41 protein-coding genes and 1 riboswitch are annotated in these 41,886 nt (G+C 38.0%); of the genes, 26 read left to right on the plus strand and 15 right to left on the minus strand.

What is annotated here, in order from left to right; genetic code table 11:
• Positions 1-78: 78 nt before the first annotated feature.
• Entirely contained in the window at positions 79-2,169 is a 2,091-nt protein-coding gene (locus tag V7122_RS02805; protein ID WP_335525762.1) for a methyl-accepting chemotaxis protein, read from the minus strand.
• A 104-nt stretch (positions 2,170-2,273) separates the two neighbouring features.
• Entirely contained in the window at positions 2,274-3,428 is a 1,155-nt protein-coding gene (locus V7122_RS02810; RefSeq protein ID WP_335525763.1) for a CapA family protein, read from the minus strand.
• 285 nt (positions 3,429-3,713) lie between these two features.
• Here V7122_RS02810 and V7122_RS02815 point away from each other — a divergent pair, with 285 nt between their 5' ends.
• A complete protein-coding gene (locus V7122_RS02815; RefSeq protein WP_335347222.1) occupies positions 3,714-3,854 on the plus strand; it encodes a hypothetical protein in 141 nt (46 codons plus the stop codon).
• 13 nt (positions 3,855-3,867) lie between these two features.
• Here V7122_RS02815 and V7122_RS02820 read toward each other — a convergent pair whose 3' ends face one another.
• Together V7122_RS02820 and plsY are read right to left on the minus strand one after the other, a co-directional pair.
• The gene (locus V7122_RS02820) at positions 3,868-4,641 is read right to left on the minus strand and encodes a sensor histidine kinase (RefSeq protein ID WP_335347221.1); all 774 of its coding nucleotides are present in this window, start codon (positions 4,639-4,641) and stop codon (positions 3,868-3,870) included.
• A 156-nt stretch (positions 4,642-4,797) separates the two neighbouring features.
• Entirely contained in the window at positions 4,798-5,382 is a 585-nt protein-coding gene (plsY, locus tag V7122_RS02825; RefSeq protein ID WP_335347220.1) for a glycerol-3-phosphate 1-O-acyltransferase PlsY, read from the minus strand.
• Between the two features lie 191 nt (positions 5,383-5,573).
• Here plsY and V7122_RS02830 point away from each other — a divergent pair, with 191 nt between their 5' ends.
• Entirely contained in the window at positions 5,574-7,295 is a 1,722-nt protein-coding gene (locus V7122_RS02830; RefSeq protein ID WP_335347219.1) for a glycosyl hydrolase family 18 protein, read from the plus strand.
• A 46-nt stretch (positions 7,296-7,341) separates the two neighbouring features.
• Here V7122_RS02830 and ade (V7122_RS02835) read toward each other — a convergent pair whose 3' ends face one another.
• From ade (V7122_RS02835) to V7122_RS02870, 8 genes are all read right to left on the minus strand, one after another.
• Positions 7,342-9,093 carry an adenine deaminase gene (gene ade, locus V7122_RS02835; RefSeq protein WP_335525764.1) on the minus strand — a complete coding sequence of 584 codons (1,752 nt, stop codon included), beginning with the start codon at positions 9,091-9,093 and terminating at the stop codon, positions 7,342-7,344.
• A 30-nt stretch (positions 9,094-9,123) separates the two neighbouring features.
• On the minus strand, positions 9,124-10,488 hold the full coding sequence (locus tag V7122_RS02840) for an NCS2 family permease (protein WP_335525765.1): 1,365 nt from the start codon (positions 10,486-10,488) through the stop codon (positions 9,124-9,126).
• An 83-nt stretch (positions 10,489-10,571) separates the two neighbouring features.
• Complete coding sequence (locus V7122_RS02845; protein WP_335346946.1) at positions 10,572-10,886, minus strand: XdhC family protein; 315 nt, start codon at positions 10,884-10,886, stop codon at positions 10,572-10,574.
• Positions 10,883-11,695, minus strand: a complete 813-nt coding sequence (locus V7122_RS02850; protein WP_335525766.1) for an XdhC family protein — start codon at positions 11,693-11,695, stop codon at positions 10,883-10,885. The genes V7122_RS02845 and V7122_RS02850 overlap by 4 nt, the downstream gene beginning before the upstream one ends.
• Before the next feature lie 8 nt (positions 11,696-11,703).
• The gene (locus V7122_RS02855) at positions 11,704-14,025 is read right to left on the minus strand and encodes a xanthine dehydrogenase family protein molybdopterin-binding subunit (RefSeq protein ID WP_335525767.1); all 2,322 of its coding nucleotides are present in this window, start codon (positions 14,023-14,025) and stop codon (positions 11,704-11,706) included.
• Positions 14,022-14,897: an FAD binding domain-containing protein gene (locus V7122_RS02860; RefSeq protein ID WP_335525768.1), complete on the minus strand. Its 876-nt coding sequence runs from the start codon at positions 14,895-14,897 to the stop codon at positions 14,022-14,024. Before V7122_RS02860 ends, V7122_RS02855 begins: the two co-directional genes overlap by 4 nt.
• 42 nt (positions 14,898-14,939) lie before the next feature.
• The gene (locus V7122_RS02865; protein WP_335525790.1) at positions 14,940-15,539 is read right to left on the minus strand and encodes a nucleotidyltransferase family protein; all 600 of its coding nucleotides are present in this window, start codon (positions 15,537-15,539) and stop codon (positions 14,940-14,942) included.
• A complete protein-coding gene (locus V7122_RS02870) occupies positions 15,539-16,030 on the minus strand; it encodes a (2Fe-2S)-binding protein (RefSeq protein WP_335525769.1) in 492 nt (163 codons plus the stop codon). The genes V7122_RS02865 and V7122_RS02870 overlap by 1 nt, the downstream gene beginning before the upstream one ends.
• Positions 16,031-16,335: 305 nt before the next feature.
• Positions 16,336-16,436: riboswitch (purine riboswitch) on the minus strand.
• A 150-nt stretch (positions 16,437-16,586) separates the two neighbouring features.
• Here V7122_RS02870 and V7122_RS02875 point away from each other — a divergent pair.
• From V7122_RS02875 to parC, 20 genes are all read left to right on the plus strand, one after another.
• The gene (locus V7122_RS02875) at positions 16,587-16,937 is read left to right on the plus strand and encodes a Na-translocating system protein MpsC family protein (protein WP_335525770.1); all 351 of its coding nucleotides are present in this window, start codon (positions 16,587-16,589) and stop codon (positions 16,935-16,937) included.
• A gap of 258 nt (positions 16,938-17,195) precedes the next feature.
• Positions 17,196-18,524 (plus strand): nucleobase:cation symporter-2 family protein, encoded by a 1,329-nt coding sequence (locus tag V7122_RS02880; protein ID WP_335355090.1) that lies wholly within the window; start codon positions 17,196-17,198, stop codon positions 18,522-18,524.
• A 46-nt stretch (positions 18,525-18,570) separates the two neighbouring features.
• Complete coding sequence (locus tag V7122_RS02885) at positions 18,571-20,040, plus strand: dihydroorotase (RefSeq protein ID WP_335346954.1); 1,470 nt, start codon at positions 18,571-18,573, stop codon at positions 20,038-20,040.
• A 95-nt stretch (positions 20,041-20,135) separates the two neighbouring features.
• Positions 20,136-20,726, plus strand: a complete 591-nt coding sequence (locus V7122_RS02890; protein ID WP_335346955.1) for a cysteine hydrolase family protein — start codon at positions 20,136-20,138, stop codon at positions 20,724-20,726.
• 37 nt (positions 20,727-20,763) lie between these two features.
• The gene (locus tag V7122_RS02895) at positions 20,764-21,309 is read left to right on the plus strand and encodes a UbiX family flavin prenyltransferase (RefSeq protein ID WP_335346956.1); all 546 of its coding nucleotides are present in this window, start codon (positions 20,764-20,766) and stop codon (positions 21,307-21,309) included.
• Positions 21,306-22,643 carry a UbiD family decarboxylase gene (locus V7122_RS02900; RefSeq protein ID WP_335525771.1) on the plus strand — a complete coding sequence of 446 codons (1,338 nt, stop codon included), beginning with the start codon at positions 21,306-21,308 and terminating at the stop codon, positions 22,641-22,643. The genes V7122_RS02895 and V7122_RS02900 overlap by 4 nt, the downstream gene beginning before the upstream one ends.
• Positions 22,644-22,750: 107 nt before the next feature.
• Positions 22,751-23,014, plus strand: a complete 264-nt coding sequence (locus tag V7122_RS02905; RefSeq protein WP_335346958.1) for a BMC domain-containing protein — start codon at positions 22,751-22,753, stop codon at positions 23,012-23,014.
• A 13-nt stretch (positions 23,015-23,027) separates the two neighbouring features.
• The gene (locus V7122_RS02910; protein WP_335525772.1) at positions 23,028-24,014 is read left to right on the plus strand and encodes a hypothetical protein; all 987 of its coding nucleotides are present in this window, start codon (positions 23,028-23,030) and stop codon (positions 24,012-24,014) included.
• Between the two features lie 25 nt (positions 24,015-24,039).
• Positions 24,040-24,495, plus strand: a complete 456-nt coding sequence (locus V7122_RS02915) for a BMC domain-containing protein (protein ID WP_335346960.1) — start codon at positions 24,040-24,042, stop codon at positions 24,493-24,495.
• 23 nt (positions 24,496-24,518) lie between these two features.
• A complete protein-coding gene (locus tag V7122_RS02920) occupies positions 24,519-24,803 on the plus strand; it encodes a BMC domain-containing protein (protein WP_335525773.1) in 285 nt (94 codons plus the stop codon).
• Positions 24,804-24,805: 2 nt separating this feature from the next.
• Positions 24,806-25,540, plus strand: coding sequence for a hypothetical protein (locus tag V7122_RS02925; protein ID WP_335525774.1), 735 nt, complete (start codon positions 24,806-24,808; stop codon positions 25,538-25,540).
• A gap of 13 nt (positions 25,541-25,553) precedes the next feature.
• Positions 25,554-25,832: a EutN/CcmL family microcompartment protein gene (locus tag V7122_RS02930; RefSeq protein WP_335525775.1), complete on the plus strand. Its 279-nt coding sequence runs from the start codon at positions 25,554-25,556 to the stop codon at positions 25,830-25,832.
• Between the two features lie 3 nt (positions 25,833-25,835).
• A complete protein-coding gene (gene ade, locus V7122_RS02935) occupies positions 25,836-27,644 on the plus strand; it encodes an adenine deaminase (protein ID WP_335525776.1) in 1,809 nt (602 codons plus the stop codon).
• Between the two features lie 87 nt (positions 27,645-27,731).
• Positions 27,732-28,415: a cyclase family protein gene (locus V7122_RS02940; RefSeq protein ID WP_335525777.1), complete on the plus strand. Its 684-nt coding sequence runs from the start codon at positions 27,732-27,734 to the stop codon at positions 28,413-28,415.
• A gap of 15 nt (positions 28,416-28,430) precedes the next feature.
• On the plus strand, positions 28,431-29,054 hold the full coding sequence (locus V7122_RS02945; protein WP_335525778.1) for an urea carboxylase-associated family protein: 624 nt from the start codon (positions 28,431-28,433) through the stop codon (positions 29,052-29,054).
• The gene (locus tag V7122_RS02950; RefSeq protein WP_335525779.1) at positions 29,054-30,223 is read left to right on the plus strand and encodes a M20 family metallopeptidase; all 1,170 of its coding nucleotides are present in this window, start codon (positions 29,054-29,056) and stop codon (positions 30,221-30,223) included. The genes V7122_RS02945 and V7122_RS02950 overlap by 1 nt, the downstream gene beginning before the upstream one ends.
• Complete coding sequence (locus V7122_RS02955) at positions 30,220-31,557, plus strand: 5'-deoxyadenosine deaminase (RefSeq protein ID WP_335346967.1); 1,338 nt, start codon at positions 30,220-30,222, stop codon at positions 31,555-31,557. Before V7122_RS02950 ends, V7122_RS02955 begins: the two co-directional genes overlap by 4 nt.
• Before the next feature lie 127 nt (positions 31,558-31,684).
• Positions 31,685-32,098, plus strand: a complete 414-nt coding sequence (locus V7122_RS02960; RefSeq protein ID WP_335525780.1) for a CoA-binding protein — start codon at positions 31,685-31,687, stop codon at positions 32,096-32,098.
• A gap of 355 nt (positions 32,099-32,453) precedes the next feature.
• The gene (parE, locus tag V7122_RS02965; protein WP_335525781.1) at positions 32,454-34,430 is read left to right on the plus strand and encodes a DNA topoisomerase IV subunit B; all 1,977 of its coding nucleotides are present in this window, start codon (positions 32,454-32,456) and stop codon (positions 34,428-34,430) included.
• A complete protein-coding gene (gene parC / locus V7122_RS02970; RefSeq protein WP_335525782.1) occupies positions 34,430-36,877 on the plus strand; it encodes a DNA topoisomerase IV subunit A in 2,448 nt (815 codons plus the stop codon). The genes parE and parC overlap by 1 nt, the downstream gene beginning before the upstream one ends.
• A gap of 57 nt (positions 36,878-36,934) precedes the next feature.
• On the opposite strand, the gene V7122_RS02975 is transcribed toward parC, so the two are convergent.
• Together V7122_RS02975 and V7122_RS02980 are read right to left on the minus strand one after the other, a co-directional pair.
• The gene (locus V7122_RS02975; RefSeq protein ID WP_335525783.1) at positions 36,935-37,171 is read right to left on the minus strand and encodes a hypothetical protein; all 237 of its coding nucleotides are present in this window, start codon (positions 37,169-37,171) and stop codon (positions 36,935-36,937) included.
• A gap of 17 nt (positions 37,172-37,188) precedes the next feature.
• Positions 37,189-37,428 (minus strand): hypothetical protein, encoded by a 240-nt coding sequence (locus tag V7122_RS02980; protein ID WP_335346341.1) that lies wholly within the window; start codon positions 37,426-37,428, stop codon positions 37,189-37,191.
• Positions 37,429-37,500: 72 nt separating this feature from the next.
• On the opposite strand from V7122_RS02980, the gene V7122_RS02985 reads away from it, so the two are divergent.
• A complete protein-coding gene (locus V7122_RS02985) occupies positions 37,501-37,998 on the plus strand; it encodes an Hsp20/alpha crystallin family protein (RefSeq protein WP_335525784.1) in 498 nt (165 codons plus the stop codon).
• 1 nt (position 37,999) lies between these two features.
• Here the strand turns inward: V7122_RS02985 and V7122_RS02990 are convergent, their stop codons facing one another.
• A complete protein-coding gene (locus V7122_RS02990; RefSeq protein WP_335525785.1) occupies positions 38,000-38,221 on the minus strand; it encodes a hypothetical protein in 222 nt (73 codons plus the stop codon).
• 55 nt (positions 38,222-38,276) lie between these two features.
• Between V7122_RS02990 and V7122_RS02995 the strand changes: the two genes are divergently transcribed.
• The 3 genes from V7122_RS02995 (at position 38,277) to V7122_RS03005 (ending at position 40,828) form a co-directional block, all read left to right on the plus strand.
• Positions 38,277-39,128, plus strand: a complete 852-nt coding sequence (locus V7122_RS02995) for a hypothetical protein (RefSeq protein WP_335525786.1) — start codon at positions 38,277-38,279, stop codon at positions 39,126-39,128.
• A gap of 363 nt (positions 39,129-39,491) precedes the next feature.
• Complete coding sequence (locus tag V7122_RS03000; protein ID WP_335525787.1) at positions 39,492-40,262, plus strand: hypothetical protein; 771 nt, start codon at positions 39,492-39,494, stop codon at positions 40,260-40,262.
• Between the two features lie 434 nt (positions 40,263-40,696).
• The gene (locus V7122_RS03005) at positions 40,697-40,828 is read left to right on the plus strand and encodes a hypothetical protein (protein ID WP_335525788.1); all 132 of its coding nucleotides are present in this window, start codon (positions 40,697-40,699) and stop codon (positions 40,826-40,828) included.
• Positions 40,829-41,886 lie beyond the last annotated feature (1,058 nt).

Genomic DNA, 41,886 nt, shown 5'->3' on the forward strand with positions numbered 1-41,886 from the left:
TTGAAGTTTCACTTTATACAAAAGAATGAGCCATGGGTTTACCAGGCTCATTTATAAATCTAATATTGAATATTTCTACTAATCAATTTTAAAATGCTCAATAGACTTTCTTAATTCGTCTGTCAGCTCGCGTAAATTCTCAGAAATTTTCTTGACTTCATGAACAGATTGTTTCTGTTCTTCAGTTATACTTGCAACCTCCTCAACACCTGCAGATGTTTGCTGAGAAATGGATACAACGCTATCAACTGAAGAAGAAATCGATTGGCTGCTTTCAGAAAGTGTTTCACTTGCATTGGCGATTTCATCGATATCATGAGCGAGACTCTCAATAAAGCGAAACATCTTAGAATAGCTTTTCGCTGTATCGTTTGCCATTACTGCACCTTCAACAGCTGATTCTCTGCCAAGATCAATATTTTCCAAAGCTTTTGATGAATCCAGCTGTATTTCTGAAATAAGACTAGATATTTCATCAACAGATTGGCGGCTTTGCTCAGCCAGTTTCTTTACTTCCTGTGCTACTACCGCAAAACCTCTTCCTTGTTCCCCAGCTCGAGCCGCTTCGATTGAAGCATTTAAGGAGAGGAGGTTAGTTTGTTCAGATAAATCATGGATAAGTAAGGTAATATCATTTATCGTTTGCAGTTTACTATCAAGCTTTTTCATAATTGTCGCAGAATCACTAGACTGACTGACAATCATATTCATTTTATTATTCATATTTTCCATTGCTGCCTGTCCTTCTGATGTAACAGATTTCGTCTCTCTTGCATGATCTACAATTTTACTGATTCGATCAGACATCGAACGGACAGCTAGATCATTGTTTTCTACATGCGTAGAGATATTTACCATATCAGAAGCAAGCTGCTCAGATCCACTCGCTACTTCATCCATGACAGAACTAACTATATTGGTTACATGTGTTGAAATATTTGCCTGTTCATTTAGAATCTTAGAATCATTTTCGACTTTATGTATAAGCTGATTCATTTTATTGGCCATCGATCTTAAGCTATCAATCATATGATTGACAGAATGAAATAGATGACCGATCTCATCCTTTGACTTAATATCCATTTTCATAGACAAATCACCATTTGCTACAGATTTTAGAAAATCGGATAGCTTAATTATAGGCCCGATGAAATACTTAGCGAAAAAGAAACTGATTAAAATAGACAAAGCGAGAAGGATCAGGACAATAATAATTTGAATAAATAATAGTTTTGAAAAGATGCCTTGAAGCTCCTTATCGGCAGTTGCTATTCGTTTACTCATGTTTTGCGAAATCTGTTCGGAAAAGGATTTAATCTCATCTTGGGACAGAACTGAAAAAATTTGCCAGCCAGTTTCCTCATCTTTTTCACTAACATACGTCACTTCGTTAATATCTAAATAAATGTTGCCGTTGCTTTTTTCTTTAAATATCGGCAGAGAAGAGATATTTTGATTTTTTGCAACAAGATCATGTTCTTTATAGGCTAAGAGGGCACCTTCTTTATCGGTTAAAATCACATATCCAGTATTTCCAACCTTCGTATTTGCAATAGATGCAGTTAATTTTTCGAGTGATAAATCTGCACCAAGAACACCATACAATCGGTCATTTAAGTAAAGAGGCATACTGACAGTTACCATATATGTATCTGTGCCGGCATCAAGATAAGCATCGGTAATAAAGTAGTCATTTTTCCCACTTTCCTTTAAAGGTGCATACCACGGCCTAGCTGTTGGATTATAATCATCAGGGAGATTATAGTCGCTTGGATAAATGAAAAATTCCTTGTTTTCAGTACCTAAGTACATATTAGAAATAAGATCATTCTGCTTTGCTATTTTTTCAAATAAAATGACCAATTCCTCTGGACTATCTGAATAAACTTCATTAAAACTAGCGATCGTTGCTAAATCACTCTTTGCACGTGAAATGATTTGATTTATAGATGCTTTAACATTTTTCGTTTCGTGATAGGTCAAAGTACCTGCGTAATGCTCAGCAAAACCACTTACATCCCTTTGAGCGTCCGTTGAAAGGCCACTTGTTAACTTCCGGCCATTTTCGGAAAATAGATTCACAGAAATATAGGTAAAACCAGTACTAATGGCAATGATAAGTATCATTGTAGATAGTACACCAAAAATGAGTTTTGTTTTTAGTGACATGAAATCCCCCCTAAGCTCTACTAACTGTATTATATATGATAGGGAGGAAGACCTAATCCGAAAATTTGAAAGTTGTATTACATTTTCCAAATAACTCAAGTTTTCTAAAGACTGCCGCTCATATGTTGCTGAATTTCTAAATATTTCTCTTGCGCATTTTTTAAACCGAAATTTTCTGCTTCGATTAGTGGGACGATTCGATAATTTCTAAGATTTTCTTTTGAGACATAAGTTGGGAAAAAATTAGGGTTGTCGAGTGTAATGGAGACACCATTTTCATTCACCTTTTTTGTAATATTAATGGTCGCCATCCCGCCAATATCCTTGTAATCCCAATTTTGTCCGGAAAGAAAATTACCTAATGAGTATACAATTAGTGCTTTTCTTCCATCTTGTGCTGTTAGCCATTCCATCGGCTGTAATACGTGAGGGTGATGACCAAATAAAATATCTGTTCCTTCATTAATTAAATATTGTCCTAGTTCTTTTTGTTCAGCAGTGGGGAAACGCTGATACTCATTTCCCCAGTGCAGGCTCATGACAATGACATCAGCTTCTTGTTTAGCACGGTGTATTTCTTCTTTCATTGCTTCTTTATCTATTAAATTAACAAGGAAATCCTTACCCTTAGGAATGGGTATCCCATTTGTCCCATAAGTATAGGAAAGAAAGGCAACCTTAATTCCATTTTTATTGAGGATGATTAGTGATTTCTGTTCCTCTGGGCTTTTATATGTGCCAACATGGGGAAGTCCGATTTTATCCATATAGTCAATGGAAGCCACTAGCCCTTTTTCTCCTTTGTCAAGTGAATGATTATTTGCTGTTGAGACTATATCTACACCTGCTTGCAGTAATGCATCTCCGACTTCCTGGGGACTGTTAAAAAGAGGGTAGCTGGAAATGCCGAATTCTTCTCCTCCTAATATTGTTTCCTGATTGGCGAGAAGGATATCTGGTTCCTGAAGAATAGGTATAATAGGTTGAAACATTGGGGTGAAATCATAACCACTTTGCGTTTTGGCATCATTATAAACCCAATCATGAATTAGAATATCACCAATTGCTCCAAGAGTTACTGTTTCAATTATTTGCTTATGGCTAACAGATGCTTGTTTTGCTGCATGTACTTGAACTGTTAGTGGAACAGCTTTACTATTTTCGCTTTCATTATACATTTTAAGAATCAAAGCAGTTGATAAAAGTATTAGTGCTAAACAAAAAACAATAGAGGAAATAATCGATAATTTCTTTTTCATAAAAGTCTCCTTATTGCCATATTAAATCTACTATAATACAAAAATAGGAATTTTTCGACAATATTATAAACTTGAGTTAGAATACTCGAAAGAAAGAAAGGAAATACGATATACTAAGGAAGTAGAGGTGATAACATGATAAAATTGACAGCAAGTGCAGTAAATATTATGGAGAATGCCATTAAGCAGGAACAGAAGGATGAAACGGAGAAGTTGTATATCCGTTTATCAATGGGAATTGGCTGAGGCGGCCCCCAATTAAAGCTGTCTCTGGAAGAGCGGCCATTGAGTGAGGACAAAGAGTTTACAGTGGAAGGGATTCACCTATTAATTCATCAAAAGGATTTAGTCTATTTTGAACATACAAAGCTGGATTTTGTAAAAAATGTTTTTGGAACGGGCAGATTTCAATTATTAAAAGTGTGAAAAAGCGGCAGCATTAGGCTCCGCTTTTCTGATTATAAAGAGGCAATTTTATTTGTATATTAGTGCCTTTTCCAGCTAAGCTGCTAATATGAAAGCTTCCATTATGAGCTTCAATAATTTTTTTGCATATGGAGAGCCCGATTCCTGTGCCGGATTCCTTTGTCGTATAAAACGGTGTAAAAATATGTTCGAGTATTTCAGCTGTCATCCCACAGCCATTGTCTTCAATGATGATGTAGGCTTGGGATGTCTCTTTTTTTAAAGAGAGAGTGATTTTTTTACAATTTTCATTGCCTTTTATCATAATCGCTTCGATTGCATTTTTTATTATATTTGTTAACACTTGTTTCAATTGCTTATCATTCGCAAGGATAATGAGAGTTTCATAGGAAAGCTGAACTTCCATTTTTATATTGTTTATTATTTTTTCACCTTCGTATTGCCTAGTGACATCCTTTAATAACTGATTTAATGAAACCGCCTTCTTTTGGTTAACTTGAGGTTTCGATAAATTCAAAAGGTCAAAGATCAGTTCGTTCGCCCGGTTGATCTCATCTAACGCAATATCGGCATAATGCTCTATACCCATTTCGAATAAATAAGGTTTTATAAGTTGGATATATCCCTTTACTGTTGTTAAAGGATTTCTAATTTCATGAGCGATTACTGCCGCTAGATTGCTTACATTTGACAGATTATCGGTAATGTTCGGGATCTGATGAATTTCTGGATTTGAAAGCTCACTATTTTCTTGTAAGTTTTGAAAATTGGATTGGACAGAAACCAAGATTTATCACCTCTAAAATTGTTTTCTATCTAATCTATGACGAAAAAAAGCGGGATATGTATTATTTTGTATCATTTATTGAGAAATGAAAGTTGAGTCCTTATAAAGAAAAAAACAGCAGAATTAGATTTCTGCTGTTTAATAACTTTTCATTTGTTAAAGCCATTTTATTTTCGGTTCCGATTTGTTCATAATTCGTTTAATATTGGCACGATGTCGATAAATGACAAAGAAAGCCAGTAGTGATACGACAATTATGAGAGGCGGATCCCATATGACGTAGGCATAAATGACAGCTGCAATAGCCGCAAGCATGGAAGCAAGTGAGACATACTTTGTTATGTATAAGCAAATAAAGAAAACCAATAACATGATGATAAACATTGGAGGGGCATAGCCTAATAAAATACCTCCAGAAGTTGCAACAGCTTTTCCACCTTTAAATCCTGCAAATATTGGATACATATGACCGATAACCGCAAAAATACCAGCGATTAACGGATGTATGTCACCATCGATAAATAAGAGAAGTAAAACAGCAGCCGTACCTTTTAATATATCTGCAATTGTAACAGCCATGCCCGCTTTAACTCCCAAAGTTCTGAAAGTGTTTGTCCCACCTAAGTTTCCGCTGCCATGCTGGCGAATATCGACCCCGTAAAACACCTTCCCGATAATTAAGCCGGATGGAATGGACCCTAGTAAATAAGCTAAAACAATAATGATTCCGTTTATTACCATAAAAAATTCTCCTTCAATAATATCTACGAGTAATTGTACCATGTTTTTAATTCATCACGCCATGTCAATAAAGAAAAATTACTATTTTTAAAGCCATGGTTGGACTTGGTGAATAAAGGAAGCCTAATTCCACTAAAATGCCTTCCCATTAGTTGAATTTTTCGTTACGATAGACCTAAGGGGGAAAGGGAATGGCTCGTATAGAATTTCATAAAAAGAAGCCTCTATCTATGAAATGGATAGCAGGTGGGCTTTTGTTTGCATGTTTCTTAATCATTTCAAGTATTATCTTACTTTTATACCCATTTGCATCAAAAGAAACTGAATCTTATTTCCATGGGGAAAACCCAATATTATATGAAGGTATACAATCTGGAAATGCCATAATTGAAGGAAATAGCGTATATTTGCCAATCTCTTTCATACAAGAAAATTTTGATGATGCTATCACTTTTGATGAAAAATCAAACTCCGTCATTATCACTACAAAAAATAAAGTTATTCAAATGCCTTCCGAATCGCTTACCTATTATGTTAACGAAGAACCTGTTCAATTACACTTTTCTGTGTTTAAAACTAAGGATCATGATATGTATCTGGCAATTGAACCATTACTCACTTATTATCCACTCGATTACACGATTATGCCAGAAACAAATGCTATTTGGATAAAGAAAAATGATCAGGAAATCCTTCATGCTAAGGTGATCAATAAGGAAGTGAATGAAGAAAAGCTTCGTTTACGAACTGATGCCAGTCTAAAGGCACCTTATACAGGGCAAGTAGAGAATGGTGAGATGCTTTTTGTTGAAAGTGAGAAGGAAGATTACTATTTTGCTAGAAAAGAAAATGGTGTGGCAGGGTATATAAAAAAAGATTATATAACCACTGGGGAAACAGAAAAAGTTATCATTAATCGTACTCATGAAGAAGTGGTTGTACCTAAAATTGAGGGGCCCATCCAGCTTACTTGGGAGGCCGTTTATACGAAGAATCCAGACACAGCCCAAATGCCCATTATGTCAGGTGTCAATGTTATTTCACCTACATGGTTTGAATTAGGTGATCCAGAAGGGGGAATAAAAAACCTCGGTTCTCTTGAATTTGTCAATTGGGCACAAAATCAGGGCTATCAAGTTTGGGGGTTATTTTCCAATGCGTTTGATCCGGCCTTAACACATGAGGCGTTCAAGAATTTTGAAACTAGACAGAAAATGATTCGCCAGCTTCTCCATTTTAGCCAAATATATCAGTTAAACGGCATAAATTTGGATATTGAAAATGTGAATCCTGAAGATGGTCCGCTTATTACTCAGTTCGTACGTGAAGCTGTTCCATATTTTCATGAAGCAGGTCTTGTAGTTTCCATGGATATTACTTTTATTTCCACAAGCGGGAACTGGTCTGCTTTTTATGAGAGAGATAAGCTCGCCAATCTCGTTGATTATATGGTAGTCATGGCATATGACGAGCATTGGGGCACATCTCCAAAAGCGGGGAGTGTAGCGAGCTTGCCATGGGTGGAGGAAAATCTAAAAAGGCTGCTTGAAGTTGTACCAAATGACAGGCTAATTCTGGGTGTTCCGCTATATACGAGGTTGTGGGAGCAGAAAGACAATGGGGAAGTTTCTTCTAAAGCTCTATCAATGGCAAAAGTAAAGCAATGGCTGAAAGCAAATGAACTGACTCCTGTTTATGACGAAGCGAGCGGTCAAAACTATGCTGAAATATATTCTGAAAAGGAACAAACGACTTATAAAATCTGGCTAGAGGATGAGCTTTCCTTAAAGAAACGGGCTGATTTAGCAAGAAAATATAATTTAGCTGGGGTTGCCAGCTGGTCAAGATATTTTGCTGACGAATCAGCCTGGGCGGCTTTATCACTTGGTAATGAACAATTGACAAAAAAATAAAAAAAGGTGGTTTGCTATTTAATAGTGAACCACCTTTTTTTGTAAATTAATGTGATGAATCAATTCCAATCTCAATATGTTTATAGGTTTTAACATCAAACAATCCTATATCTGTAAGCTTTAATTCAGGAATGACAGGCAGAGCCAGGAAGGAAAGGGTTACAAACGGATTAAATTCCATGGAACAGCCAATGGTCATTAAGGCTTTATTTAACTCATTGATACTCTCATTAACTGTCTCGTAATTCAAATTTGACATAAGACCCGCTACAGGCAATGGAAGAGAAGCAAGAATGTCTCCATTTTGGACGACAACTAAACCTCCGTTCATCTCTCTAGTTAAGTTAATAGCTTTGACAAGATCATGATCGTTTGTGCCCGCTGCCACGATATTATGTGAATCATGCGCAACAGTAGAAGCAATTGCTCCATTAATAATTCCTAAGCCTTTGATGATTCCAAGACCGATGTTGCCTGTGTTTTTATGGCGCTCAAGGACAGCTAATTTTAATTGGTCCATTTCAATATTTGCTTGAAAAAGGCCATTTTCAATCACAACTTCCTCAATGATATGATTTGTTACAATCATATTTGGTAATATCCCAATAATATTGGCCCGTCTGCTATCTTTTAGGCTGATTGTTAGATCCTCACTGTTTATCTGATTCATATTTACACTTTTAATAATAGCAGGAGGGGGAGCAGCCTTTGATTTGATAGGGGAGATTACTTTCCCGTTTTTAGCAACAAGCTTTCCGCTTTTAAAAACCTGTTCAATCTCAATTGCTTCTAGATTATTTAAGACTAAGATATCAGCTTCATATCCTGGAGCAATTGCCCCTTTCGTCTTTAAGCCGAAGCATTCTGCTGCGTTTAAGGTTGCCATTTGAATAGCGAGTATTGGGTCAATTCCTTCCCTAATAGCTACCTTAATATTAAAATCGATACTTCCTTCATCAATTAATTCATCCAAATGCTTATCATCGGTAACGAATAAACAACGGCGTGAATTATTTTCATTAACTGCCTGTAATAGTTCAACTAAATCTTTTGCGGCTGAACCTTCACGCAGCATAACATACATTCCTTTTCGAAGTCTTTCAAGAGCTTCATCCGCTCTTACGCATTCGTGATCTGTTCGTATCCCAGCAGCCATGTAAACATTAATACCATTTGCATCAAGTCCCGATGCATGGCCGTCAATGCATTTTCCTTTTAAACTGGCACTTTCAAGTTTGTTAAGCATTTCATCGCTATTTTGGAAGACAGAAGGGTAATCCATCACCTCGCCAAGCCCAATAACTCTTGGGTGTTCGTAATATGGATTTAAATCTTTATCATTCAATGTTGCACCAGCATTTTCAAATGGAGTAGCCGGAACACAGGATGGCAGCATTAAAAAAACATCTAGCGGAATTTCTTCAGACGCCTGCAACATAAAATCAATACCAGCTGTCCCAGAAACATTGGCAATTTCATGTGGATCAGCCATAACGGTTGTTACCCCATGAGGCAGGACTACATTACAAAACTCTGGAGGGGTGACCATAGAAGATTCAATATGAACATGACCATCAATAAAGCCAGGAACGATGTATTTTCCTGAGGCATCAATGGACTCAAATCCTTCAAATTTGCCAACCCCCGCAATATAGCCGTCAACAATGGCAATATCGTCTTCAATAATCTCTCGTGTGAAAACGTTTACAATCTTCCCGTTCTTTATAACCAAATCTGCAGGTTTTCTTCTAGCTGCTACATCAATTCTTCGTTTCATGATTTCTTTTGTTAACTTCAATCAATACCCTTCTTTCACTTATTTATCGCATTAGTGTGCACTCATTATAAAGTTTATAATAAAAGCTGCACTTACGATATACATTATCCAATGAATTTGCTTTCTCTTTCCCGTTAGAAGTTTTAAGAGTGTATATGAAATGAAACCAAATGCTAAGCCCTCCGCGATACTAAATGTAAGTGGCATTAAAACAATGGTTAAAAACACTGGAATGACATCTGTAAAATCATCAAAGCTAATATGCCTAATTTCACTAATCATTAATGCTCCAACAAGTATTAAGATTGGAGCGGTAGCAACAGAAGGGATGAAAACAATTAATGGTGCAAATATTAAAGCCAAAAAGAAGAGGACACCGGCTGTTAAAGCGGTTAAGCCTGTTCTGCCGCCTTCTGAAATTCCGGTTGCATTCTCCACATAGGCATTTAATGCAGTGCTTCCAAAAGCAGCACTTGCCATAGTCCCAATCGCATCAGCCTGAAGGGCACGGTCTAAATTTTCAATCTTACCGTTTTCATCAGTAAGACCTGCTTTCTTCGTTAATCCAATTAAGGTTGCTAGGTTATCGAATAATTCAACAATTGTGAATGAGAAAATAACAGAGAGGACCCCGTATCCAATAGCACCCATAATGTCCATAGCCAGGAAGGTTTCAGACATACTTGGAAGGTTTAAAGAAACGATATCACTAATGGATTTCGGAAAACTAATGAAGCCTACGATCATAGCGATAACACTTGTTGCTAATATACTAATGAGGAGGGCGCCTTTTACACGTTTGGCCATTAATATGGCTGCAATAATGAATCCTAATAATGCTAATAGCGGGCCAAGACTTGTTACATCTCCTAAAGCGACGAACGTAGCCTCATTAGCAACAACGAGCTCTGCATTTTTTAAACCGATAAATGCAATAAATAAACCAATTCCAACGGCTATTGCTGATTTTAATACATCTGGGACACCATCAACGATTTTTTGCCGGACCCCTGTTACAGTCAAAATCAAAAACACAACCCCTGAAATAAATACGGCTCCAAGTGCTGTTTGCCATGTAAGTCCTTGACCGAGAACGACAGTATAGGCAAAAAAGGCATTTAAGCCCATGCCAGGAGCAACTGCAACTGGGTAATTTGCCCAGAGAGCCATCAGGATTGTACAGAAAACACTTGCATAAATGGTTGCGGCAAGTGCGGCTTCTTTCGGAATACCAGCATCAGCTAAAATGGCAGGGTTGACGAAAATAATATAACTCATCGTTAAAAATGAAGTAATACCGGCAAGAATTTCAGTTCTTACATTTGTTTTCCTTTCAGAGAGCTTGAACAGTTTTTCCAATAGGTTATTTCTAGTTGGTGGGAGGTTGGATCCTAAACCCTTTTCAATCATGGACATGAATGCTCACTCCTAACTTTTTAATAACCAAAAATGCTTTAAGAAAGTGCAACTCGGTTCATATTTTTCTCCATGATGATCAACTATATCGGTTCGATAAAAATATCCATAATGCCGCCGCAAATTCCGCCATCTTCATACAATAAACCTTTTGTAAGATCGACAACATATTTAGTTGGTCTGCTGCTATTAATTACTTCATAAGCTTTTTCAATGACTTCCGCCTCTCCACATCCACCTCCAATCGTACCTTCAATTTTTCCGCACGGGAAAATAATCATTTTACTACCCGCTTTTCTTGGTGTCGAACCCTTAGTTCTAATAACAGTTGCTAGAGCTGCTTTCTCACCCCCTTTCTGTAAATCAATTGTTCTTTGCAAAAGCTGTAATGGTTTCAATTTACTGCCCCCTCATGAAAACCCATTTTTGCATATTCCCGAATGCTGCTGCTTAAGGAGCTGCCTGATGTTCGATTTTTCACTTTTAATATTTCAGCCATAATACTAACTGCAATTTCAGAAGGGGTCTCCGCACCGATATCAAGCCCTACTGGGGTAAATAAATGTTCAAAGCTTTCACCTGGAAAGTCCTGCAATAATTCGTTGAAAACACCAGAAATTCGCCTTCTGCTTCCAATCATTCCAATATAGGCAGCTTTATCTTTCCGCTTTAATAGCTCTTGTAAACTCAATACATCATATTTATGACCTCTAGTTATTAGAAGGATATACGTATGATCCGTTAATTTCACATTACGAAAATAGTCAATATACGATTGACAGCAAACCTCATCGGCATTGGGAAAGCGCTCCCAATTGGCAAATTCAATTCGATCATCAATGACAGTGACATAAAAACCAAGCATTTTTCCCATTTCCACGACTGGCTCACATACATGACCTGCACCAGCTACAATAAGGTGAATTGGAATAGGATAGTATTCAGCAAAACATTCAACGTTATCCCCGAATAAAAGGAATGAAATCAAACCCGATCTTTTTCTTCGAATTAGCTTTTCACAGCTTTCCAACATTTTATTTTGCAGAGCAGGGGAGAGGGGAGTTTCAGAGTAGATATCCCCACTTGGCCATAGTAAAGCTTTTTGTCCTATCAAATGAGAATTTGAATGGTCAGTAATTGTAATGAAAAAGACATCCTGACGCTGTTTAAGTGATTCGGTTAATCGATTGTATAACTTTTGATTCATCATTATGATCACCTAGCAGAATGAGCCTTTTGTTTTTTTAGATCTTTTAAGGCATTAAAAATTCTTTCCGGTGTTGCAGGCAAATGATAAATCCTTGCCCCAGTAGCATCATAAATAGCTGACATGATAGCGGCAATAATTGGAATCATGACGACCTCTCCAATTCCTTTAGCGCCAAATGGTCCTGATTGTTCAGGGGCATCCTCTACAGGGATGGTTTCAATAATAGGTGTTTCTCTAATAGTTGGAATAATATAGTCAGTAAAGTTTTTTGTTTTATGATAGCCGTTTTCAATCACTATATCCTCATAAAGGGTGTAGCCAATACCCATTACAGCACCGCCTTCAGCTTGACCTTCAAGTCCTTGCGGGTTAATAACTTTCCCTGCATCAGGAATAGATACTACGTGAAGAACGTCTGTTTCCCCGGTCAATGTATCAACCTCAACCATAACAACATGGGTTAAATACCCGTACAGGTGATGGGGGGCTCCGCCAGATCCTTTAATTTCAGTCTTTTCTTTTGGGAGAATAAAATGTCCTTCAATTCTTGTATTCCGATGCTGTTCATGCAGGTAATTATATATTTGTTGATAGGTTAGGCTTTCTCCATTGGCTGTAAGGCAGTTTTGTTTAATTTCAATACTTGTTAGGGGTAGATTAAGTATCTGAGCTGCCGTTTCGGTTAACAGCTCTACCATTTTTGGCGCTGCTGTTGCAACTGCTCTCCCTCCTGTATACGTGGAGCGGGAAGCGGTTACCGTACCGCCATCAAGTGTTTGAAGGGTGTCACCCTGGACGACTTTAATTAAGTGAATATCACAATTTAATAATTCGGCTGCCACTTGTGCATAGGCGGTGCTATTTCCTCCGCCAATTTCTTCACAGCCAACTGCCACTAAAAACTTGCCATCCGGAAGGAGTTCGATGGAAGCTGCACCATAGTCAGGCAATCCAATTCCCATCCCAATTCCGTGAAAGGATGTGGCAAGCGAAACACCTCGCTTTTTCCATGGTTCACTTACTTCTTTTTTATATTTTTCACGGTTTTTCCAGAGGTCACAATTTTCTGCGGCTTCAAGCGTTTTATACGTGCCAACGCTTGATTGGACGATATGGCCTAAACTAGACATTTCGCCTTGGTGATAAACATTTTTCTTTCGAATTTCAATCGGATCTATCCCTAGTTTTTCAGCTATCATGTCCATATGAGTTTCAATTCCCATGCAAACCTGATTAACTCCAAAACCCCTAAAGGCACCTGCAATGCCATTATTTGTGTACACACAGAACCCTTCAAGGTTTACGTTCGGAATTTTGTAAGGTCCGCATGAATGTTCAATGGCTAGAGCTATAACAGCTCCACCTAATGATGCATAAGCCCCCGTGTCAGCTACTGCTCTTACTTCATTGGCAATTAAAGTACCGTCCTTTTTTGCTGCTGTTTTCATTTGTACCTTAAATGGATGCCTTTTAATCCCGGCGATCACAGATTCTTCTCGGCTTAAATGGATCTTTACAGGACGCCCATTTGTATACATGGCAAGAAGGGCTAGGTATATTTGCACAGTAATTTCATCCTTGCCTCCAAAGGCACCGCCTATAGGGCTGGAAATTACTCGAATCCTTTCTGGGTTATATGCAATGGCCCGTGCAATTTGCGCCCGGTCACGGTGGGCATATTGTCCAGGACAGCGAATGGTAATATAGCCTTCCTCATCCATTACACCCCATCCGCCTTCTGTTTCGATAAAAGCGTGCATTTGTCGAGGGGAGTAGAATGTATTCTCGACAATAATATCTGCTTCCTCAAATGCTTTTTCAGTATCGCCATTTTTGATGATGACATGGCTATGAATATTTCCATCCGGATGCAATTTAGGTGATGAAGGGGTCATCGCCTTTTCAGCATCTATCACAAACTCAATCGGTTCATAGTCAACTTCAATTAATTCCGACGCTTGTTCAGCAATCTCTTGAGTTTCTGCTGCGACTAATGCTACGGCATCACCCGTACAGCGAACGATATCAGAACATAGCACAGGCTGGTCCGGGATAACGATTCCAAACCCATTAAAGCCTGGGATATCCTTATGTGTTAAGACACAAACGACACCAGGAAGCTGTTCAGCTTTTTCAATTTGAATAGACTTTATTCTTGCATGAGGATATTTGGCGCGCAAAACCTTTCCCCAAACCATATTGTCAAAATGGTAATCTGTCATGTATTTTAATTCACCTGTTACTTTCTCAGGTCCATCGATTCTTCTTACTCTTTTTCCGATCCAATTTAATTCCCGGCTATTGCTTTGTTCATTTGTATGTTTCATTTATTCTCCCACCTCCTGATGAGTCGATAAAGTCCTCGCTCTAAAAGGGCACTTGCCATATCACGGCGGTACTCCGCTGTTGCTCTTACATCCGTAATTGGCATAACCTCTTTCCAGGCTATTTTTGCAATGTTTTGTATTAATTCATCTGTCAATGGAGTTAGCGTCATAATCGATTCACATTTTTTTGCACGAATAATCGTTGGGGCTACGGAACCGAAGGCAATTTTGCCTTTTAAAACTTGACGGCCTTCTCCCATTAATAATGAAATGGCAACATTTACAATTGATATTGACTGTGCTTTTCTCGGTCCAAGCTTTTGGAATATCCCTATTTCATTTTCATCCTGGGGCTGAATAATGATTTTTGTAATCATTTCATTATCTTTTAGGACGGTTCTGCCTGGTCCGATAAAAAACTCATTAATAGGAACGAGTCGTTTATTTGTTAACGAGCTTAGCTCCAATATTGTATTTAACACATACAGTGCTGGAATTGTATCTCCGGCAGGGGAGGCAGTGCCAATATTTCCACCGATTGTTCCAATGTTTTGCATCTGAATCGCTCCAACTTCTCTAGATGCTTCTACAAGCACATCAGCTTTTTCTTGAAGCAAAGGGGAGTGGACGATATCTGTATGGGTTGTTAACGGTCCAATGTGAATTTCTCCATTTTTTTCATGGATGAATCTCAGTTCCTTTAAACCATTAATATTAATCCATGTTTCTGGACGCCATTTTCCATCCTTCATACGGACAACAGCGTCCGTTCCTCCAGCTATGAGTCTTGAATTTTTGCCTTTATTAGAAATAATCGAAAGGCATTCCATTAATGTAGCTGGAGAAATTACGTCAATTTCTGAAACTAGCATTTAGAGACCTCCTTACATAATCTGAATGATTTCCTTTGCCTACTAAGAATTGCTTATTTTTAGAGAAATTCGGTAGTCCATCGGAGTGTTAATATTTTGGGAAATAAGGGTATTGTCGATGACAGACTCCACTATTTGGTCTTCATATTTGCGAATAATATTACGAAGTCCTTGCGTCTCTTCCCGTATCGATAGAAGAGCATGAATAATATTTTTCGAGAATAGTATAGGGTGTCCTCTTTTCCCATTATTTAACGGTATGGCAATTAAACAATTAGAATCTTGAAGTGATTGAATAAGCTGTTTAATTACGGTAATTTCAATTGGCTGATCAACAGCTGTAATTAATATCATGTCAGAGGAGCGATCTATCGATTGAAGACCTTTAATGATAGATGAACATTTTCCTTGACGATAGTTCTCGTTATATACCGTTTTAACAGGATAACGATTTGTTATAGGTAAAAATTTCTCAGCCTCATGGCCAACAACAACAATGGTTTCTGACAGATTCGAATTTAACAGCATTTGAATCTGGTGTTCGATTAACATTTTTCCTTTCCATTGAAGCAATCCTTTATGAGGGAGCGGCCACATACGACTTGATAATCCTGCAGAAAGCAAAATGGCTGAAACCTTCATCACGTAGTTGCTTTTCCTATTAATTTCATTTCCTTTTCGGCAGCAGTTTGGATGGCTTTAATGATTTTTGTATAGCCGGTACATCGGCAAAGATTTCCACCTAATGCTGTTTTAATTTGATCAGTCGTTGGCACATAATCGATTCTATCTAGAAAGGCTCTTGCAGAGACAATTATGCCTGGCGTGCAATACCCGCATTGAGTGGCACCCTCTACTACAAAGGATTCTTGGATAACATCCATATTTGAAGTTAATCCGACTCCTTCACAAGTTACTATTTCTTGATTTATAACTTGACCTGCGAGAATCAAACAGGAGCAGACCACTTCACCGTTTAATAAAACTGAACATGATCCGCATTCCCCTTTGCCACAGCATTCCTTGCTGGCTGTCAGCTTTAGATCCTCCCTTAAGACGTCCAGCAAAGTTTTGGCCGGTGGGCACGAAACAATACAAGGTGAGCCATTAACAGTAAAATTTATTTCTCTCATCAGTTTCCCTCCATATAATTGATTTCTTATTTATTTGTGAATAATCTTTATAGGGTGTACTGTTAAATAGTGTTTTCTATATTGATTTTTCAAATAGAATATTAGGTAAATGGACTACGTATTAGGAAATTTTGCAATTGGAAGAGTGTAGCTGTCACGGGGTGTCTGAAAGATAACATTATTGTGCAGGAAAATAAGCAGTTAGTTTTTGTTCATTGTTAATTGGATTTAAATAGTACTTTTTTTTAGCATTCAGGCTAAGGAACAAAAAAATTCCCATACAAAAAGGCTGCCGTGAAATTTTCACACGTAAGAAACCCTTTCGTAGTTAGGAATTTACGGTCCCTAGTAGAAAAACCCTCAAACCGATTTTTGAGGTTATACGAAAATAATAATATTAGATATTTTTTACTAATAATGTTAAAATTTCAAAAAAGTATAAGTTGATTTGTAGTGTAATAGCCGTTTCAATATTTTGTCAAGTATAAATTTTCAGATAATACTATTGACAATAAAACTCACTTTGTTTTAATATAGTGAGTAACGGGAGGCAAATATGTCTATTATTTCTATACATACCCATCAATCTTTAAAAAAGGATATTGCTCTTCTTTATAACCGAGTCAACCAAGAAATTCACGGTGTCGGTGTAAAGAAACAGCGAATAGAAATATTTGATGACAGGGTAATCATTTTTGCTCAGCATAAACGGGTCCAGTCGCTTCATATGCTTAGTAAAAATTTCCAACATTTGACTATTTCGGTTGATTCAGCATTAAGTGTTGAATTCAAATCGTTATTTAAAGATCAGATTGAAGAGATGCTGCCTTTTAAAGTGAAGACCATTTTAAAAGATTACGATCCTGTTACGGAAGAATCATGTACAATCATTTATTTTAAAGAATAATAAGCTATCAATTTTGTTTGGGAGAGCTGTGCAAGCCGCAACTACTCTTAACCATTTTGAAAGCGGTTCCTTTAGCTTTTGTTTAACGGAAGTTATATGAAACCGCAGTAGTAGATCATCATCTTATGGAAGATGTTTTCTATTACTGCGGTTTTTTATATACAAATTTCTATTTTTGGAGGTGATTTATTAGGAAAATAGCGAAATGCATCCCGAGTTTATACAGAAGATACATTTTGTAAATATGGGGGGCTGACCTTGGAAAAGCTAAATCCTGTTAAAATTGGAACTTTAGGATTTCAGCATGTATTGGCAATGTATGCAGGTGCTGTCATTGTACCTTTAATTGTAGGACCTGCAATTGGATTGAATGCTCAACAACTTGCATATTTAATCTCGATTGATCTATTTACATGTGGGATAGCAACATTATTACAGGTCATAGGCGGAAAGCATTTCGGTATAAAATTACCTGTCATTTTGGGCTGTACATTTACAGCGGTAGGGCCGATGATAGCCATTGGACAATTACAAGGAATAACCGCGATTTATGGCGCCATCATTGTCTCCGGAATTATCGTCATGATATTATCGCAGTTTATGAGTAAAATTATGCGTTTTTTCCCTCCTGTTGTCACTGGTTCAGTTGTTGCTATTATTGGGGTTTCCTTAATTCCAGTCGCAATGAATAATGCTGCTGGTGGGCTGGGCTCTCCCGATTTTGGCAGCTCCAAAAATTTATTCTTAGCCATACTTACACTGATTCTAATTATCTTAATGAATCGTTTCTTCAAAGGATATATGAAAGCAATTTCTGTCCTGCTATCGCTAATTGCAGGAACAATAGTCGCATATTTTATGGGAATGGTTAGCTTCGTGGAGGTTGCTAATGCTTCCTGGTTTCATATTGTTCAGCCTTTCTATTTCGGTCTGCCTACTTTTAATGCATCAGCTATTTTGACAATGACCTTAGTCGCCATTGTAAGTATGATAGAGTCCACTGGTGTATTTCTAGCATTAGGGGATGTTTGTGAACGAAAACTAGAATCCAAGGATATTAAAAAGGGATTAAGAGCAGAAGGGCTTGCAGTTGTAATTGGAGGAATATTTAATGCTTTTCCTTATACATCATTCTCTCAAAATGTTGGCCTTGTAGCTCTAACTAAAGTAAAAACTAGAAACGTTGTAATCTCTGCTGGGGTCATACTAATGATTTTAGGACTTTTGCCTAAGATCGCAGCTCTAACTACCGTCATCCCTATGGCTGTCCTGGGCGGTGCCATGATTCCAATGTTTGGTATGGTGATTTCATCAGGGATTAGAATGCTTTCAGCTGTAGATTTTACTAAAAACGAAAACCTCTTAATTATTGCTTGTTCCGTTGGAATTGGATTAGGATCTGCGGTAGTTCCTGCTATCTTTGGCAGTCTTCCAACAGGTGCCCGTTTACTCGTTGAAAATGGAATAGTAATAGGAAGCTTGACAGCCATTTTACTAAATGTGGTCTTTAATTATAAGGATTTAAATATATCTAAAGATGGGCAAATGAATCAGTTAAAAACTGAACACTCAATGGATGTCCTTTAATAATCTGCATAAAGCAGAAATAAAAATAGCAGAAGGGGTATAAACTATGGATTTAATTCTGAAAAATGCGAATATTCCACAAGGAGATCGCCAAGTCTTAACGAATATACTAGTAAATGATGGAAAAATTATTGGGTATTCCAATGACATTAGCTTCTTAAATGCTACACAGGTTATTGATGTTGAAGGCAAGCTAGTTGTTCCTGGTTGTATTGACCCGCATACACATTTTATGGATCCAGGCTTTACCCATAGAGAAACTTTTGCAACTGGAAGCCGTTCAGCAGCAGCTGGCGGATTGACAACGATCATTGATATGCCATGCTGCAGCAAGCCTTCTGTTCGGGATGGGGATAGTTTCCAAAAGAAAATAGGTCCGATTCGTGACCAAGCATATATAGATTATTGCTTTTGGGGAGGAATGACGGGAGAAGATGCCCGTGAAGGCTGGATCGATAATATTTATCCGCAAATTGATGAAGGGGTTGTCGCTTTTAAAGTGTATATGACACCTTCCGTACCAACTTTCCCAAAGGTTTCAGATGCTGAAATGCTTGAAATCTTTAAACATGTGGCAAAAACAGGTTTGCCAATAGGTGTGCATGCTGAAAACTATGATATTTGCACTTTTAACTCTAAGAAGCTAGAAAAAGAGGGGCGTTTAGATGGTCCAGCATGGGCAGAGGCCAGGTCCAGTCTAGCTGAAAAGGTCGCAATCGAATTAATTCTAAGCTTTGCCGAAGCAACAGATGCCCGTGTCCATGTTGTGCACATGAGTACAAAAGAGGGAGTGGAGCTAGTGAGGGCCGCTAAGAAACGGGGGATTAAAGTTACTTCTGAAACTTGCCCTCATTACCTCGTACTAAACGCACAGGATTCAATGTCAGAACGTGGTTCATATGCAAAAATTGCTCCTCCATTGCGCGGTAAGGAAGACAATGAATCTCACTGGCAGGCACTTGCCGATGGAACAATCGATTTCGTTGGAACTGACCACGCTCCATATGAAATAGCAACAGAAAAAGAATATCCAGGAGCGACGATTTGGAATACTTTCCCTGGTATTCCAGGAGTAGAAACAATGGTCCCTATCCTAGTAAGTGAAGGACTAAATAAAGGCCGTCTATCACTATCACGTTTTGTAGAGGTTACGAGCAGGAATGCTGCCATTCATTATGGCATTTATCCGAAGAAGGGATCAATGGAAATTGGCAGTGATGCTGACTTCACTATAATCGATCTTGAAAAGGAATATGTCATTGATGAACAAAAAACCGAATCAATGGCGAAGTATAATCCATTACATGGCTTGAAATTAAAAGGAAAGCCAGTACAGACAATAATCCGCGGAAACGTTGTTTTCGATGAAGATAACGGTGGAATTGTCGGAGAAGCAGGCTATGGAGAGTACGTGCCTCGTCAAAGTATTCAGAGACTGGAAAGAACATTAAAATATGAAAAATATGAAGCCGTAAAAGTAGAAACAAAGGAAGCTGAAGCTGTAACACAAAATTGATGTTTTAGTTTTCAATCATGTAGATTCGAATAGTTTCATATATTGATATAACAAAAAGAAAAATGAAATCAGTTTTCTGAAAGGATGAAAGATAAGTGGAACTTAAAGGAAAGAAACATTGTGTTGTGGTAATTGATATGCTCAATGATTTTATTGGTGAAAATGCAGCTCTTCGCTGTGAAAGTGGTGAAAAAATTGTCCCTAAAATTAGGGAGCTAATCGATTTTGCTCACGATTTAGATATTCAGGTAGTACACGTACAGGAGGCTCATCGAAAAAATGATAGGGATTTCCGTGTAAGACCTGTTCATGCTGTAAAAGGCACATGGGGATCAGAGTTCATACCTGAGCTGCAGCCGGAAGAGGATAAGGGTGACTATGTCGTTCAGAAGAGAAGACATAGTGCATTCAGCTATACCGATTTTGATCTGTTCCTTAGGGAAGAGGAAATAGATACAGTCGTTTTAACAGGCGTATGGACAAATGTTTGTGTTCGCAGCACCGCATCTGATGCTCTATATCATGGATATAATGTAATCTGTATTTCCGATGGAACAGCGTCTCAAGATGATGATATGCATGTTTCCGGATTAAGAGATATTGATATTTTCGGAGATATCATGACAACAGAAGAATATAAAGAAGCAGCGAAAAATAAATTCTCCCTAGACGAAAAGGTTGTTTAATATTAACACTCATACAGACCGAAAAAGAAGAATTTTAGTGGGTATTACTGGGGCTAGCGGATCATTGTATGGATATACTTTGATCCGCGCTCTTCATCAATTAGGAATAGAAACGCACTTAATTGTTACGGAAATGGGAGAGAAAGTAATGCAGTTTGAGTGCGGGGTTAAGATGGAGGAGCTTAAAGAATATGCCACTGTCCATAGTAATAAAAATTTGTTTGCATCGATAGCAAGCGGATCCTATTTGACAGACGGGATGGTTATAGTCCCTTGTTCCATGAATACACTTGGGGCCATTGCGAATGGTGTCGGCGATACATTGCTAAGCAGAGCGGCAGGTGTAGTTTTAAAAGAAAAACGAAATTTTATTATCGTTCCAAGGGAAGCCCCATTTAATCTAATACACTTACGGAATATGACACTGCTTGCAGAGACAGGTGCATGTATCATGCCAGCCTCTCCAGGATTCTACCATAAGCCAACAGAAATATGGGAGCTGGCAAACTTCATGGTAGCCCGAATTTTAGACATGCTTAATATTGATCATCGACTGCTGGAAAGGTGGGGGGAAAATTCATGATACCTGTAACAATGAGAGCATTATTAGATGACTGGGAGAATAGAGGCCTCCTATATCGAATTAAACGAGAAGTAGATCCCCGCTATGAATTAGGTGCTGTTGTAAATACGAAAAATGGAAAGCAGCCATTCCTCTTTGAAAAAGTCAAAGGGTATCAATCAGCAATGGCAGCAGGATTAGGCGGAGATCGTGAGCTAGTTGCTGATAGCATGGGAATACATGCTTCGGAACTGATCCCTAAAATCATTAACTCCATTGTTAATCCAATCCCTACAACTTTAAAGGAAACTGGACCTGTACAGGAAAATTTAGTAACAGGCGATTTCGATTTAGCTGACCTGTTTCCAATACCGACCTTTCACGAAGGGGATTCAGGTGCCTATTATGTATCAGGGATACTTGTTGTAAAGGATGTAACAGGAAAGAAAAGGTATACATCTATAAGGAGAATGCAGTATCTAGGCGGAAATCGAACAAATATTTTAATTACTTCGCCAGAGTTATTGGAACAGTATTCATATTATGAAAAACTGGGTGAGCCAATGGAAGTGGCCGTTATGTTTGGGGTAGTGCCAGCTGTCGTTTTGAGTTCCCAGATTAGCACACACCTATATCATACGGATAAATTAGACATTGCGGGGGCTTTACTTGGACAATCCTTAGATGTTGTTCGCTGTAAGACAGTGGATATAGATGTTCTAGCAGAAGCGGAAATTGTTTTTGAGGGCCGAATGTTACCGAATGAACGTGAGATGGAAGGGCCATTTGGAGAATTGGCCGGTTATTATGGGTTTAGATCCCCTCAGCCAATCGTGGAAATATCTGCTGTAACCTATCGGAATCAAGCCATAAACCAGACCATTTTCCCTTCAAGCTATGAAGAAAGACTGCCAATGGCTCTAGTTCGGGAGGCGACCTTATTAAGTACTGTTAGGCAAGTCGTGCCGAATATTAAAGGTGTACATATTCCGATGGGAGGTGTTGCTCGCTACCATGCTGTCATTCAAATCGAGAAAAAGTCTGAAGGGGATGGAAAGCAAGCCGCACTTGCTGCATTTGCTAGTGATAAAGATTTAAAGCATGTCGTTGTCGTAAACGATGATGTTGATATTTTCGATTCAGACGATGTTGAATGGGCGATTGCAACTAGGGTTCAGGCCTCTAATGATGTATTTATTGTACCTGGAGCTAAAGGTTCTCCACTCGAATCCTCCCATAACCTAAGAGGTGTTTCCGATAAAATGGGAATAGACGCCACATATCCTTTAGGAGAGGAAGAAATGTTTAAAAGAACATCCATTCCAATTGAAGTCAATCTTGAAGATTATTTATAGAGGAACTAGAAAAATCAAATGAAACTGTTAAAGTTTTCTACCTGAATGAAAAAAATATAAGTTCATTTAACTAGTTCATCATATTGACCTTGGAAAGGGGGATGGAAATGAAGGCAATTGGGATGATTGAAACAAGGGGATTAACAGCTGCTATAGAAGCACTTGATTCCATGGCCAAAGCAGCCAATGTTAGTTTAGTAGATTTAAAACGAGTCGGTTCTGGTTTAGTGACTGTAATTGTAGAAGGAGATGTTGCAGCTGTAACTGCCGCTGTTGAAGTGGGGAAAACGGCTAATTCTAAGACCGGAGGAGAGTTAGTATCCTTTAATGTCATTCCTCGACCGCATGCAGAGCTTGCTAAGATTCTCTAGGAGGTGATTACGCTTGTCAGAATTCATGAAAAATATTGTTCAGGAAGTATTAAAGCCAGCTAATAAGCCGAGAGAGAATCCTCTTTTTAACGGGGGGAATTCAAGGTTTGTTTATTCGAAATCCACTGTCAATGACAACAAACAAGAAGCTTCAAAACAATCGATAGCGGGAATAAATCGTCCAAACTATCAGCAAAAAAATATCCAAAAAAGATTAGCTGGAGTGCCTGCTAATACTAATAAAGATCTAATCAATCATTCATCCAAAAATGAACAAAGAAATGTTCATACTAAAACGGGGAGTAGTGATTCCATTACAGGTTCCATATCTAAACTGCAAAAAATCTCTCTTGTACAAGGTAACCAACCATTAAATAAGCCTCAAAAAGGTTCATATGTAAATAACCATTTTAATGAAGAAAGTAAGTTTATCGGCCAAACGAGAAATGGAATAAAAGCTTGGGTCTATTCTGGTCTATCTGAAAAACTGATGGAATCATTTCAGAGGCCGCTAAAGTCACATTCCGTTGGGGTCATTTCAAGTGAACAATCGTCAATCGGCCAGTTATTTCTAGTGAATGAGATTTTACGAGAGTATTCGGCCATGAAATATAGTTTGTTATGGGAAAAAGAAAAAAGCAGTGGCTTTATTCTTGAATTGTATGAAGAAGATACCGCCAAACTAACCGAGGCCGTAAAAACATTATTTCAAAAACTTTCTCACCATTCTTATAAGCCTTTACAGCTTTTTAAAGTTCATTCTCCTAGTCCATGGTTAACAAAACAGCTTAATTTGAATGCTCATGTAGATGGGGTCGCTGTACTTGATGGAATAAATCATTATTCATCCATTCTTATATTAGATCGTTTATTGAAAAAATCACCAAATATAAATTTCAACTATACCGTAGAGAAAGGATATTTACTTCTTTATGGTCCATTCATAACGATTTCAGAAGTCTCTGCCGAATTACTTAAGGAAGCTGAGAGGTTTAAATAACTTTATATGACTGGAGGCTATGTAATTGCAAGCACTAGGATTAATAGAAACAGTGGGCTATTTAACAGCTGTTTCTGCTGCAGACGCTGCAGTTAAAGCCGCGGATGTAGAAATTGTAGGCATCGAAAAAGTAATTGGCGTAAATGGGTATCTGGGTGTTACGGTCCATTTCAGCGGGGATGTCGCCGCAGTTAAATCTGCTGTGGATGCTGGTAAGGAAGCTGCAGATCGTATTGGAAAGGTAATTTCCTTTCATGTGATTCCAAGGGCTCACAACGAAGTAGCAAGTAAACTATTACCTCATTTTAAACTTGAAGAGAAGAGCTTAATTAAGAAGGAAGGCTCTGAGGAGAATACGGAGAGAGCTGAAGCGAAGGGAAAAAATATAAAAGGCTCAATGAAAAAGGGAACCACTAAAAAAGCGGAAAATGATATAACGGAAAACAGTCAATCAGAGGAAGACAATAACAAATCAAATTAATCATTATGAGGAGGAAATAAATCATGGGTGAAGCATTAGGATTAATAGAAACAAAGGGTTTAGTTGGTGCAGTAGAGGCTGCTGATGCAATGGTTAAGGCAGCGAATGTAGAAATTTGCGGCTATGAAAAGGTTGGCTTTGGACTTGTAACTGTCATGGTAAGAGGAGATGTAGGGGCTGTTAAAGCAGCGACAGATGCGGGAGCTGAAGCGGCAAGCCGTGTTGGAGAATTGGTATCTGTCCATGTTATCCCTAGACCTCACAGCGAAGTGGAAAGAGCCCTATTATCTAAAACGATTGGTGAATAAATATGAGCTCAAATAAGCAGAGTGTAATGATGAAACACACTCTGCGCGAGCTGTCTAACCGAAACAGCTACAGTAAGAGCCTACAGAAAAGACCATATGTCCTGGCTCTAATTACCTCTCATTTGATTGGAATGGAACCAGGACTTTTATATTTAAAAGACCTAACTAGTAAACAATGCATGCTCCGAATCTCAGTGGAAGATTCGATTTACTCACATGACGAAAGAAATGACCTTGCGAGAATAATTGGCAATGATGATTGGATTTCTCATCAGCAATTATCAGAAAAAAATAAGATTGATATAGTCTTTCTCCCAATCCTGTCATTTTCGCTAGTATCAGATATTCTTTCCTTCAATGAACAAAGACCTTTTGTCCGTCTGATTCTTCATAGTTTAATGACTGGTAAGAAAGTCATCGCATTAAAAATAGGGATAGACGCTAATCATCAGCTATGGCGGCTGAAGGGTATGGATAAAGGATCTCAAGCGTTTAAAAGAAAACTGAAAGAACAGATGATTCAGTTAAAAGGGTTAGGGATAGACCTCATCAATGAAGATGATAATTTTGATGCTTTTCTTAATCATTCACTAAATAAATCAATTGTTACCGCAGAAACAATACGATATTTGCATCAACAAAATCAACATACATTGAGTATGTCAAGTCAGACTATCATTACTCCCCTTGCCAAGGATATGGCAAGAGAGTTGAATATTGCAATAATTACAGAATAAGGGGACGATCTTTATGCACATGGGAATTGTGGTTGGCCGGGTAACTGCTACGAGAAAAGATGAAAATCTAGTAGGGACGAAGCTATTAATTACACAGCCGATTGGATTAGATGGACAGGTACTGCCAAACCCCATTATTACCGTTGATACTGTAGGAGCCGGCATAGGTGAAAGAGTGATCTATGTGACAGGAAGCATGGCTTCACGAGCGATCAGGAATAAAGAGGCACCCATTGATGCTGCAATTATTGGAATAATTGATAGTTTGGAAGGAACGATGACAGGAGGTTAAACGGTGGACGCTCTTAAAATAAAAGAGGCTATTCAATATCGAAAATTAATTGATGTATTATTGCATCCACATCAATATGCGGACATAGTCCTTAGAGGCGGGTATTTTATTAATGTAATCACCCGTGAAATATATGAAGCAGATGTTGCCATTAAAGGACAATATATTTTGATGGTTGGAGATGCAAAGGATCTGATTGGTCCGAAAACCACGATAGAAGATGTTAAGGGGAAATTTATTAGCCCGGGCTTTATTGATTCTCATATGCACTTTGAAAGTGCCATGCTGACATGTACGGAATTTTCAAAGCTCTCCATACCGACAGGGACGACAACATTAATTGGCGACCCGCATGAGATTGGTAATGTTCTCGGTGTTCATGGAATGAAAGCGATGATTGAAGAAGCGAAAACCCTTCCAAACCGCATCTTATTCACTGTTCCTTGTGCCGTACCTGATGCTCCTGGACTAGAAACTTCAGGGTATGACGTTTCAGCTAAGGATATGAAGGACTTATTAAATGATCCATATGTTCAAGGGATTGGCGAAATTCAAAGCTTTAGTAATATCCAACCAGTTTATCAACATGCCCCTGAATTAATAGATGATTTAGTGGCAGCGGTCTCCTATGCAAACAGTATTGGTAAAACTGTCGAGGGAAATGCTCCTGGATTATTTGGGAAAGAACTGGCAGCACATATTATAAGCGGAGGCACCCATGTTTCTTGTCATGAAACGACTACGAAGGAAGAAATGGTTGAAAAGCTGCGTTATGGAGTAAGTGTGTTTATGAGGGAAGGATCCTCCCAACGAAATATGGCAGAGTGTATCCGTGCGATTACAGAGGATGGATTGGATTCGAGACGAGCCATTTTAGTTTCAGATGATATGGTTCCTGCAGATCTTCTGAAATATGGACATATGAATGATATTGTCCGGAGAACGATCGCGGAAGGAATTGATCCTGTCGAAGCCATCCAAATGGCAACTATTAATCCGGCAACTCACTTCGGATTTAAGGATGTAGGAGTGATCGCACCTGGTAAAAGGGCAGATATTGCCGTTATCAGTGATTTAATGAATATGACGATTGATCAAGTATATCTCGGTGGTAAAAAAGCTGCCGAAAAAGGCGAACTAACTATCGACATAGCCCCGTATATTTATCCTGAAAGTGTTAAGAAATCGATTAAAAGAAAAGCAGTTACAAAAGACGAACTCACTATTAATGCTACAGGATCCCGTACAAGGGTAAGAGCTATTGAAGCCATCCCTTTCCAAAATTTAACTAGCGAGGGCGAGTATACACTGAATGTGAAGGATGGAATTGTCCAGCCTTGTCTAAAGCAGGATGTATTGCCATTACTAGTTGTTGAACGTCACGGAAGAACAGGAAAAGTAGGGAAAACATTCTTGCATGGCTTTGATTTAAAGAGTGGAGCCATTGCAGAAAGTGTTGCCCACGATACTCATAATATTATTGTGACAGGGACGAATTATGAGGATATGGTAACTGCAGTCAATCGTGTCATTGCGATGGGAGGCGGAATTGCCATGATTAAGGATAGTAAAGTCGTTGGAGACCTTCCGCTCCGGATAGGTGGTCTTATGACAGATGAATTAACCGGTAAGGAAATGAGTGATAAGGTTGATGAGCTTTCAAGGCTTGCAAAGGAAGAGCTTGGATGCGGAATGGAGGTTCCATTCATGCATTTATCCTTCTGGTCACTAGTCACAAGTCCGAAATGGAAAATTACTGATATGGGATTGATTGATGTAGACAAGTTTGAGGTTATTCCTACGATTATTTAAAAATACATCAAGAAAAGTCGTCGCAGGAACAATCGCCCTTTGATTGTTCCGAAGGCGCTTACGCTTTTTGAATTGGAGGGAAAAATTATGGGAGTCAGATTAGTAGACTTAACTCAGGAAATCTATCATGGGATGCCAGTCTTCCCTCTTCATCCATCTACGATGATTTTTACTAATATTACACATGAAGAATCGGAAAAAAAGATAGGATTTCCATTTGCTACGAACAATTTAATCATTAATGAACATGGGCCAACCCATAGTGATGCTACATACGAGTATGATCCAAATGGGAAATACATTGATGAAATGCCATTAGAATATTTCTATGGTCCAGCCGTTTGCCTTGATGTCTCACATGTTCCGACAAATCGTTATATTACGAGTCAGGATCTTGAGAGTGCCCTAAATAAATCGGGTCAGTTTATCGAGAAGGGAGACATTGTTCTTCTCTATACTGGCCATTATAACAGATCGTACGGAACAGATGCATGGTTAACTACTTATACAGGGCTTGATTACCAAGCTGCTAAGTGGCTTGCAGAGAAAGGCGTTGTCAATATCGGCATCGATGCTCCGGCAATCGATCATCCAGATGATCCAAAGTATTCCGGCCACCTAATTTGCAGGGAGTATGGCATGACCAATACGGAAAACCTTTGTAATTTAGACCAAATAGCCGGTATGAGATTTTTATACTTCGGGCTTCCGCTCAGGATTCGGAAAGGCACTGGCTCCCCAATCCGGGCAGTTGCCGTTTTTATTGAATAAACGGAGGGTGATTTTATGAGAGAAATCTTTAATAGGGACAGAATTCGTGAAGAGATCATCATTCCTCCCTACGAAGGCAGAAGCGCTTTCTTAAGAAAAGGCGAAGAGCTTATTATTATTGACTTGGAAGGGAAGCAGGTTGGGGATTTTGTTTGTTTTAATCATACAGATCCTCATGAATATGTATCCCCCGTTCATATGAGAGCATCATTAAGCAGTATTCGGTTAAAAAAAGGCGATTTACTATATAGCAATAAACGTCGTCCTCTTATGCAGCTAGTAGAAGATACTGTCGGCATCCACGATATATTTTTTCCAGCCTGCGATTATTATAGGTATAAAATGGATTTTGATCACGATGATCATCCAAATTGCTATGACAATTTAGAAACAGCTTTAAAGAAGTTTAATATTCATCCAGCTATTGTTCCAGATCCTATTAATCTATTTATGAATAATGTGCTGGACGATCAAGGTGATTATGTGATTGAAGAGCCACTTTCAAAGCCAGGTGACTATGTGAGGCTCAAGGCCTTGGAGGACGTGGTCATCGCCTGTACAACATGTTCGCAAGATATGGCACCTGTAAACGGATGGAAGGTTACATCTCTAAAAATGCAAATAGTGGAGGTAGAATAATGGATGATATTCAATTCCTTCAGGAGCTTCTGCGGATAAATAGTTCCAATCCTCCAGGTAATGAGCATGAGGTAACTGAGGCTTTTATTGAACGATGTAAGATGAAGGGCATCCCCTTCAAAATGACTTATCTTGAGAAAAATAGAAGCAATTTTGAGGTGACACTCAAGGGCAGTGGTGATAAGCATTTATTTCTGTGCGGCCATATGGATACGGTTTCCCCAGGAGAGGCTGAATGGCAGTTTGCCCCTTTTTCAGGGGACATTGTAGAAGAAAGGATTTATGGCAGAGGGGCTTCAGATATGAAAAGCGGCTTGGCTGCCATGTATTTAGCATTAGAATCTTTGATTTTGGAAAAAAAGACACCTCCTGCCACTATTACATTTTTGGCAACAGCTGGTGAAGAAGTCGATAGCTGCGGAGCTAGGGCGTTTTTAGAAGGAAATGACGATCGAGTCATTGATGCACTAGTAATCGGTGAACCGACAAATGAAAAGGTTGTTGTTGGACATAAGGGAGCACTTTGGCTAGAAATTAGCACATATGGAAAAACCGCTCACGGGTCTATGCCAGATCAAGGAATCAATGCTGTTGATCATATGATGCAAATAATAAATGTGTTAGATTCACTAAAAGTTGAGTGGAAACTAGAAAAGGAACCTCTTGGAAGCAGCAGCCTTGCGGTTACAATGATCAATGGGGGGATTCAAACGAATGTCATTCCGGATCGATGTTCAATTCGGGTGGATATACGTACAGTTCCTCCACAATCACATGACCATTTAATAGAACAGCTAAATCAAAAACTTAATAAACTTGTTGAAAATAACGAGCTCCATCAGTTCAAGATAACGAAAGTGTTAGACCGTCCACCTATTCTTACCGCTGTTTCATCAGATATTATTCACTGTGCATTAGAAATAAAAAATGAAGAGGATTCAAATTGCTTTGGTGTTTCTTATTATACAGATGCAGCTGTATTAAATCCAAGAAGCGAAATCCCTACATTAATCTATGGACCAGGTGATGAGAAGCTTGCCCATCAGCCAAATGAATGGGTAAGCATTGCTGCCTATAAAAGATCGATCGATTTTTATAAATCATTAATTTTGAACTTTGACGAAAAGAAAGCCGATATGACAAGCCAGTTACAAGGAGGTGTAAAATGAGCAGCATTCTCATTAGGAACGCAGAAATCGTTACGATGAATGAGAAGGAAGAAATTATTACAGGAGATATTTATATTGTAGATGACAAAATTGTTGAAATCGGACAAAATCTCCGCCATTATGCAAGTAAAATTATTGATGCTTCAGGACGCACGGTGATACCGGGATTTATACAAACTCATATACATTTATGCCAAACATTATTTAGAGGGCAGGCTGATGACCTTGAATTAATGGATTGGTTAAAGCAAAAAATTTGGCCTCTGGAAGCATCTCATGATGAGGAATCCATTTATTACTCAGCGATGCTTGGCATTGGGGAGTTATTACAAAGTGGAACAACAACAGTTGTAGATATGGAAACTGTTCATCATACAGATTTTGCTTTTAAAGCAATTGCGGAAAGCGGAATTCGCGCCCTAGCAGGGAAGGTCATGATGGATAAGGGAGATGAAGTTCCAGTTCTCTTAAGGGAAAATACGCAAGAATCCATTCAGCAAAGTGTCGATCTGCTTGAAAAATGGCATAATCATGATGGCGGCAGAATCCAATATGCCTTCTGCCCTCGTTTTGTTGTTTCATGTACGGAGGAATTATTAACAACAGTAAGGGATCTTTCAAAGCATTACAATGTCAGAGTCCACACACATGCCTCTGAAAATTCTACTGAAATTTTGTTAGTAGAAAAAGAACACGGAATGAGAAATGTTGTCTACCTTGATAGCATTGGGTTAGCGAATGAGCGTTTAATTCTGGCACATTGTGTGTGGCTGGATGAAGAAGAGAAAAGAATTATTAGAGAGCGCGGAGTTAAGGTCAGCCACTGTCCAGGATCTAATCTTAAGCTCGCTTCAGGAATTGCTGAAATTCCGTCATTACTTAACTCACATGCACATGTAAGTCTAGGTGCTGACGGAGCACCTTGTAACAATAATCTGGATATGTTCAATGAAATGAGACTCGCTGCTATTATTCAAAAACCTATCCATGGACCAACAGCCATGAATGCAAGAACTGTATTTAGAATGGCTACAATCGGGGGAGCAAAAGCAGTTGGAATGGAAAATGAAATTGGCAGTATTGAAACAGGGAAGAAGGCTGATCTCGCTATTTTGAACTTAAATGATTTCCACACATATCCATCCTCAGAAATTGATCCGATTTCCAGAATTGTTTATTCAGCCACAAGAGCGGATGTTGAAACAACGATTGTGAACGGAAAAGTACTAATGGAAAATAGACAGATGATTACGATTGATAAGGCAGTTATATTGAGAGAATCAGATATATCCATAAAGCGATTAGTGAAAAAGTTGGAAACAGTATTGTACTAAAGGTGTTTCGATTTTAAATAACATGTACCCTCCCTTCAGCCAAGAAGAGTCCATTATTAGTAAAATAACCTACTTTTCGGTATGATATAGATAAGCAAGTAAAGCTATTAGTAGGAGGGTACATATTATGTCTGTTGAAATTCCAAGCAGGGAAGAGCTCGGTGTTATTCTCAAAAAGTCAAAAAAAATTGCGGTAGTTGGTTTAAGCGGTAATCCTGAGAGAACATCCTATATGGTGTCGAAGGCTATGCAGGATGCAGGATATGAAATTATTCCTGTTAATCCAACAGTTGATGAAGTGCTTGGTGTAAAGTCTGTCAAAAGCTTAAAGGATATTGATGGTCATGTTGACATTGTCAATGTTTTTCGCCGTTCAGAGCATCTGCTTGAGGTAGCTAAAGAGTTTGCTGAAATAAATGCTGATGTATTTTGGTCACAGCTCAGATGCATAGATGAGAATGCCTATAATTTCTTAAAGGAAAAGGGCTACACAGTTGTTATGGACCGCTGTATTAAGGTAGAACATGCATTAACAAAATAATGCAAAAGACATGAGATCTTTATAGGTCTCATTTTTTATTTTTTGAAAAAGCAGCTATCGAAACAGCCATAAATCAGCTAAAATTAAAAATCTTATTTGCCAAATTTGAATAAATAGATACAATAAAGCATAGACGCTTAATAAAATATGGTAAAATATATATAAGGAACACTCGTTCTTATCCGCTTTTTCTATCATATAAAGGATAATTATTTTTTAGACGAATACGCTAAATGAATGTATAATCAATTTTGTTTCTATGATTATGCTTATTTCTTTATATAGGCACAAAAGCAGAGTCTTGATCATTTATTTATTAGCAATTCTTTTTTGCAGTAATGAAAGGGGTATGTTTGTGGCAAGAAATCAGGAAGCTTTTGACTATAATGATGATGCCATACAAGTACTCGAAGGGCTTGAGGCAGTTAGAAAGCGCCCGGGTATGTACATTGGGAGTACTGATGCGAGAGGGCTACACCATCTAGTATATGAAATTGTCGATAACGCTGTCGATGAAGCATTGGCAGGTTACGGTGAACAAATCATTGTCAAAATACATAAAGACAACTCAATAAGTGTTATTGATAAAGGACGCGGGATGCCTACTGGAATGCATCGTATGGGCAAACCAACTCCTGAAGTGATATTAACCGTCTTACACGCAGGAGGTAAATTCGGCCAGGGCGGGTATAAAACAAGCGGAGGACTCCATGGTGTTGGCGCTTCTGTTGTGAATGCTCTTTCCGAATGGCTTGTCGTTACTATTAAAAGAGATGGGGTTGTTTATGAGCAGCGCTTTGAAAACGGCGGGAAACCAGTCACAACTCTTGAAAAAATAGGAAAAACAAATCAAACCGGAACAACCATTCACTTTAAGCCAGATGAATCCATTTTTTCAATAACGCTGTATAATTATGAAACATTATGTGAGCGGCTGCGGGAATCGGCATTCCTATTAAAAGGAATGAAAATAGAGATCATCGATGAAAGACATGGTCTTCAGGAAGTCTTTCATTATGAAAATGGGATTGAAGCCTTTGTTGAATACTTAAATGAAGAAAAGGATGTTTTGCATTCAGTCGTTAGCTTTGAAGGTGAGCAAAATGGAATTGAAGTGGATTTTGCCTTCCAATTTAATGATGGATATTCAGAGAATGTTCTTTCCTTCGTTAACAATGTTCGGACAAAGGATGGAGGAACACACGAGGCAGGCTCTAAAACAGCGATGACTCGTATTTTTAATGAATACGCTAGGAAAGTTAACCTTCTAAAGGAAAAAGATAAAAATTTAGATGGTGCCGATATTCGTGAAGGGTTTACTGCGATTATCTCTGTCCGTGTTCCAGAGGATTTACTCCAGTTTGAGGGACAGACGAAGGGAAAGCTTGGTACAAGTGAAGCACGATCGGCAGTTGATGCCGTAGTATCCGAGCATTTATCTTACTTTCTTGAAGAGAATCCAAACATAAGTTCTCTTTTGATAAAAAAGGCCATTAAAGCTTATCAGGCGAGAGAAGCGGCCCGAAAAGCCCGTGAGGATGCAAGGAGCGGCAAAAAAAGAAAACGATCGGATGCGGTCCTTTCTGGAAAATTAACACCTGCCCAATCAAGAAATCCTCAAAAAAATGAAATATATTTAGTGGAAGGAGATTCAGCTGGCGGCTCAGCTAAACAAGGCCGTGACCGTCGTTTTCAAGCGGTTCTTCCATTGCGAGGGAAAGTTATTAATACTGAAAAAGCAAAGCTTCAGGACATTTTTAAGAATGAGGAAATTAATACGATCATACATGCTGTTGGTGCTGGAGTTGGAGCGGATTTTAACATTGAAGATGTAAACTACGATAAGGTCATTATTATGACCGATGCGGATACAGACGGTGCTCATATTCAAGTTCTTCTCCTAACCTTTTTCTATCGATATATGAAGCCGCTGCTGGATGCCGGTAAAATTTATATTGCGCTTCCCCCTTTATATAAAGTTAGCAAAGGTGCAGGCAAAAAAGAAATTATTGAGTATGCCTGGGCCGAAGATGATTTGCAGGACGCCATAAAAAAAGTTGGGAAAGGCTATATGCTCCAGCGTTATAAAGGTTTAGGCGAAATGAATGCGGATCAGTTATGGGATACGACTATGAATCCAGAAACACGCACCTTAATCCGGGTTAGAATAGATGATGCAGCTAGAGCGGAACGCCGCATAACAACGTTAATGGGTGATAAGGTTGAGCCGCGCAGAAAGTGGATTGAAACAAATGTGGCATTTGGTTTAGAAGAGGATGCAAGTATACTAGAAAATGAAAATATATCAGTCTTAGAGGAGGAGATTGAATAATGGCTACACAAGAGAAATTCCGCGATCTCCCTCTAGAAGACGTTATTGGTGATCGTTTTGGCCGCTATAGTAAATACATTATTCAGGAAAGGGCCTTACCTGATGCAAGAGACGGCCTAAAGCCTGTTCAACGAAGAATTTTATATGCCATGCATGTGGAAGGAAATACACATGAAAAAGGCTTTAGAAAATCTGCAAAAACAGTTGGAAATGTAATTGGTAACTACCATCCTCATGGTGATACATCGGTTTATGATGCAATGGTTCGATTGAGTCAAGATTGGAAGCTACGAAACTTGCTTGTCGAAATGCATGGGAATAACGGAAGTATTGATGGGGATCCTCCTGCAGCTATGCGTTATACGGAGGCGAGACTTTCAGCTATTTCTTCAGAATTGCTAAAGGATATTGAAAAAAGAACGGTCGATTTTGTTCCGAACTTCGATGATACTTCGAATGAACCAACCGTTTTGCCAGCTATGTTCCCAAGTCTCTTAGTAAATGGCTCTACTGGTATTTCTGCTGGATATGCGACAGAAATTCCTCCTCATCACTTAAATGAAGTGATAGATGGTGTCATTCATCGATTGGACAACCCAAATTGCTCAATAGATGACCTTATGAAATATATAAAAGGGCCTGATTTCCCAACAGGCGGGATTATTCAAGGTGTTGAGGGAATAAAGAAGGCCTATGAAACTGGAAAAGGAAAAATCATTGTCCGTGGGAAAGCTGAATTTGAAGAAATTCGCGGCGGGAAGAAACAAATTGTCATTACGGAAATACCGTTTGATGTCAATAAAGCAAATCTTGTCAAGAAAATCGATGAGTTTAGGCTAGATCGAAAAATCGAAGGGATTGCCGAGGTTCGAGATGAGACAGACCGAACGGGGTTACGTATAGTTGTAGAATTGAAAAAAGACGCTGATCCTGAAGGTGTCCTTCATTACTTATACAAAAACAGTGATTTACAAGTACCATATAATTTTAATATGGTCGCCATTTATAACAGACATCCGAAGCTAATGGGACTTAGAGAGTTATTAGATGCATATATCGAGCATCGAAAAGAGGTCGTCACAAGAAGAACAGCATTTGATCTGGAAAAAGCCCAAGCCAGGCAGCATATTGTTGAAGGCTTAATAAAGGCTTTATCTATTCTTGATGAAGTGATTGCCGCCATTAGAGCATCGAAGGATAAAAGAGATGCAAAAGATAATTTAATTGCCAAGTTTGCATTTACTGAGCCTCAGGCAGAAGCGATCGTGTCATTGCAGCTTTACCGTTTAACGAATACGGATATTACAGCACTCCAAGCTGAGGCAGAAGAATTATCAAAAAGAGTTGCCGAGCTAACATCTATTCTAGAGAGCGAGAAAAAGCTGTATTCTGTCATTCAAAAAGAATTAAAAGACGTGAGAAAACGTTTTGCTGATAATCGCCGCACAGTGATAGAGGCTGAAATTGAAGAAATCAAAATCAATTTGGAAGTTCTGATCGCAAGTGAGGATGTTATTGTAACAGTTACAAAGGAAGGCTATGTGAAGAGGACAAGTCCTCGTTCCTTTGCAGCCTCCAATGGACAGGATTTCGGCATGAAGGATTCAGATCGTCTGCTAGCACAGCTAGATATGAATACGACAGATGTTCTGTTATTATTCACAAACAAAGGGAATTACTTATATTGCCCTGTCCATCAGCTCCCTGATATCCGCTGGAAGGATCTTGGGCAGCATGTTGCTAATATCATTCCAATTGACGGTGACGAATCAATTGTAAAGGCTCTTCCTGTGAAGGATTTCGATACAGAAACCTATTTACTTTTTGTCACAAAATATGGAATGGTGAAGAAAACAGAGCTTAAGCTGTACAAGGCACAACGTTATTCTAAACCTTTGGTCGCCATTAATTTAAAAGATGATGATGAAGTGATTGATGTCCATGAAACAGATAGCTCTAAAGATCTGTTTATCTCTACATACAATGGCTATGCATTATGGTTCCCTGAGGAAGAAATCAGTATCGTTGGTACAAGGGCAGCAGGAGTAAAAGGGATTAATTTAAAAGACGATGACTATGTAACGGGCGGACAGATAGTTGAGAATTCACTTGAACAGTCAGTTGTCATTGTTACCCAGCGTGGTGCTATTAAGAAGATGAAATTTGCTGAGTTTGAACGAACTTCACGTGCAAAACGAGGTTTTGTCATGTTAAGGGAGTTAAAAGCAAACCCACATCGAATTATTGGCTCACTCGTTTTAAAGGAAAATGATTCAATCATTATTGAAAGTGAAAAAGGTGTTATTGAATCCGTGGCGGCCTCAAGTATTCGCTTTAATGATCGCTACTCAAATGGCTCCTTCATTATGGATGAAGGGGAAAGCGGACAAGTAATGGATGTTTGGAAACAAGAGGCTTCACAAGGAACTAATAGGACTGAGAAATAAACAAAAATCCCTGCTTAATTGTATAGCGGGGATTTTTTAGTAAATTTCTTTAAAGCATTAAATCGCACTCACTTTTACGGAATTTGTATCATTTAGATCTGAATCATTCAACAAGACCATTGGAAAATTCGTCACACACAAATCACCATTTTCCTCACCAAATCCGTAATTCTGTTTATTTGATAGAAAGGAGTCAATATGCTGATTGGGTCCTAAGCTTGATGACGCTCCACGGTCCATTGCATTTACTTTAAAAACAAACAAGTTCACGAATACAGGTCCAAAAATCCCCATTTTACCGCCTCCTGTTTTTACGGTATCAAATTTTTTTCAAATGATGAAGGGCTATCGATAAGATCGCGATCATCCACACTGCTTTGTGTTCCTAAAAAGCAGCTATCATCCCCAAAGTTTTGTCCGTAACCCATCGTTTTCTTATCGGCATTATTCCAATCGGCCAGCAAATTTTGTCCAATATTTACTGCAGAGCAGTTTTCAAAGGAATTAATTTTCAATAGAAAAATATTAATGTTAATAGATGCACCTGCCAATGGAGTTCACCTCCTTATCGAACTATATTCAGATTGAGTAATTTTATGATTTTTAGAAAGGAGGAAACGAGCATGGATTTTGAAAAATTAAAGCAGTGGCTGGAAATAGCCCGGAAATATCAATCAGGTGATTTTTGGAACGGGATGCTTGATCAATCCTCCTTTAACCAATTTATGAAAGAAAATATGGATATGGGGCCAACCACCGGAATTAGTCCGAATGAAGCGGCAAACTCATTAGGGCGGCGTCCGTCTAATGCGAAATTTCCTTCTGTTGATATATATATGACTGATCTTGAAGTGATTGTTCTAGCCGATTTAGCTGGATTTAAAAAAGAAGATCTTCAAGTATCTGTTTCTGGAAATAAACTGTTATTAAAAGGTACATCTTCCTTAATCGTTAGTGGCCAAGCCATTATTCAAGAAAGAAATCAAAGGCCATTTGAGCGAATTATTGACTTGCCAGAACCGACAGATTCCAATCAGATTAAAGCAAAATTCCAAAACGGGCTTCTAATTCTTACCTATAAGAGGCTATACATACAAGAAGAAAGAGTACCGATCGAATAAGCTATCCTTTTTTCTCTGATTGTGTATCAATGAAGTCGGAATCCTCGATGCTCCACTGTGGATTTTGAAAAAAACCTCGGTCTCCATTATGTTCACCAAAGCCTTCCACACGATGATTTTTTACATGATTACCAATTTGCATCGTGGAGCTTACCGAGATTCTTGCATACCGATCAACACTATTAATTTTTACGCCTTGAATGTTGATGTTTGTTCGGTTCATCAAACTACTTCCCTCCTTTGAAGTTAAATATCAATAAAAATGTGAGGATAATCATATGCCTATAAAAGGATTATTCAACAAAAATCAAAATAATGAAAACATTAATAAGAAAATAGCTGAACTCGAAAAAATGTATTTAAAGCTTAACGCCCTTGAGCTTCGTGTGAACAGGCTGGCAAAGCTAGAAGAAAAAATATATTCGCTTCTTAAGTGGAAGGATGAAGTTTCAAAAGATCAGCAGTCGAATCGTTTTTCAAGACAAAATTATTCAGATTTATCGAAGGAATTACAATCAGTTGAAGCTTCGTTAATTAAGAAAATAGATCCCTTTTTCGAAAAGGTTCATTATTTGTCAACTTATATATATGAACTCGAGCAAAAAATACTCACGGTATCTGTTGTTGAATCCTCAGATGCAATTGTTTTAGATGAGCAGGAAAAACTTGATTCTCTTATATCGTATATCCATGATTTAGAGAACAAAATCTCCTTGCAAAATGAAAGAGAAATGGCAATGCTTGCAAGGATAGATGCTCTTGAAGAAAAGTTTGCAGGTTTTCAGAGTAATAAAAAGAATGATGAACAAGCGGTTGTCATTAAAGAAATTCGCATCGATAAATTTTATTTAGATAAATATGAGCAAAATAATAATTTTGCCCAGCTAGGGATTAAAGATTTAAGTGGAGCACTGAATATTGGGGCAACCTATGGACGAGAAGTGATGCCGAAAGAGGTATCTGAACAGCTGAAAGAAGATTTAAAAGACTTAACAAAAATAAAAGAGGATATGGAAAGTCCCAAAAGTGAACAAGCTGTAGGGGAATCATCTGAGGAAACAGAATCTACATCTGATGAACCGATTTCCTTTACAGAAATTTCAATTGAGGAAGAGAGTGAAGAGGATTAAAATTTGATTAAATACTGTCTGGATGAAAAAATGTGATTACTTCTTAGGTTTGATCAATTAAATACGGATAGTAATGCACACGAGATTTCTCCTATGGAGTATCGTGTGCATTTTTGTTGTTGATTGATTTTAATTTGATTTTTTAAACACAGATATCCTTCCTCAAGGGAAAGAGGGATCAAGATTCAGAAAAATATCGGCGAAAATGTCTTTAATCAAAGCTATGAAGGATAAAATTCAGCAAGACATCCGGAAAATGTTCAGAACAGAACGATTACTGAGAGGAAAATTACCAATAAATTTTACATGAATTTCCCAATAATGGACAAAATTATAATGATAGAAGTATAGGGGGAATGATACATGAAAAAGGAATTAGTGTTTGCCCTGGCTGCATTCTTTTTTTTATCGTTGTCAGTAATGACAGGTACATATGCTGGTGAAAATAAGATGAAAATGATTACCGTATCCAAGGAGAAGGCAGAACTAACGGGTGATGGTAAAAAGGATACCATTATCATTAAGGGACTGCCATACGATGAGGACACCGAGTTTTTAAAAGAAATATATTTGGAAATCACTACATCAAATGGAAAAACATTGACTGCACAATTTGATGGCGGTTTTAACCCAAGAGCTACGTATGTTGACTTAAATCATGACGGTCTTAAAGATATATTAGTAACCATTGATACTGGTGGCAGCGGCGGGATAACAAATCACTATTTATTTACGGCAAAAAATTCTGCATTAACAGATTTAACGGTGCCAGAACCGCCCGTCGTTAACAGTCAATTTTTAGATGGATATAAAGCATCCTTAGAGATTCAAGAAACTGGTGAATCCTATACATTTGATTTAAGCAATCGGGCTGAAGATTATGAAAAAACAGGTCTTTATCAAAATGGGAAACTAAGTGAGCCAACAGAGCTAATGATAGATCCGTTTTCCACATTGAAACCGGTGAAGGTTGACAGTATTCAATATGGATTAAAGGGAATTCAGGCTGTCAGCGGCGCCTATCATGCAGACAGAATCGCTATAATTGAGTCCTTATGGCTTTATAAGGATGGAAAATGGTTCTTAAAGAATACAAGAGTCATGGAGACCAATCTTCAAAAGAAGAAAAAGTGAAAATTAGGCAGTTGCCACGTTTCCTGGAAATGGACATGAAATAAGATAAGTGAATCTCCTATTTATTGTAAAGGAGGGCGCTTATCTTAAATTGGATGTATCTCAGCTTAGTGTTACGTATTAGCCGCATGCAACGGAATTTAGACCTGTAGATGGCAGAAAGTATACACCTGGTGCAATCCCTATCAACAGGCGAATGGTTTTTAAATATTGGCTACAGCTACCATGCTAATCATGAAAACATAAAATTTCGTCTTTGGAACTCCTCGCCAATATTTGAATGCAGCCATGCAGCCGATTGAAACATAAGTTTATTTTATTACTCTTTATCTTCTATACAGGGAACCTTTCCTGTATTTTTTTCTGTTTATTGGTGCAATAAGCATAAAATTCTTTATTAATCACACGATAAAAGGGAAAGGAGTGACTTAAATATGAAAAATAAAAATGAAGAATTGTTAAAAATGAGTTATGAATCTGATGGAAAAATGAAGAAAAATAAAAATCAGCAAGGTAAAAGAAATGAAAATGCTGACTTTTTTAATAGCACACAAAATAGTGAATGAATTAGGTCAAACAGACACTCTAAATCAGTGTGTCTGTTTTTTTTGATAAAACACATAAGAGGATAAATAACATTATTATGTAAACTAATTTCAGTGAAATGAAGTCAGCAAAGTACCTGAAATAAATTTAATTAATGACTGAAACAATTACCAAGAACCAAAACAAAAGCACGCACAGGAGTGGCTATTTTAAGATATATCATAGATTCTAATCAATTATCGGTATAATCATATCTAGGGCAAAACCTCCTTCAGTAATAATCTCATTTAAATTATAGTTCTCATTAATATTTTATTTTCAAAGCTATAAAAATTTTTCACAGAAATAGCAATATGCCTCTGAAACTCCTTCGATAACTGTATCCTTTGTACAATGTTGACATTCCCATCCCATATACCATTTGTTTTTTTAGGTGTTTCTGTTTTCAATAGATTTTTTACTTTGCTTTCACCTACTGCTCATGCTGATGAAGATAATCCCTTATTAATTGTAATTTTTCATTGTCCTCATCCAAGTAATAATTGAAATTTTGAAATGTAATGTGACGGGGACAATTGTCAGTTTTTGTTGCGACATGTGAAAAAGCATCCCCTTAATTGGATTCGTTCATCCTACGAGAAAGCGCTGCACGTTTAAATACGTTGTTTGATTGAGGGCTTACAGTGGAAAATTCATAATGACCATTTATTATCAAGGCTTTGTTGTCCGACATACAGAAAATAATAAATTCTGTAAAGGAGGGCCTGTCTATATTTATTCACAAAAGGTAGAAGAATTAATAAAAAGGCAGGGAATTACAATTGATATTGGAAAAGAGCCACCTCGGAGTCCTAAGTTGAAAATTGACTAAATTATCAAGTTATCTATATTTGTTGTTACGCTAACAGGGGCGTGTGCGGCTGAGCCTAGGTCGTATTGTTCAAATAAGAAAAAATTTTTTTAAGGGATATTTAGCTATTAAATAGAATTCAAAAATCTTAAAATGTCTTGATAAAAGGGCTTTTACTATGAGGTTAAGGTGAAGGGAAAAGGTGTCATACACTGTCTATATTTATTC

This window comes from Bacillus sp. JJ1532, from assembly GCF_036965085.1.
Lineage (GTDB): Bacteria > Bacillota > Bacilli > Bacillales > Cytobacillaceae > Cytobacillus.

Coding starts and splice junctions, on each gene's coding strand:
- V7122_RS02870 (WP_335525769.1), bottom strand. CDS start 16,030: ATGAGAGAAATAAATTTTACTGTTAATGGCTCACCTTGTATTGTTTCG.
- plsY (WP_335347220.1), bottom strand. CDS start 5,382: ATGGTAATAAACGGAATCATTATTGTTTTAGCTTATTTACTAGGGTCC.
- V7122_RS02850 (WP_335525766.1), bottom strand. CDS start 11,695: ATGAATCAAAAGTTATACAATCGATTAACCGAATCACTTAAACAGCGT.
- parC (WP_335525782.1), top strand. CDS start 34,430: ATGGCTACACAAGAGAAATTCCGCGATCTCCCTCTAGAAGACGTTATT.
- V7122_RS02990 (WP_335525785.1), bottom strand. CDS start 38,221: ATGAACCGAACAAACATCAACATTCAAGGCGTAAAAATTAATAGTGTT.
- V7122_RS02995 (WP_335525786.1), top strand. CDS start 38,277: ATGCCTATAAAAGGATTATTCAACAAAAATCAAAATAATGAAAACATT.
- V7122_RS02885 (WP_335346954.1), top strand. CDS start 18,571: ATGGATTTAATTCTGAAAAATGCGAATATTCCACAAGGAGATCGCCAA.
- V7122_RS03000 (WP_335525787.1), top strand. CDS start 39,492: ATGAAAAAGGAATTAGTGTTTGCCCTGGCTGCATTCTTTTTTTTATCG.
- V7122_RS02840 (WP_335525765.1), bottom strand. CDS start 10,488: ATGTCCATGATTGAAAAGGGTTTAGGATCCAACCTCCCACCAACTAGA.
- V7122_RS02900 (WP_335525771.1), top strand. CDS start 21,306: ATGATACCTGTAACAATGAGAGCATTATTAGATGACTGGGAGAATAGA.
- V7122_RS02960 (WP_335525780.1), top strand. CDS start 31,685: ATGTCTGTTGAAATTCCAAGCAGGGAAGAGCTCGGTGTTATTCTCAAA.
- V7122_RS02860 (WP_335525768.1), bottom strand. CDS start 14,897: ATGCTAGTTTCAGAAATTGACGTAATTTCTCCAGCTACATTAATGGAA.
- V7122_RS02830 (WP_335347219.1), top strand. CDS start 5,574: ATGGCTCGTATAGAATTTCATAAAAAGAAGCCTCTATCTATGAAATGG.
- V7122_RS02875 (WP_335525770.1), top strand. CDS start 16,587: ATGTCTATTATTTCTATACATACCCATCAATCTTTAAAAAAGGATATT.
- V7122_RS02955 (WP_335346967.1), top strand. CDS start 30,220: ATGAGCAGCATTCTCATTAGGAACGCAGAAATCGTTACGATGAATGAG.
- V7122_RS02985 (WP_335525784.1), top strand. CDS start 37,501: ATGGATTTTGAAAAATTAAAGCAGTGGCTGGAAATAGCCCGGAAATAT.
- V7122_RS02865 (WP_335525790.1), bottom strand. CDS start 15,539: ATGAAGGTTTCAGCCATTTTGCTTTCTGCAGGATTATCAAGTCGTATG.
- V7122_RS02810 (WP_335525763.1), bottom strand. CDS start 3,428: ATGAAAAAGAAATTATCGATTATTTCCTCTATTGTTTTTTGTTTAGCA.
- V7122_RS02950 (WP_335525779.1), top strand. CDS start 29,054: ATGGATGATATTCAATTCCTTCAGGAGCTTCTGCGGATAAATAGTTCC.
- V7122_RS02945 (WP_335525778.1), top strand. CDS start 28,431: ATGAGAGAAATCTTTAATAGGGACAGAATTCGTGAAGAGATCATCATT.
- V7122_RS02905 (WP_335346958.1), top strand. CDS start 22,751: ATGAAGGCAATTGGGATGATTGAAACAAGGGGATTAACAGCTGCTATA.
- V7122_RS02930 (WP_335525775.1), top strand. CDS start 25,554: ATGCACATGGGAATTGTGGTTGGCCGGGTAACTGCTACGAGAAAAGAT.
- V7122_RS02920 (WP_335525773.1), top strand. CDS start 24,519: ATGGGTGAAGCATTAGGATTAATAGAAACAAAGGGTTTAGTTGGTGCA.
- V7122_RS02855 (WP_335525767.1), bottom strand. CDS start 14,025: ATGAAACATACAAATGAACAAAGCAATAGCCGGGAATTAAATTGGATC.
- V7122_RS02925 (WP_335525774.1), top strand. CDS start 24,806: ATGAGCTCAAATAAGCAGAGTGTAATGATGAAACACACTCTGCGCGAG.
- V7122_RS02940 (WP_335525777.1), top strand. CDS start 27,732: ATGGGAGTCAGATTAGTAGACTTAACTCAGGAAATCTATCATGGGATG.
- V7122_RS03005 (WP_335525788.1), top strand. CDS start 40,697: ATGAAAAATAAAAATGAAGAATTGTTAAAAATGAGTTATGAATCTGAT.
- V7122_RS02805 (WP_335525762.1), bottom strand. CDS start 2,169: ATGTCACTAAAAACAAAACTCATTTTTGGTGTACTATCTACAATGATA.
- V7122_RS02975 (WP_335525783.1), bottom strand. CDS start 37,171: ATGGGGATTTTTGGACCTGTATTCGTGAACTTGTTTGTTTTTAAAGTA.